This is a genomic window from Streptomyces sp. NPDC107546, from assembly GCF_055639175.1.
This window is the reverse complement of the sequence record NZ_JBVKBA010000009.1, coordinates 249,437-299,148: the sequence shown is the minus strand read 5'-3', so window position 1 is coordinate 299,148 and position 49,712 is coordinate 249,437. Positions and strand designations below refer to the sequence as shown.

The following is a 49,712-nucleotide window of genomic DNA, read 5'->3' as shown; positions in this document are numbered from 1 at the left end:
CCGGGTGACCCGACACGGGGCACGAAGGCGGCGGGGCCGGAAAGCGATCGCTTTCCGGCCCCGCCGCCTTCGTGCCCCGTGTCGGGTCACCCGGTCACTGGATCGTCCAGGCCTGGTTGGACTGGTTCAGGGGCATCCACTGACTGATGGCGGCTCCGTTGGCCGTCGATCCGCCACCGACCTCCAGGACCTGCCGGCTCTCGAAGTTTCGGATGACGTACCCACCGCTGGTCGGCTCGAAGTACCACAGCTGGTTGCTGCCGCCGTTGTAGGTGTACTGCTGCAGCGCGGTCCCCCTCTGGTGACTGGAGTTGTTGATGTCGAGGGCCTTGCCGCTGTTGCGGTTCACGATCCGGTAGAGCTGACCGCTGACCGGGACGATGTTCCACTGCTGGTTGGCACCGCCGTTGCTCGGCCACTGGATGACGCTCGCGCCGTCGGCGGTGGAGTTCTGGTACACGTCCATCAGCTGCCCGCTGTTGACGTTCTTGATCGTGTAGTACGTCGACGCGTTGACGTTCGGCGTGCCGGTCGCGTCCTCCAGTGCCCCGCCGGCCTGCTGCACACTGAAGTCCGCGATGAAGAAGTACGCGCCGTCGGTCTTGGCGACCCGCACATAGCGGAACTTCTGGCGGACGTCGATGTTGCCCGTGAGCGTCGAGGCCGGCGGCAGGGTGTCCGTCTGGCGTCCCAGGACGGTGTACGTGGCGAAGGACGGGTCGTTGGAGGCCCGGATCTCGAAGTGGCCTCGGGTCTCGGACTGGTCCAAGTCCTGACGGGTGGTCAGGGAGAACTGTCCGAGCTGGCAGGACTGCCCCAGGTCGACCTGCCACCACGCCGAGGTGTCGCTCCCGGTCGGCGACCAGCCGGTGGCACCGTCGTTGTCGTCGGCTTTGCCCGGCCCCCAGGCGGAGCCGTTCACCGAGGAGGCGGACGCCGGCTTGTTGTAGGCGAGGTTGAGCTTCGCCGCCAGCCCCCGGTAGGCGGACTCGAGGCCGGATGCCTTGATCACCGAGTCGCCGGACGTCGTGTTGTTGGTGAGGGTGACGTTGGAGCCGTTGCGGTTCTGGTTGATGAAACCGTCGGTGTGCGACAGCACGTTGTTCGACAGGGTCATGTTGTCCGACCCCTCGTCCAGGTACAGGCCGGACACCGCCGAGCCGCAGGCGGCCGGCATACGCACCACGTCGTGGATGTAGTTGCCGTTGAAGACCGTGCCTGGGTCGTTCGAGAGGTGGTAGATACCGGCGGAGTCGCACAGCCGGTTCATCACGTTGCCGATCCGGTTGTAGCTGACGCTGTTGTTGCCCTCGGCGTTGGCCGCCGACTGCCAGCCCCAGCCCAGCGAGATACCGGCCCACGGAGCGTCGGAGATGTCGTTGTGGTCGATGGTGGTGCTGTTGACGAAGCCCGCGTTGATGCCCGCGGTGCCCAGGTAGTCCTCGCCGATCCGGGTGATCAGGTTGTTCTTGACGGTGACGTTCTTGACCACCTCCCGGGCGTCCTCACCGGCCGGCGAGGACGGCGGGTTGTAGACGGTGTGGAACTCCACCGTCGGGTCGGAGAACTTGCCGACCATGATTCCGTTGCCGGCGATGTCGTGGACGAGGTTGCCGGTCACGGTGCTGTCGTGCACGCCGTGGTGCAGGTCGAGGGCGGTGGCGCCCATCTGCGTGAAGGTGTTGCCGATGAAGGAGAGGCGGTCGGCGTTCGACGCCTGGACCCCGGCCGGCGGACGGCCGACGTACTGGTTGTTGGAGGTGTCGGCCGAGAGGTTGTAGTTGCCGCCCTGGCCGTTGAGGTAGCCGTTGTTCGTCGCTTCCATCCAGGTGGTCTGGGTGAAGGTGAGCCCGGAGAAGCGCAGGTCGTGGGCGGGGCTGTCGAGGTTCGTGCCCTTGATGTCGAAGAGGGTCTGCAGCGTCGGGGCCTGCACGCCGGCCGTGGACATGTCCTCGCCGGGGCGGGGCTTGTAGTAGACGGTCTGCGCGGCGGTGTCGACGTAGAACTCGCCCGGTTCGTTGAGGAACTCGTGGGCGTTCTCGAAGTGCAGGGGAGAGCCGTTGGCGAGCACTGGGAAGGGGCGCGGGAACAGGATGCCCGCCTCGTGGTCCTGGATCGACACGTCGGCGGTGCCGTTGCCGGAGCTGATCGACTTCAGCCGCAGGTAGCTCTCGCCCCACTGCGTTTCCAGCATCATCTCGACCTGGTTGAGGTGGCCCCAGTTCGAGACCTGCGAACTGAGCACCTTCAGCAGCTTGTTGGTCTTGTCGCTGCCCTGCAACTGGAAGTCCGAGCCGATGTCAGGGAAGCGGGCCCGGGTGGCGCGGACCCCGTTGACGTACAACTGCCGGAAGTTGAGAGTGCCGACCGGCGCCTTGTACTCGCCGCCCGCGGCCGCGGTCCAGCCGGTGATCGCCTTGCCGCCGGTGATTACGGGCGTCTCGCCGTTGTACGCCTGGTAGACGACGGTGTGGCCGTTGGTGCCCGAGTCGCCGGTGCCGAAGGTGATCGGGGTGGTGAGGGGGTAGGTGCCTCCGCGCAGGTTCACGACGATGTCGTCGGACATGTTCGCGTTGACGGCCCGCACCGCGGCCTGGGCGGCCTGGATGGTCTTGAACGCTGCGGCGGTGCTGGTTCCCGAGTTGCTGTCACTGCCGTTGACAGGATCGACATAGAAGTTCGTCGTGGCCGCGTAGGCGGGTTGAGCGGGCAGTACGGCCGCGAAGACGACTGCCGCCGCCGCGAGCGCCCCGACCGTCCCCGCGCCGATGCGTAGGGGTCTCATCCGTGGTGTCCCTCCTCCAAACCCCCGCTTTCTTATGAGTTGTATTTATCGAGGCAGGATGGGGCGCCAGTCAAGACGATAGAGATGCCTATTTTTCGCTGCAGCAACGCCAGTGACACGCGAGGGATCAGGCGCGGCAGGCGCGGAGATCACCCGTAGCCAGGGAAGCGCCCTAAGTAGCATGGTGGTTGACCAGGGGGATCGACGCCTTCCGCGTCGCCCGTCTGCTCTGCCCGGCGAACCCGTTGCCTCAAAATGAATACGACTTATTCGCGCGTTGGTCGCGGATAATTCCGCGCCATCGGATGGTCACCGGGGTCGCGCGTGGCATGCCCTGGCCAGGGTACGGGTCGATGCGGTCGATGCTGTCGGCGTGCCGCCAGCATCTGTCCGGGAAGTTGTAGGACTGCCGTGCCGCCGAGGCCTCTCCGCGACTCTGGGACTCCGCCGACCTGCGCTCCAGGCGTAGGGAAAGCGTGGGCGGCTGTCGGACCCGTGGGCGCCCCGGCCCGGAGGCGCCCACGGGTCCGGTCTTTCGTCAGCTCCAGGGAGACGCGGTGAGCCAGCTGGTGTCCTGGGCCCACGACTTCGTGGCGTCCCAGGCGTTGGTGCCGCCGTTGCCGGCTATGTAGGCCGTGAAGTTGTAGTGGCGGATGTACTTCGCCGGGAAGTTGACGGACTGGAAGGAGGTGCCGACCCCGCTGTTGCCCGCGGTGGGGCAGAAGGTGGCGTCCTGCGCGAAGGAGCTGCCGCCGGTGTCGGTGTTCAGGTAGAGCTGGTAGTTGGAGTGGCGCAGGAACTGGCCGGGGTTGTTGGCGGACTCGAAGGACAGGCAGGAGGTGTTGGCCAGGCCGGCGCGGACGATCCAGGTGGCGTCGGCCTTGTCGGTGGCCGGGCTGGAGGAGTTGATGTCGGAGATGACGACCTTGGTGTCGGCGTCGTCGTGGCGCAGGTAGTGCGAGGTGCAGCAGGGGGCGGTGGTGGCCTGCAGGGAGATCCTGGAGCCGGGCGTCAGCGAGCCGGTGCTGGTCGAGCCGCTGTTGTAGCCGGCGGCGGTGATGTTGGCCTGTACGGCGTTCTCGGTGGCGTCCGAGGGGTAGCCCGAGGTCATGACGCCTTCGTAGAAGGTGCCGGCGCCGGTGTTGCTGTTGTCGCCGCCGATGCCGAGGATGATCGCGCCCTGCTTCTTCATGGGGTTGTAGCCGGAGTCGTTGGGGCGTACGCCGCTGTAGTAGGTGGACAGGCTGCCCGATTGGGCGTTGCCGCCGCGGATGGCCCACTGGTTCGGGCCGCCCTTGACAATGGCGGTCTGGAACCGGTTGTTGACGGTGGGGTCGCCCGCGTTGAATCCGCGGTTGACCCCGGAGAACAGGCCGTTCTCCAGGTCGGCCATGACCCAGGGGCCGTTGCCGCTGCCCCAGCCCCAGCCCTTGCTGTTGCCGAAGTAGATGGCCTCCATGGTGCCGTTGCCGTCGTCGTTGCCGGTCGTCTCGGCGTTGCCGTAGTCGAAACAGCAGCCGCCGTTGAAGTGGGTGCCGTCGAAGATCGCGTACATGCCCTCGGGCTGGTCTCCGGTGGCGATTCCGTTGGTGTTGTTGTTGCGGTAGCCGGTGCCGGGTGCCACGTAGACGCCGTACGCCTTGTGCCCGCCGACGGTGACCGGCGCCTCGAAGGCGTTGGCCAGGTTGTCGTTCCCACCCTCGGCCGGCCCGGGCCAGTGGCCCCTGAGCGCCTGGGTGAGGTTGTTGCCCTTGCCGGACTGGTCGTAGAGGACGGTGATGACGCAGCTGGTGTTGGCGCAGAAGGAGTCCTGCGCGGCGGCGTTGGCGTATCCGCCGGCGCTCAGTACGCCGATGTTCAGGGTGGTGTTGTCGGAGGCCCGTTTGATCTGATACAGCGAGCCGTTGTACGCCCCGTACAGGGCGCGGGTGGTGCTGTGTGCGGCGACGCAGGGGGTGCCGCCTGCGGCGTAGATGTCGCACGGCCCCTGGGTGGCGGCCTGCGAGGTGGTGGCCGTCGCGGTGAGCAGGCCGGCGGCGAGCGCGGCGGTGGCACCGGCCGCGAGCAGCGCGCGTCTGACGCTGCGTATCCACGGTGGCTTGATCATGAAGAACTCCTTCACAGGGTGGGTGAGGGGGGTGAGCGTCGACGCACCCGTGGTGTCCGGCTGTGCGGACGTCGCGGGTTGCGTTGACGCCTGCGTGCCGGTGCGGCTTCGGCCCTTTCCGGCACCGGATTCGGGGCGGACTGCTCGTCAGCTCCGCGGGGCGGCGGCGAGCCGGCTGGTGTCCTGGCGCCACAGCGAGGTGGCGCCACAGGCGCTGGTGCCGCCGTTGCTTGCGTCGTGGGCGGTCGAGGCGCAGTGGCGGATGCACTTGGCCGGGTGGTTGAAGGACTGGAGGGGCGTTGGGCGGCGGATGCCGGGGGGCGCCGGCACCCCTGTCGGTGTCGGGTCAGCTCGTCACACGGAAGGTGGCGTCACCGCGCCCCGTCGCGGTGGTGATCGGGTCGAGCTTCAGGTAACAGGCGTAGTGGCGGATGTAGCGGTCGGGGTGGTTGTAGGACTGGACGGCGGGCCCGGGTACGCGAGCCGGTGCGTCGGCGGTGTGACGGCTTCTGCGGCGAAGTTCACGACTGTCCCCCAGGAAACGCTTTATTTGTGCGCCGCTTCGGCCTCCTGTCCTCTGAGGGTTTCTGTTGTCTGGTCCGGCACCACAGTGGCGGCCTTCGGAATGCGTCGATATCAGCGGCGGGTCACGGGGAAGCTCTATAGCCGACTCGGAGCCGACCAGCCAAGTGGTGCGACATGTCGAACAACGTTCGTAGAATCGGGCAGACATTAAGTGCGGGAACCAAGGTGCGTCAACACATCCGACATCAGTGGCCCCTCAAACGAGTCTGTCCGGCCAACCTTTCGCTCGCGTGCATGAGTTGGCGCGGACGGCTTTTCATGGCGAGCGTCAGCCGACTCGATGGATGCTTTTGTGACGGAAGCGTTGACGGGGGCAGGCGCAGGACCTATCTTCTGGCCGAATTCACGAACGGTGTTCGAAATATCGGAACGGTGTGAAGAGACGGTATCTCCTCACCACCCGCACCAGAGGGAGTAACCCGTGAGGCCTGCGCTCACCCGTCGAACGGTCCTCGGCATGATCGCCGGCTCGGCCGCCGCCACCGTCACCGGTGTCTCGGCCGGTACCGCCCACGCCGCCGTGCCCGCGTCCCCTGGGGTGACGTACACGAACACCATCGCCAAGCAGCGGGCCGACCCGCACATCTTCAAGCACACCGACGGCTTCTACTACTTCACCGCCACCGTGCCGGCGTACGACCGCATCGTGCTGCGTCGTGCCACCACGATCCAGGGGTTGTCCTCGGCCGCCGAGACGACCATCTGGACCAAGCACGCCACCGGTGTGATGGGCGGCTACATCTGGGCCCCGGAGATCCACTTCATCGACGGCAAGTGGTACGTCTACTTCGCCGCCGGTGATGCCAACGACGTCTGGCACATCCGGCCCTACGTCCTGGAGTGCACCGCCGCGAACCCGATCACGGGGAGCTGGACGGAGAAGGGGCGTATCGCGCTGCCGCTGGACACCTTCTCCCTGGACGCGACGACCTTCGCCGTCAACGGCACCCGCTACCTCGCCTGGGCGCAGAACGACCCGGCCGTCGGCCGCGGCACCAACATCTACATAGCGCCGATGTCCAGCCCGTGGACCATCACCGGCACCCCGGTCATGATCAGCCGGCCGACCGCCTGGTGGGAGACCGCCGGAGGTGAGACGGTCAACGAGGGCCCGGCTGTGCTTCAGCGCAACGGCAAGGTCTTCCTGACCTTCTCGGCCAGTGCCACCGACGCCAACTACTGCATGGGCATGCTGACCGCGTCCGCCTCCGCCGACCTGCTGAGCGCGTCGTCGTGGGCCAAGAGCACCGGTCCGGTCTTCGCGAGCAACGCCGCCACCAGCCAGTACGGCCCGGGGCACAACCAGTTCACGGTCTCCGAGGACGGCAAGTCGGACATCCTCGTCTATCACGACCGCAGCTACAAGGACATCAGCGGTTCCCCGCTCAACGACCCCAACCGCCGCACCCGCGTCCAGAAGATCTACTGGAAGGCCGACGGCACACCCGATTTCGGCATCCCGGTCGCCGACGGTCTCACCCCGATCCGGCTCTCCTCGTACAACTTCCCCGACCGGTTCATCCGGCACTGGGATTTCCGCGCCAAGATCGAGTCGAACGTCTCGCCGCTGGCCGACTCGCAGTTCCGCGTCGTCGCCGGTCTCGCCGGCACCGGCACCGTGTCCCTGGAGTCGGCGAACTTCCCCGGCTACTACCTGCGCCAGAAGAACTTCGAGGTGTGGGTGGAGAAGAACGACGGGACGGCGCAGTTCGCGAGCGACGCCTCCTTCACCGCCCGGGCCGGCCTCGCGGACTCCGCCGGAGTCTCGTACGAGTCGTTCGGCTTCCCGGGCCGCTACATCCGCCACTACAACTACCTGCTGTACATCCAGACTCCCAGCACGGCGACCGACCGGGCCGACGCCACCTTCTACTCCCAGTGAGCCACACCTGCGGCCCGTCGCCCCTCGGGCAGCTCCGACGACCCCCGCCGGCCGGTAGCCGCCCGAACGCACCGGCACATCTGCCACACCGCTCGCGTGGCGACGGCCACCTCCCGCGTCATGAGGCGACAGCCCGCCAGGACCGGCCAGGAGACCTGCGCGTACGCGATCTGCAGGTGGACGAGGGCTTGGCGCGAGAGTCCCCAGGACCGGGACGGTGCCGGCTTCGCCACGCCCCTGGACGCCACCGTTGCCCCCGACGCGGCCAGTTGGGTTGGACGGCGACCGGTTTGCGGCTGGTGGTGGCGAGGCGTTGCCCGCGAAGGGGTTGGACTCGGTGCCGGCCTGGACGGTCCACGGACCGTTCAGGCAGGAGGCCGTGAACGAGCGGAAGTAGCGGCCGTTCGCGCCCTGCGCCTCGACGATCACGAGGTACTGGTTCTGGCCCACCGACCACCGCGTCGAACTCGCCGTCGGGGAAGGGAAGTTCCGGCAGCACCGCCACCCGCGCGTCGAGCCCGCGCTCCCGGCCCGCCGCCACCATCCGTCAGCGTGCCGCACCCATGGTCAAGGGCACCCTGCCGGGTACCCAGATCACAACCACGGAACGTGAAGCCGTCTGGTTTCGGTCTGCGAACGTCACGGCTCGCGAATTGTGCGCTAGGCATTGACGCCGGTCACCGGTTCCCTGATCATCCCTTCTGCTCGATCCTTCGACATTTGTTCGGTATTGCGAACATCAGGGTGGGGTTGCACCGCACCGATCGTCCGCACAGCCTCCGGCGGGGCCACCCACAACCGTTCACTCATGGAATACGAGGTCTCCATGCGCAGACGTAGTTCCCGCAGCAGACATCTGTCTGTGATGCTCGCGGCCTTGGTCGCTCTGGCGGCGACGCTCGTCGCCAACCCGGCTCAGGCGGCCACCACCAGCACCGTGCGCGGCGTTGGTTCCGGCCGGTGTCTCGATGTGCCGGGTGCCGGCCAGGCCGACGGCACGTTCCTGCAGATCTGGGACTGCATTGGCGGGAACAACCAGCAGTGGACGCTGACGGACAGCAACCAGCTGACCGTGTACGGCAACAAGTGCCTGGACGTCCCGGGCCACGCCACCACGGCCGGTACCCGGGTGGAGATCTGGGCCTGCAACGGCGGTGCGAACCAGCAGTGGCGGGTGAACTCCGACGGCACGATCGTCGGCGTGGAGTCCGGGCTGTGCCTGGACGTGTCGGGCGGCGCCACGGCCGACGGCACGGCGGTGCAGCTGTGGAACTGCACCGGCGGCAGCAACCAGAAGTGGACCGGCCTGTCCGGGGCGTCCAACTCGTGTGCTCTTCCGTCGACGTACCGGTGGACCTCGACGGGTCCGCTGGCGCAGCCGGCGAACGGGTGGGCCGCGCTGAAGGACTTCACCACCGTGACGTACAACGGCCAGCACCTGGTCTACGCGACCACCTCGAACGGATCGTCGTGGGGCGCGATGGGGTTCCGTCCCTTCACCAACTGGTCGGACATGGCGACGGCCACCCAGACCGGGATGAGCGGATCCGCGGTGGCGCCCACGCTGTTCTACTTCGCGCCCAAGAACATCTGGGTGCTGGCCTCGAACGGGTGGGACACCGGCTGGCCCTTCACCTACCGCACGTCCAGCGACCCCACCAACCCCAACAGCTGGTCCGCGCCGCAGCAGCTGTTCACCGGCAGCCTCCCCTCCGGCGGCCCGCTCGACCCGACCCTGATCGCCGACGACCAGAACATGTACCTGTTCTTCGCGGATGACAAGGGCAACATCTACAAGTCGACCATGCCGATCGGGAACTTCCCGGGCAGCTTCGGCTCGTCTTACACCACGGTCATGAGCGACACGGCGGCGAACCTGTTCGAGGCGCCGGAGGTCTACAAGGTCCAGGGCCAGAACCAGTACCTCATGATCGTCGAGGCGCAGGGCGGGAACGGCCGCTACTTCCGCTCGTTCACGGCCTCCAGCCTGAACGGTCCGTGGACCGTCCAGGCCGGCACCGAGTCCAACCCCTTCGCGGGCAAAGCCAACAGCGGTGCCACCTGGACCAACGACATCAGCCACGGTGACCTGGTCCGCAACAACCCCGACCAGACCAAGACCATCGACCCCTGCAACCTGCAGTTCCTCTACCAGGGCAGGGACCCCGGCTCGAACGGCACCGACTACCTGAAACTGCCGTACCGGCCGGGCGTGCTCACCCTGCAGCGCTGACCCGCCCGATCCACGGTGATCGCGATGTGGTGCGGTCCGCCCACGCCTGGACAAGCGGCTCACGGCGTGGGCGACTCCACCTGCTGACCGATACTCACCGCCTTGAGGGACCCCAGCCGCGCGTCGGCCGGGGTCCCTCTCTTTCGTCCACGACCGCGACCGGGGCGGCGCCGATCAGCAATGGAAACTTGTCCGGGCCGAGAACGTCGGCACGCTGGTGGGGTTGCTGGAGCGGCAGCACCACGGCGCCCGGCCACCCCGTGACCTGGTCGGACGCCCAGGCGGCCAAGGCGACGTACCAGGGCAAGCCGCGCCCGCGGCGTGGCGGACCCTCGAGTCGGCGCTCCGGACTCCTTCAGGGCGACGTCACGGTTGCAGGGCGATGTCCCGTGCCCGCTGCACCGTGCCCACGCCCCCGGCGCCGAGCTGTCCAGCAGCTCGAACCGGCCGTCGATCATCCGTCCTGCGCCGTTCAACGGTTCCGTCCCTTGCTCGTCAACCGATTGCCGGCCTGCGGCCCGGCCCGGCGGAGGCTACGGACCGGCCTGGTCGAGGACGTCCGTGGATCCACCTACGCGCGCAGGCCTGCCGTCCAGACATGCTGCGTGGGAGCGACGGATGTACGGTCGGTATACGGCGTAGGTGCGGACCTCTCAGCCGGCGAACGAGCCGGTGTCCCGTACACGCCCAGGAGTGTCCATGGCGCAGCAAGCGAACATCGCCGCACAGACCGCGTTCGCAGAGGCCGTGGTCACCGGGCACCTCGACGCCCTCGACGACATCGTCGCGCCCGATTCCGTCGATCATGACCCCGCTCCAGGACAGGCCCAGGGACCCGAAGGCTACAAAGCCATGTTCAACGAGCTGCGAGCCGCCTTCCCCGACTTGCACGTCGAGGTGGAACACCTGCTGGCCACCGACGACGAGCTGGCCTTCGCCTACATGATCAGCGGGACGCATCTGGGACCGTTGATGGGACGGCCGGCGACCGGCAAGAAGGTGAGGTACCGCGGCATGCAGATAAGCCGCTTCGACAGCGACGGCAAGCTCGTCGAGCGCTGGGGCAGCAGCGACGAACTCGGCATGCTGCGTCAGCTCGGCCTGGCCGATGCATGATCCATCCGCTGCCTCACGGCCTGGTGGCGCCAGTCGGGCCGGTCGTGATGGACGCGGCCGGTGACGTGAACCTGGCCGCCGGCGCGGCCAGTGGTCGGTCTACGACATCCCCGCGTCGGTGAACGAACTGCCTGCCGACGCGGGTGACGCCGGCGGTAAGAGGCTGCCTGTCGGGGCCAGGACGCTCGCCAACCACGCCGGTCGGCACGAGTTCCTCGGTGCGGCACCCCCGCCGGGGAGGCCGCTCACCGTCACATGTTCGTCGTTCATGCGCTGGACACGCCCCGTCTCGACATCACCACGGAGGCGACCCCCGCACGGCTCGGATTTCGGCTAGTGGCCCACGGCCTGGCACGAGCCAGGCTCACGCCGGTGTTCGGGATCCCGGCCTGATGCGGAGCCAGGCTGCGAGCGAGAAGGAAAGAATTCGAGTCCCCCGGCGAGCCAGGTGGGGACAAGGAGGTAGAGATCGATGGCGAAAGTGCTCTTCATCGTCAGTGGGGCTACCTACTGGGTACTCAAGGACGGCACCAGGTATGCGACCGGCTACTGGGCCGAGGAGTTCGCGATGCCGTACAAGGCGCTCACGGGCGCCGGCCATGAGGTCGTGGTCGCGACACCGGGCGGTGTGATCCCGAACGTCGACATGATGAGTCTGCGTCCCTCCATGGCCGGAGGCGAAAAGGGGGCTCTGGAACTGGAGGAGATCATCCGTTCCGCGGAGGCGATGCGTCGGCCGCTCAAGCTGTCGGATGTCCGCCTGGAGGACTACGACGCGGTGTACCTGCCCGGCGGTCATGGCCCGATGTCGGACCTGGCCTACGACGCCGACGTCGGCCGGCTGCTGACGGCCCAGCTCGCCTCCGGTAAGCCGTTGGCGATCGTGTGCCATGCCCCCGCCTCGCTCCTGGCCACCAGGATTCACGGCGAATCACCCTTCAAGGGCTACCGCGTGACTGGCTTCACCAACGAGGAGGAGGAAGCTGTGGGCCTGGCGTCCAGGGCAACGTGGCTGCTGGAAGACGAGCTGAAGGACAAGGTGGGCGTCGAGTACAGCCGCGGTCCCATATGGGAGCCGTACATGGTTGAGGACCGCAACCTCATCACCGGACAGAACCCTCACTCGGCGGCGGTTCTCGCGGATCGCCTACTGGAAATCCTCAAGTGAGGAGACCTGGAGTCCTCGTGGCATAGCCGGAAGGGTGCGGCCGAGAATGGCGTGCGGTGGATTCGGCGCTTCCACCGCGACTCTCTCACCACCGGCGTCCGGTAGGCGCACCGGACGCCGACGACGATCCGTTCGTTTGTCGGTACCGGAGGAGAGCCTCACCCTCCAACGTCCGTTTGTTTCGGCATGGTCGGTGTCGGTCAGGGGCTTGATCCCACCAGTTCCCTCCCTGACGGTCAGCGATCCTCTCTCGACCGTCACGGACACCGACGACTTCCCGGGGTCACTCGCAGCAACAACCGCGTTCCCTGACCATCGCGTGGAACGTCCAGCGCTGGTCCCGGACGTGCCAGACAGCATGCTCGGCCGCGATCCGGTGATCGGCGTGTGGGTGACGGTCAGTGTCCGCCGCGAGGACGCACCCGCGCTGCTCCTGCTCCACGGCCTCCCACCCTCGTGGCGGATGTACGAGCCGCTGCCGGCGCGCCATGCCGACCGCTGACGTCTGATGGCACCCGAGTACCCCGAATGCCCGTTCGTGGAGCCTGACACGGAGCCAGCAGATGCCGCCGAATGGTTGCGGCGGCGGAGTGCTCGCGGCGAACCGACGGACTTTGTCGAGGCACACTGCCGTGTGAGCCGCCGCTTCCATGGCCAGAGCGCACGTGGCCACCGCGACACCAGTGAGACTCGGGCCGCGCAGAAGGAGCCGCTGGCACGCTTCCGCAGTGGGAGAAGGCGTCGCAGACAGCGCAGGTACGCCACACCGGTGCCCCCGCTCAGGGGGCACGGTGCGCGCAACCCGGGTGGGAAGCGGCCGTTGAGCGGGCGTCACCATGCGCCAGAGACACGGTCGTTGATCTGGCCGAACAGGCTAATCCAGGCGGGATACCTGATAGTGGCCGATGGACCAGTCGTCCCCTGTGCGGACAACGAGGACGGAGAGTTTCACGTCCAGCGGGGGCCGGTCCGTGAACGAGAACTCGACGGCGAGGTAGCCGAGGACGAGGTCGTCGGCGTGCCGCCTGGTCTCAAGGATCCGGTATGCCGCCTTCATGCCGAGGGGCTGGGAGTCGTAGTAGTCGGCGACGCCCTGGCGTCCGACGCTGTAGGGGTGCAGCCCCTGGAAGAGGGCGTCCTCGGTGAAGAGGGCGGCGACGCGGTCGGGCTGGTGCGCGTCGACCGCGGTCTTCCACCGGTCGAGCACTCCGCTCAGGATCTCCGCGTCGTCGGTCGTGGCGGTCATGTCCACTCCTTGGTCCAAGACTCGGTGTACGGTCAGTGTCCGGCGCTCATGCCGCCGTCGACGTGCAGGATCTCGCCGGTGACGAACGGCGCCGTCTCCAGGAAGAGCACTCCGTCGACGATGTCGCTCACTTCACCCATCCGGCCGACCGGGTGCAGGGCGGCGAGGAACTCGTGGGTCTCCTCGGGGTGCATGGGGGTCTTGATGGTGCCGGGCGACACGGCGTTGACGCGGATGCCTCGGGTGGCGTACTCGATCGCCAAGGACTTGGTCGCGGACTGCAGGCCACCCTTGGTCAGCGAGGCGAGGACGGAGGGGACCCGGGCGTCCGGACTGTCCACCAGGCTGGTGGTGACGCTCACGATGTGCCCGCCGCCCTGGGCGAGCAGGTGCGGGAGGACCTGCTGGGTGAGGTGGAAGAAGCCGGCGACGTTGATGCCGGTCACGCTGGCGTAGTCCTCGGCCGTGTAGTCGGTGAAGGACTTCGCGACGAAGATGCCCGCATTGTTGACCACGGTGTCGATACGCCCGAACCGCTCGAGTGCCGCGGTGACGACCCGCTCGGCGGTCGCCGGCTCGGCGATGTCGCCCTGAACGGTCAGGACGTCTGCGTCGTCGGCGGGGGCAATGGTGCGCGAGGTGGCGACGATGCCGTAGCCGAGCTTGCGGTAGCCCTGGACGAGAGCGGCGCCGATGCCCTGCGAGGCGCCGGTGATGATCGCGACCTTCTGGTGCTGTGTGCTCATGCTGACCTTCTCCAAAGAGGATGACCGATCAATAGCCGACCGGTCGACTATTTGACCGTAGGCCGGGCGATTCGGCAGTGGAAGGACCGGCTTCCTACCGCCTGGGAGGCACAGCCTCCCAGCGCACGTCAGGCTGGGATCGCGTACGGATCGTCGGCGGGCAGCCACGCGTCCGGGGCATGGATCCCGAGGTCGCCGACGCCGTCGCACAGGGCGTCGACGGCGGCGAGGACTCCGGGACGGTCCTCGCTCTCGCGCCAGACCAGGGACCAGGTCCAGTAGACCTTCGGCGCAACGATCTCGCGGCGGACAAGGTCGGGCGGGAGCGGAGCGGTCTGCCCCTTGGGCGAGTTGACGACTGGGCGGGTGCAGCGGCGGACGTGGTCGAAGAAGGCGGGGCCGGTGATGGCACCATCGGAGATGCGCACCGGGCGGGCCCCGGTGACCTGCGTCAGTTCCTCGGCGTACACGTTCCAGGACGCCCAGGAGGTGATGTCATCGTCAATCAGTACATCGGTGTCCCGGGCCGCCACATCCGGTGGGTCGCTGGTGTCGCCGCCCTTCGCGACGGCGTAGAGGCGGTCGGCGCCGATCAGTCGTGCCCGCAACCCGAGCCGCTCGAGGTCCTCGGCGCGCACCCAGCAGACGGCGAGGTCGAGGCTGCCGTCGGCAACCCGCGCGGCCTGGGTGTGCGAGGGGGCGACCCAGGCGTCCAGGTGCACCTGGGCCGCTGCGGCTGTCCGCGAAGTCAGGTCCGGCGGCAGCCAGTTGACGTAACCGAGCCGCACCGACTCCGAGCCCGACAGTCGGCCGGCCTGGCGCTTGAGGTCGTCGGCCCGCTCCAGCAGGGCACGGGTGTGCGGGAGCAGCGCGGCGCCGGCCGGGGTGAGGGAGACCGAGCGGCGGTTACGGTCGAACAGCCGGACGCCCAGGTCCCGTTCGAGCGCCTTGACCTGCTGGGAGAGCGAGGGGCCCGCGATGAGCAACCGCTCAGCGGCCCGGCCGAAGTTCAGTTCCTCGGCGACGGCGACGAAATACCGCAGCTGGCGCAGTTCCACGCGCGCCATGCTACGCGCGCTGGGAGGCCGCGCCTCTCAGCAGCGAGGCGGCCGGTCATGCCATCAGTGCCGGCCTCGGGCGCACGAATGCCTCGCCGACGACCGCGAGGGTACATCGTGCGAGAGCTCCTGGCCGAGATCACCGTGAGCGTCCCCGACGGCATGCCGACGACCGGGCCGGGTCGACGGCGTCCGATGACCGCCCAGGTTCCCTGAGCCCATGCCGCCAGTGCGGCCGCCACGCCCGGTCGCGGCATGGGCGACGGCCCCTTTCGCCCAGGCCCCGATCCAGCCTGCTGATGCACGCTTGGACAGAGCTGTCCGCGAGTGCCGGGGCCAACCCGGCCACCGCCAACCACTCCGGCTGTCTCCTCGGCGCACTTGCGGGCGACCGGCCCGACACAAGCCGCGCCGCCCTCTCCCCCTGATGCGGCATCGCCGTCCCCGCCAGCCGCATGATCAGAACGCCGTACGGTCTCCGGCCCCCGGCGCGCCCAGCAGGGCCCGGCAGTTCTCCCAAAGGGGACTCAACCGCTGGGTGCTGTTGTAGAGCTTGGCGAACATCACCTGGCCTTCCAGCTGGGCCACGACGGCGCGCGCCGCCTCACGGGTGTCGGCCACGCCGACCTCGCCGCGCTCACGGGCCTCGGCGATGACAGACTCCACCATGTCGACCTGCGCGTCGAAGATCTCCTGCAGCCGCTCGCGGACCGCCTCGGTCTGGTTGCTCAGCTCCAGAGTGAGGTTCCCGAACAGACAGCCCGCCACGGTGCCGCAGCCCAGCTGGACGGCACGCTGGCCGGCCTCCGTCTCCTCGAACAGCCGCCGCAACCGCCACAGCGGCTCCGCGTCACCGGTCAGGGCTTGTGTCCAGTCGCGCTTCTGGGCCGCCCAGTGTTCGTCGACGACCGCGAGTGCGAGGGCCTCCTTGGACTCGAAGAAGTAGTAGAAGCTCCCCTTAGGAACCCCAGCGGCCTTGCAGATCTCGGCCACGCCGAGCGCCGAGTACCCGCGCTCCTCGATCAGCGAGCGGGCGGCGTCCAGGATCTTCCGCCTGGCGTCACTCGTACGTCCCATGACATCAGCGTACGAAATAACCGACCGGTCGGCTACAAATGCAGCGAGCGAACCTCGAGCGGGCGTAGGACGCCGATGCGGGGAGAGGCTCTCGGCCCGGTCGGCGCGCGAACAGAAGCACGACGGTCTCGGTTCGTCCCCACAATCACCCTCCTCCCGTCTGCCGACCTGGGTACTGGCTCGGTTCCGCACGAGGAACCGTTACGCGGATACGCCGTCTCGCGCGCGGAGGTCGATCGCATCCGTCGGCGCCCACGGTCCTGGGGCGAGTGCCGCACCGCAGACCTCTCAGCCGACGTGGCGCGGTCGACTCAGCGGCTTTCTGCCGGTTTGTCGTGCAGCAGCGCGGCCGCCTCGGCGGCCTCGGCCGTGACACGGGTGGCGGCGCGTGCGGCTCGCCCGGTCGTGCGCCAGGCGATCATGCGGAGTGCCGTGGGCGGGGCCGGCGGAACCCACTTGCCGTCACGGAGGCCGAGTACGTGGATCTGCTCGAAATCGTGACGTCACACGATCGGCCGGGCGGCTCCTGGGTGTCCAGTCCCGGACCGAGGTGCTGGCGCATCAGCGCCTGCGCGGTCGTCTCGGCGGCGGCGAACCTGGAGCGTCCTGCGTCGGTCAGGGTGGCCTCGACCGTCCTGCGGTCTCCGGCACGACGATGGCGATCAATCAGTCCGGCCGCCTGCAGACCCCTGAGGAGGTAGGACATCCGGTCCCCGGATTCCTGGAGGAACGCCGCCAGCTCGGCAACGGGCACGGATCCGCTCGCGGCCTCGGCGAGCGCGCCGAGAATGAGGTAGTCATGGAGCGACAGACCGTGCCGCACCCGCAACTCACCGTGCACGAGACCCAAGGTCCGCAGGACCCCTGGAAACTGCCACCGCGTAGTGTCCGACAAATCGGAGTGGATCATATTCCTTCCCCGGGGGTCGGTTCTCCGGCCGCAAGCCCGCGGCCGCAGCATCACAACCAGATTCCCTACGACGCCGATCCCGGGCCGGACGGACACGAAGCCCTCTGATCAGGACGGCGTCACCCGCCCGCACTCCGACTATGCGACGACGGCAGGCAGCAGGCCGTCACCCGTCCGATGTCCTGATGTGAGGCCGTCGTGGCGCGCCCGGCCATCCGTCTCCGGACTCCCGGCGTCCTAGCGTCGTCAGTGCGACGCGGTCGAACGGGTCGGTCTCCGCAACGGTTGCGAAGTCCTCGAACACCTGACGCGCAGGCGGACGACCGCCCTAGCCGCGTCCGCCATCCCAAGGCTTCGCAGAGGAAAGAAGGCGTTCGCGCCATGGCGTCGCAATCAGACACCGCTCGAGCAGCGTCTCACCGGCTGGACTTCGGGCTCAACGAATGGGTCGTGGACGAGCAGCGACGGCGTTACCTCCACGACCCCGGCTCGGTCGACCAGACGTGGAGGAACTTCTTCGCCACTCTGGTGTCCCCGGCCGGCGCGGCCTCGCTGACCGCCTCAGCCCAACACCACAAGGACACCGACGAGGCGGCGCTCAAGGCGGTACGGGTCGCGGCGCTCATCCACGCGTATCGCGTGCGCGGGCATCTGATGGCCGGAACGGACCCGCTCATGGCGCGGCCCGCCGCAGCACATCCGGAGCTCGACATCGCCGCGTTCGGACTTGACGACGCGGACCGGGCGGAGGACTTCGCCGTGGACGGGTTCGCCGGGCGCGCCACGATGTCACTCGACGAAGTGCTCGGCGCATTGCGGGAGTTCTACTGCCGCACCGCCGGGTTCGAGTACATGCACATCCAGGACGCCCGGGAACGCCACTGGATCCAGCAGCGCGTCGAGGGGCCGCAGCGCCGCCCGGACCGTGCCGGACAGCTGCGGATCCTCTACCGGTTGGGGGCCGCGGAGGCCTTCGAGACGTTCCTGCAGACCAAGTACGTGGGCCAGAAGCGCTACTCGCTCGAAGGCGGCGAGTCGGCCATCGTGCTGCTCGACGCCTTGTTGCTCCGCGCCATCGAAGACGGTGTCCAAGAAGCCGTCATCGGGATGGCGCACCGCGGCCGGCTCAACGTCCTGGCCAACATCATCGGCAAGTCCTACGGCCAGATATTCGACGAGTTCGAGGACGCGGTGGACATCCGGTCGGTCCAGGGCTCGGGGGACGTGAAGTACCACCTCGGCGCGGAGGGCACCTACCGTGCGCTGGACGGCGGCACCATCGCTGTCTCGGTCGTGGCGAACCCCTCGCACCTGGAGATCGTGGGGCCGGTGGCCCAGGGCGTGGTGCGCGCCAAGCAGGACCAGGCCGGGGACCAGGGCGAGCCCTTCCCCGTACTGCCGGTCGTCCTCCACGGCGACGCGGCCTTCGCCGGCCAGGGCGTGGTCGCCGAGACCCTGAACATGTCGCAACTGCCGGGTTACCGCACGGGCGGGACGGTCCACGTGGTCGTCAACAACCAGGTCGGCTTCACCACCCTGCCCGCCAACGGCCGTTCTAGCACGTACGCCACCCATGTGGCACGGATGGTGGAGGCCCCGATCTTCCACGTCAACGGCGACGACCCGGAAGCCGTCGACCGCGTCGCACGGATGGCCTTCGACTACCGCCAGACGTTCCACAAGGACGTCGTGGTCGATCTGGTCTGCTACCGGCGCCACGGGCACAGCGAGGTCGACGACCCGTCCATCACACAGCCGATGATGTACGACCGCATCGACGCCAAGGCATCCGTGCGCACGCTGTACGCCGAGGCCCTCATACGCCGAGGAGACATCGGCGAGCACCAGGCGGAGGGCGCGCGCCGCAACTACCAGGATCACCTCGAACGGGCCTTCGCCGAGACCCGGGCGCTGCCCGCTCCCGCACCGTCCGAAGACCTTCCATGCGCCGACGCCGGACAGGCGGCCACCCAGCGCACGGCGACCGCGATCGACGAGGCGACAGCCCGTCAGGTCATCGCATCGCAGACCGACCTGCCGCAGGGCTTCACCGTGCACCCGCGTGTCCTGCCGCAGCTCCACCGGCGTACGGCGACGCTCGACGCCGGCACCGTCGACTGGGCCACCGCGGAGACACTGGCGATCGGTTCGCTGCTGCTGGAGGGCGTCCCGGTACGGCTGGCCGGACAGGACTCCCGGCGCGGCACCTTCGGCCAGCGCCACGCCGTACTGACCGACCGGCGCACCGGCGCGGAGCACACGCCGCTGAACTCCCTCAGCCCGCAGGCCGCGAGCTTCGCACCGTACGACTCGATGCTGTCCGAACTGGCGGCGCTGGCCTTCGAGTACGGCTATGCGCAGACCCGCCCCGAAGCCCTGGTGCTGTGGGAGGCCCAGTTCGGTGACTTCGCCAACGGCGCGCAGACGGTCGTCGACGAGTACATCGCCTCGTCCGAGCAGAAGTGGGGTCAGCGCTCCGCAGTGACCATGCTGCTGCCCCACGGCCTGGAGGGCCAGGGTCCGGACCACTCCTCCGCCCGGATCGAACGCTTCCTGCAACTGTGCGCGCAGGACAACATGACCGTGGCCATGCCCTCCCTGCCGGGCAACTACTTCCATCTGCTCAGGCAGCAGGCGCTGGACGGCCGCAGGCCACTGGTGGTCTTCACCCCGAAGTCGATGCTGCGGTCGAAGGCGGCCGTCTCCACCCTGGACGAGTTCACCCAGGGCGGCTTCCGCCCGGTCCTGCCGGACGACACCACGGACCCGGCCCGGGTCACGCGCGTGCTGCTGTGCTCGGGCAAGGTCTTCTACGACCTCGACGCCCACCGGCACGCGGCGGGCACGACCGACACGGCGATCGTCCGCGTGGAGCGCCTCTACCCGTTCCCCGACGAGGAACTCGCGGCGGAACTCGCCCGCTTCCCCGCGGCCGCGGACGTGCGATGGGTGCAGGAGGAGCCGGAGAACCAGGGTGCGTGGTCATTCGTCGCGCCGCGTCTGCACCGGCTGACCCGGCGCGCCGTGGAGTGCGTGAGCCGGCCCGAGGCGCCCGCGCCCGCGGTCGGCTCGGCCCGCCGGCACGGCGTGGAGCAGAAGGCTCTCGTGACATCGGCCTTCCAGTGATCAGCGGCTCGCGCGGTGCGCATCGGCTGCCCACCGCGCGTATCCGTCGACACTACGGCACCATCGATGAGGAGCAGCGGCATGAGCCTGCTGGCGCGCATCAACCAGCCCGCGGACTTGAGGGGTCTGAGCCATCCAGAGCTGGTCCGGCTGGCCGGGAGATCCGCGACTTCCTGGTCCGCCATGTCGCGGCCACGGGAGGCCATCTGGGGCCCGACCTCGGCGTCGTGGAACTGACCCTGGCGCTGCACCGGGTCTTCGCCTCCCCGCGCGACCGGCTGCTGTGGGACGTCGGGCACCAGGCATTACGTCCACAAGATCGTGACGGGGCGGGCGGGTGAGTTCTCCGGCCTGCGGCAGCGTGGCGGGCTTTCCGGATATCCGAGCCGGGAGTTCCGCCCGGACACCGCGCGGCCGTCTCCGCCGCGGTGGCCAATCTCAACGCGGGCGCACTCGCGTTCGTGATGGGCACCGGCATCGTCTTCACGGCCCTGTACGTCGACGGCGCCTACACCGCCCGCCGTACTTCTGTGGGTGGCCCTGGCCGGTTATGTCGTACTGGTACCCGCCTCCGGCCGGCGGCTGCTGCGCCGGCGCGAGCGGTTCGTCGCGGATCTCCTCGGGCCGCGCGCCTTCGCGTTCCTCACCCTCGCGATCTCCTCGAACGTGCTGGTGACCCCGGGACGCGCACTGGCCGTCCTGGCAGTGGTGTGCCGGGCCGTCGGCCCGATGCAGTACCTGCTGACCGCCACACTGGTCCTGGCCCGGCTGCTGGCCCGGCCGGTGCAGCCGGAAGGCCTCATGACGTCCGTATGGATCTTCATGGGGGCGGCGGCGATCGCCGTGCTCGCCGGAGTCCGGCTGATCGCACTCCCGCCCGGCAGCACGATGTTGTCGCGCCCGATCGTCATCGGGACGTCCGTCGTCCTGTGGTCGTTCTCAAGCTGGCTGATCCCGCGGGGCTCGCGCGACGCGTCCGTGTCATGCGGAGCGTTACACGGGCCCTGTCAGCGGCGGGCGCGCTCACGCTGCCGGACAGCATGGCGCAGGGAGTGCCAGGCGACCACCGCCCAGGCGGCGACGAGCAGGGCGTACAGGACGACGGAGATCCAGACGAACAGCTGCGAGCCGGTACGAGCAGCGAGCGCGCTGGTGCCGGTGACGCACGCACCGAGGGGGAAGATGAAGGACCACCAGGTGGCTGCGAAGGGCAGCCCTCTGCGGATTTCCCGTACGGTCAGCGCCGTGGCCAGTACCAGCCACAGCAGGGCGAAGCCCCAGATCCCGAGCCCACCCAGGAGCGCTACGACACCACTCCCGCGCGCGTACGGGGCGGGCAGCGCGCTCTGCGCCGCCGTGGCCAGCGTCCCCAGCGCCGTCACCGCCTGATCCAGCGCCCCCACGCCGATCCACATCGTGGGCACCACCGCACCGCCGGGCGCGTCATGATGCACCAGGCGGCTGTAGACCATGGCCAGCACCAGCAGGACCGCGACCAACCCGAGCCCGAGCATCGAGTAGCAGCACAGCAGCAGGGCCAGCCGCACCTGCCCGGCCGGCGCCCGCGGGATGAGCAGCGCGCCCGTCGCGGCGGAGACCAGCGGCGGCACCACCGGTAGCAGCCAGCCGCCGAACGCCGCGTCCGGCGTGAAACGGTGCCGCGTGACCATCAGATACGGCACCGTGCAGGCGGTGGCAAGACCCAGCACCGTACCGGCCGACCACAGCACCCAGTCCGCATCCACCGCCGCACGCTCCCCCATCAGCCGCCGGCCGAGCAGCAGCGTCCCGGCCCCGACGGTGAGCAGAGCCATCGGCGGCGCCCCGAAGAACTGGGCCAGTACCGGATCACCGGCATGCGCCCGCAGCGTCCGCTGCCCGGTATAGCTCACGGCGAGCACGATCAGCAGCAGCGCAGTCCCCGCCCAGACCACCGTGGCGGCCTCGCGGAGCCCGGGGAAACCACGCGGCAGCGTAGCCGCAGCGACAGAGACGATCCCGCTGCCCATGACGGCCGCGAACCAGCCGGGACCGAGCTGGCCCCGCTCCCTGCCGTTCCCCTCGTCCGGCTCCTCACGTACATGCACGGATGATCTCGGGGCCGAGCCGACCGCGGACGCTCTCGGGGCCGGGCCGACGTGGGACGGGACCGCTCGGCTGGTACTGGGGCGGGGTGTCACGGCGCGGAGTGCCTTCTCTTGGGGTGTCGGATTCGTCACCGTCCACGATCAGCCACGGTGACGGGCCGGCCGACTGGCCGGGCCACACCCAGCAGCTCAGGGACGCGGCCGAGACCGTCGGCCCGTTGGCGCCCTCGACGCTATGGCGAAGCGCGGCTCCCGCCACAGAACAGCACGCGCCATGACGCCCTCACACCAGGACATCGAGCACCGTGCAGGCCCGTTGCCGGGTGCCGGCCGGATGCCCCGATGTCCTTGTCCGAGCGTGTTGTGGCCACACCTGTGGCCATGACGAGACGGCAGGCGACCGCTGAACACGGGCGAGGCGCCGAAACCCGATGCCTCGTTCCACACCACGGAAGGCAGCAGCATGCCACAGGGACGCGGACGACAATCGGCTCGGGAGCGGCAGAGCGTCGCCGGGCGGATGATGGTGTCCTGCGATGTGGGCCCCAGTCCGTCCGGGAGGCGCACGATGAAGGACAGGCCGTCAGGCAGGAAGCCGCTCCTGGTGACCGTGCTGGTCTTCCCCGGCGTACGGCTGCTCGACGTCACCGGGCCGATCGAGGTGTTCACGACAGCCAACGAATTCGGCGGCCGCTACCGCGTACGCACGGTCTCCCCTGACGGCGCCGACGTGGTCACCGCAGCCGGCACCGGACTGCGCGTCGACCTCGCTGCCGCGCAGGTGCAGGCGGCCAGCGATGTGGTCGTCATCCCCGGCGGCCCGGAGTGGCCCTCCCTCATCAAGGACGACGCGCTTCTGGACGCCATGAGAGGGCTCGACGCACGCGGCTGCCGCACGGCGTCCATCTGCACCGGCGCCTTCCTCCTCGCCGCGGCCGGGCTGCTCGACGGACGCAAGGCGACAACGCACTGGCGCTTCGCCGACCAGCTCGCCCTGCGCTACCCGAAGGTGACCGTGGAAGCGGACGCCCTGTTCGTACGCGACGGTCACATCATGACCTCCGCAGGCGTCACCTCGGGCATCGATCTCTCGCTCGCCCTGGTCGAGGAGCACCTCGGCGCCGACGTCGCCCGCGCCGTGGCCAAGGACATGGTCGTGTTCATGCAGCGGCCGGGCGGCCAGTCCCAGTTCAGTGTCCGCACCCACACCCCGCGCGCGAGACAGGAGATGCTGCGCCGGGTCCTGGACGCGGTCGCCGAGGACCCGTCCGCCCCGCACACCCTTGCCGCCATGGCGCGCCGGGCAGGTGTGAGCACCCGCCACATGACACGCCTGTTCCACGACGAGATGCACACGACCCCGGCCCGCTACGTCGAGCAGGTCCGCATGGAGGCCGCCCAGGCGATGCTGGAAGACACCGACGACCCCATGGCCACGGTGGCCCGGCGCACCGGCTTCGGGTCACCGGAGTCCCTGCGTCGGGCCTTCACGCGCAACCTCGGCATCACGCCGGGGGCCTACCGGGCACGCTTCCGCACCACGCACACCGCAGTCGACGGCAAGGGCGCCTGAGCCCTGGAGGTATCCGGCGAGCACAGACAATCGCCGAAAACCGACAGGCCGGCCGTGCCTGACGAGGCCAGTCAGGTCTCCTCGACAGTCCCTCCCAAGCACCGGCTCTGCGAGCGCGGCCCGCCACGCGGGCGCGCCGAAAGGACCGGCGAAGTACTGCGTCTCGTGCACGACCTGCTGGTCGGCGAATTCCATGTGCCTCACGGCAGTTTCTCGGGCCATGGGACGACGCAAGGAGAGCGCTGGGACGGTGGGGGCGTCGGATCCGGCGCCCCGGAATGACGCGGCCTCGCACGCGTTCCGGGGCCCGACCCGGGCCAATCGAGCGGAGTTCGGGGCTCCGGGGACCTTCTATGTGTACCGGACGCACGCGGTGCATCGGTGCCTGAACGCCGTCTGCGGAGCGGGGCGGCGTCCCGCTTCGGTGCTGCTCCGCGCCGGCACCGTCGTGGAGGGAGCAGACGTCGCGCAAGAACGCCGGGGGCCTGGGGTGCTGGCGCGCGATCTGGCGCGCGGCCCGGCCGACCTCGCGCGAGCGTTGGGCATCGCCGATCTGCACCATGACGGACAGTCAGCATGCGACGGGGCGGCGGAGTTGTTCCTCGCGGAACCCGCCGGGGGCGTCTCGTCCGCGCGGGTCGGTCGAGGGCCCCGGACGGGGGTGGGCGGTCCTGCTGCTTTGTACCCCCGGCGCTTCTGGATGCTGGGCGAGTCGAGCGTCTGCGCCTATCGGGCGCACCCGGGGTCCCGCCAACGGAGGCGAGCGAAGGGCTGACCCTCCCGCCGGCCCGGGCCACCACGAGTGCCGGCGCCGCTCCCCGGAGGCGGCGGCACCCGGAGGTGCTTCAGCCTCGCTCCAGTACCGGCGCCGGGGTCTGCGACGAACCCGCAGCGAAGACCGAATGTGCGCCTTCGCTGTCCTTATCCGCGGCCACGCACACCTGGCGCCTGCGAGTTGAACACCTCAGGAAATGTCCGTTGGGCCGGGCCCGCTTGCTGCCTCTCCTCCTGAGACGGCGTCCGCGGGGACGGCGGCGGCCCGACCGTATAGAAGGCGATCAGTGATGACTGCGATCAGTCCCACTCCCGAACCGGATCCGCGCAGGTGGCGCGCGCTCGGGATCATCTGCCTGGTGCAGGTGATGCTGCTCCTCGATGTGACCGTGGTCAATGTCGCGCTGCCCCCCATCCAGCACGATCTCGGCTTCACGACCACGGGCCTGGCATGGGTCGTCAACGGCTACACCGTCACCTACGGTGGGCTGCTGATGCTCGGCGGGCGCCTGGGCGATCTGCTCGGCCGCAGACGCCTCTTCCTGACCGGCTTGGCGATCTTCGCGCTGTCGTCGGCGAGCGCCGGAGCGGCCCAGCAGGCCGGTGTACTGATCGCCGGCCGCTTCGTACAGGGCGTCGGTGCGGCACTCGTCAGCCCGGCGGCCCTGTCCCTGGTGACGCTGCTGTTCACACAGCGGCAGGAAAGGGCACGGGCCATGGCCATCTGGAGCGGCCTGGCCGGAGTCGGTGTGGCCCTGGGAGTCGTGCTCTCGGGCGTCCTGACCACCATCGCCTCCTGGCGCTGGATATTCTTCATCAATCTGCCCATCGCCGCGGTGGCGTTTTTCGCCACCTTCAAGCTCGTCTCCGAAAGCCGGGCCACCAAGCGCGGTCGGCCTGACGTCCTCGGCGCCGTGACGGTCACCCTCGGTCTGCTCCTGGTCGTGTTCGGTCTCCTGGAGAAGGACGGCCACGCATGGTTCTCGTTCCCCGTCCTGGGCTGCGTCGGGATCGGTGTGCTCTGCTTGATCGCTTTCGTGCTGGTGGAGGCTCACGTGGCCCAGCCCCTGGTGCCTCTGGCATTCCTGCGCTCACGTAACCGGAGCATCGCCAACGTCGTTCGCATCTGCTACTACGTCGGCTTCGCCACCCTCTTCTTCTCGCTGAGCCTGTATGTCCAGCGCATACTGCACTTTTCCGCGCTGGCGACCGGATTCGCCTTCGTACCGTTCGGGTTGGTCATTCTCTTCAGCGCCACCGTGATGGCACCACGCCTCCTTCCCCGGTTCGGTCTGCGGGCCCTGAACGGAGGAGGGCTTGCGGTCACCACCGTCGGCTACCTCCTCCTTGCCGGGCTGAGCAGCCACGGCACCTATGCGGCCGACGTACTGCCCGGACTGATCCTCGTGCCGCTGGGGGGCGGCCTCGTCCTCGTCGGATCCACTGTCGCCGGAGTGGACGGCGCCACCGGTGAGGACGCGGGCATCGCCACCAGCATGAACAATGCGTCCATGCAGATCGGCAGCGCCATCGGCCTGGCCGCCCTGGTCTCACTGGGCACCGGCCACGCCGCCGTGCTGCGGCGTGCGGGCGCCGACCAGGTGACCGCCGCCGCGCACGGTTACGCCTTCAGCTTCACCATCGCCGCCGGCATGACGGCCTTCGGTGCGTTCCTCGGCTTCGCCGGAATCCACCCGACACCGGCCGAGACACCGACGGTGAGGACCAACGCCGAGGAGCGCGTGGTCTGACGTGCCGCCGGCGACGAAAGCGAGAGTCTGCGGCCGCGGCGGGCCTGGCCTAATGGTGCTGCCGCTGCGTGTTGGGGGACATAGTGGGCCCCGCTCGAAGAGGCCGAGTGTGCGTCAGCTGTTCGTGCGACGGCGGCATTGCCGGGTCTGAGCTTCCATCGGCTGCCTCCCCTGCTCCCTCCCGTGGACGCCTCAAGCCCGTCATCCGGCATGACCTTGTTCTTCTCGAAATTCCACTCCGACATCACCATCCCCCCGGCTTGGCCGCCCCGCAGGCGGGTCTCCACCAGAACACGCCGGGCGCGCACACGACCAGTAGTGCTCACATCACACGCACAGGCAGGACGACAGACATGACCACAAACGACCATCTCGACTACTTCAAGCCACGGCTCGTCGTCATCCCGTGCGGCAGCCGCAAACTGGGCTCGCCCGCGCGCTCCGCAGACATGTACGTAGGCTCCTACCACCGGGCATGCCGCAAGGCGGCCGACGCACTGCAACCTGACCTGCTGCTCATTCTCTCCGCACGCCACGGGCTCCTCGACCTCGACGACGTCATCGAGCCGTACGACACACCTCATGGCGCAGCCGACGCGGTAACGAGCCAGGTCCTTCTGGAACAGGCAACCGCGCGTGACATCGTGGGCCTTGACCCGGTGGTGGCCCTCGGCGGTGCACGACACATCAGCCTCGTGCAGTCCGTCTGGCCGCACGTCCACACGCCGTTGGCCGGAGCACGCGGCATGGGTGAGCAAATGGCCCGGCTTGCAGCATTGCGCGAGGAACGGGGTAACGAGGGGGGAGTTGACCACTGACGATACGGTCGTGATCGCCCAAGGACGGCTCCCACCACAAGATCCTCCGGGGTGATCCCACCATCTCCTCGAGAAAACCGGTCACCTCCGCCCTGCACGATGGCCGCGACTCCCACATCACCGGTTCACCCTGTGCGGGCTACTGCACCTGTCGCATCGCAACCTTTCTGCGAGGCGGTGTGCAAGGTGGAGCAGGTCTGCCAAGGTGCAGCACCCGTCCATGGAATCCTGGGAGGGGGACCTGGAGCGGCTGGGTCCAATGGGCGAGGATTGCGTCCAGCCGTAGTACGCCCCCACGAGGCCTGACAGCCGCGGGCACGAAGGTTGTCCCCAGTGCTGGTGGCCCTTTCCACACTCGCACGCCTGGGACGGGCGCTCCGAAGCGAACTCGAGGACAACGGTTCGATTTCTGTACGCGCCAGGGGCTGACACCAGGGTCCTGGTGCGCGATAACGTGCGCGTTCGGCCCGATCATCGCACTGTCCGGGGACTGTTATGCCTGATCCTTCCATGTCGCCGGACGACCGGCCGACGTCGCCCGTGATCTCCCGTGTGACGGCCGAGTCGCGAGCCGGGGCCTTGAGGCGGCGTCTGGTGCTGTCGTCCGTGCTGCCGCCGGGTGTGGTCGCCGTGGCCGGTGCGGTGGCCACCGCCCTGGCCCGCGATGGCCACCTGGACGGGGCGGACCAGGGCGTGGTGTTCGGCGGCGTGGTGCTCATCGGCATCATGGCGGCCGGGATCGCCGGCATACGGGCTTCGGCGGAGGCACGAGCAGTCACCAAACACTGGGCGGAGCTGTCCCGCGAGGCCGACCGGAACCGTGCCGAGCTGGCCGAGCTGACCCGTACCACGGCCGAGGGCAGGGCCGAACTGGAGTTGTTGTGCCGCCGGTTGCGGGACGGGGAGCGGCCCGCGCGGCGCCGGCCAGAACTGCCGCCGCAGACCGGCCCGGACGAACTCTCCCGCCTCGGGTTCGAGATCGCCGCGGCCCGGCAGGAGGCGGAGGCAGCCGTGTTGGAGACCGCCGCCGGTGCGGTCGGTGCGGAACACAACTCCCGGCTGGAGCAGTTCGAGGTGTTCGCCAACCTGGCACGCCGCCTGGAGTCCCTGGTGCACCGAGAGATCGGCCTGCTGGACGACCTGGAGAACGAGGTCGAGGACCCCGACCTTCTCAAAGGGCTGTTCCGGGTGGACCACCTGTCCACCCGGATCCGCCGCTACGCCGAGAACCTGGCCGTGCTCGGCGGCGCGAACACCCACCGCCAGTGGACCCGCCCCGTCGGCCTGACCGACGTGCTGCGTTCCGCCGTCGCCGAGATCGACCAGTACGCCCGGGTCAAGCTGGTCCCGCCCATCGATGGAACCGTCAGCGGCCACGCCGTGGTCGACGTCGTCCATCTGCTGGCCGAGCTGCTGGAGAACGCGACGGTCTTCTCACCGCCCCAGACCACCGTGCACGTGCGGGTGGAGCCCGTCGCCGCGGGGGTGGCGATCGAGGTCGAGGACCGGGGTCTGGGCATGTCCCCGGCCGAGCGCAATCAGCTGAACACCGTTTTGAGTGCACCCGACAAGGTCGCCCTCGGCGAGCTGCTGCAAGACGGCCGGATCGGCCTGTACGTGGTCTCCGTCCTGGCTCAGCGGCACGACATCGCCGTGCAATTGCTGAGCAACGTCTACGGCGGCACTCAGGCCGTCATGGTGCTGCCCAGCGCACTGCTCGGCTCGCAGCCGCCAGTTCCCGCGCCCGCGCACCACACCGTCCCGACCCCTGACGCGGGGCCGCACGACCCGGTGGAACCCGAGGCGGCGGACCTCCGGGCGACAGTGGAGGTCGTTGCGGATCCGCGCGTGTCCGATTCCGAACCCCAGCCCGCCCCGGCGCCCTCCGACGGCGCGGACGACCGTCCGCAGCTGCCTCAGCGCCGCCGCCAGAGCCACGCCGCCGAACGGCCGCACGCGGCCCCCAGCACCGGTGTCTCCGAGGACATCGCACACGACCCGGGCCTGATGGCCGCGTTCCAGACCGGAATGCGCAGGGCCGAGGAAGCGGAGACGCCCTGACAGCCGAGCCGACCTGAAGGCCCTGGGCCCCGTCCAGCAAGCTGTTTCCTTCCGTAGAAGAGGAGTTACACGATCGTGGCGAGCGAAGACCTTTCCTGGCTGTTGACGGGTCTGGTGAACCGGGTGCCGCACACCCGAAGCGCCCTGTTGCTGTCCTCGGACGGGCTGGTGAAGGCAGCGGAGGGGCTTGACGAGGACGCCGCGGACCAGTTGGCCGCCCTCGCCAGTGGGCTGTACTCGTTGGCGCGCAGCGCGGGCCGGCACTTCGACGACGGCGGGGACGTACGACAGATCGTGACGGAGCTCAGCACCTCGCTGCTGTTCGTCTCGTCCGCCGGGCACGGCGCGGTGCTGGCAGTGCTGGCCGGACGCGAGGCCGACGCGGCGGTGCTGGGCTACGAGATGGGGATGATGGTCAAGAGCGTGCGCCCTCACCTGGCCACACCGCCCCGGCGCCCGGTGGGATGAGCGATGACGCCGGTCCTCCCGGACGGACCGCTGGTCGACGAAGCGGCCGGGCGGCTGGTCCGTCCCTACACGGTGAGCGACGGCCGGACCAGGGCCACGTCCCACTTCACGCTGGTGACCATGGTGCGGGCCACTGGCGCCCAGACACAGGGCGCCTTCGGCCTGGAGCATGCGCAGGTGCTGGCGCTGTGCGAGCGGCCGGTGAGCGTCGCCGAGGTCGCGGCCCGGATGCAGGTGCCCGCCGCCGTGGTCAAGGTGTTGCTTTCCGATCTGGCCGAGGGAGGCGCGGTGGTCGCAGGCGATGCGCACCCGGCGTCCCCGGGCCACGACGCACGACCTGATCGAGACCTCCTGGAAGCGGTACGCGATGGCCTCCTCAAACGACTGTGACCCGCTGCCGGCCGAAGTCCTGCCGGTGGGCATCAAGGTGCTGATCGCCGGCGGGTTCGGCGTGGGAAAGACCACCTTCGTCAACGCGCTCAGCGAGATCGAGCCGCTGAGCACCGAGGAGATGCTGACCGCCGTCAGCGCGGCCACGGACCGGCTGGACGGAGTGGAGAACAAGGCCACCACCACGGTGGCCCTGGACTTCGGTCGTATCACGCTCAGTCCGTCCCATGTCCTGTACTTGTTCGGCACGCCCGGACAGGAGCGCTTCTTGTTCATGTGGGACGAACTCTCCGAGGGAGCGCTCGGGGCGGTGGTTCTCGCCGACACCCGCAGGCTGGAGCACTCCTTCGCGGCGGTGGACTTCTTCGAGCGGCGCGGCATGCCCTTCGTCGTTGCCGTCAACGAGTTCGACAGGGCCCACCGCTACCGCGGGGAGGAAGTGCGGACCGCGCTCGACCTCAGTCAGGAGGTGCCGGTGGTGCTGTGCGACGCCCGCGTCCAGAGCTCGGGCATCCGCGTGCTGCTCGAACTGATTCAGCATCTGCTCACGACAAGGAGTTCCCATGGCACCGACACCGACCAACCCCTCCTCCGGGCCTGAGTCCGGGATCGCCCTGCGCCACCTGCTCCTCCCCCCGGAGGACCCACAGGTGCGTGCCCGATCCGAGCGGCTGCGCGAGCTGGGCATCGATGCCCGTCCGGATGCGGAACTCGACGCCTTCGCACGGGAACTGGCACACCGTACCGGCGGCTGCTACGCCGGGGTCAACTTCTTCCTCGACGCCGACCGCCAGTACTTCGCAGGCTTGTACAGCGCCGCGCAGGACACCACGGTCCACGTGGGACCGCCGTTGCTGGAGGATCCGGTGCCCGGCCGCGTCATGCCCCGCGACATCGACATGGGCATCTGCCCGCACGTGGTCAAGCGCCGCCGGGCGCTGGTACTGGAGGACATCCGGGACTTCCCGCGGTTCGCCGGCAACCCGGTGGTCGACGCGATCGGCGTCCAGTCCTACCTGGGCGCACCGCTGATAGACAGCACCGGCGTGGTGCTCGGCACGATCTGCGTGGTCGACCAGGACCCACAACCGTGGGGGCGCAAGGGGCTGGAAACCATCAAGGCCATGGCTGCCGAACTCGTCGAGCGGCTGGAGGAGTCGGCGCACCGTCGCAGCTGACCGGCGCTGTCGGACTCGCACGCGGCCGCCCCGGAGTTTCCCCGGCGCGGCCGTCCAGCACCCGACCGCGGCTCCCGCACCCCGACTCTGCCCATGAGCCAGTCGCAGCAGCACGATCAATCATGCTCCCGCGGTTCTCGGCATTCACGGCAGAGCACCGCTCCCAGCGACAACACCAAGACCCGCTGCACGCTCACACTTCCTCGACGCCCACTTGCCGGCCCGCCGCCCCTAGTGCTCCCGCCACTTCTCGCGGTGTGTGACCTCGGGCGGGACTCGGGTGACGGTCCTGCGGTCACTGTCCGTTTCCCATTCCCGAGGCAGGAACAGCCGCCACTGCAGCGGGCACGAGGCGGTGTCGGTCGCGGCGTGGACGCTGACCGCGACCTGGCAGTTCGCCCGCTTTCCCAGGCCCCCGCACTACTGCGGGGCCACGGCGACCGAGACATAGAGGCCCCCCGGCTCGCCACGGCGACGGCCGAGAGGCCTGTCTTCACCGCCCGGCTGGACGTGGTGCGCACCTTCCGGCACAGGGCGTACTCCACCGTGTGGCTCGACCCGACGGCGGGCGGCACGGCGCCGTGGGCGGACCTGCACAGCGCACTGCAGCAGCGGCTCTCGCCCCGATCAGGGCCGCGACGCGCCGCGGTCGGCCTGCCGCCCTGCGGTCGGGCCGACCGCCGGGGGTGAGGCGTTGGTCGTGAAGTCGTCAGTCGCCTGAGGAGAAAGCCGAGTCGAAGGACTGGGCCGACGGCTCGATCGCCACGAGCTCGCGGATGAACCGCAGGGCATCCGGGGCTCCGACCAGGCGGTCCATGCCGGCGTCCTCCCACTCCACCGAGATGGGTCCGTCGTACCCGATCGAGTTGAGCATTCGGAAGCACGCCTCCCAGGGGACGTCCCCGTGCCCGGTGGAGACGAAGTCCCAGCCACGGCGCGGGTCCGCCCACGGCAGGTGGGAGCCGAGGCGGCCGTTGCGGCCGTTGAACCGCTTGACCGACTCCTTGCAGTCCACGTGATAGATGCGGTCCTTGAAGTCCCACAGGAAGCCGACCGGGTCCAGGTCCTGCCAGACGAAGTGTGACGGGTCGAAGTTGAGTCCGAAGGCCTCCCGGTGCCCGATCGCCTCCAGGGTGCGCACCGTCGTCCAGTAGTCGTAGGCGATCTCCGAGGGGTGGACTTCGTGGGCGAAGCGCACGCCGACCTCGTCGAAGACGTCGAGGATGGGGTTCCACCGCTCGGCGAAGTCCGCGTAGCCGCGCTCGATCATCTCCGGCGGAACCGGCGGGAACATCGCCACGGTGTGCCAGATGGAGGATCCCGTGAAGCCGACGACGGTCTTCACCCCGAACGCGGCAGCGGCGCGCGCGGTGTCCGTGACCTCCTGTGCGGCGCGCTGCCGGACGCCCTCCGGCTCGCCGTCGCCCCAGATACGGGCGGGCAGAATGCCCTTGTGGCGCTCGTCGATGGGGTGGTCGCCGACGGCCTGGCCGGTCAGATGGCAGGAGAGGGTCCAGCAGCGCAGGTTGTACTTCTCCAGCAGGGCGCGGCGGCGGGGGATGTAGTCGTCGTCGGCCAGCGCCCTGTCGACCTCGAAGTGGTCGCCCCAGCAGGCGATCTCCAAACCGTCGTACCCCCACTTGGCGGCCAGGCGGCACACCTCCTCGAACGGCATGTCGGCCCACTGACCGGTGAACAGGGTGATCGGGCGTGGCATCTGGTTCCTCCGGTGGTTCGTCGCTCTGTAGTGACTCGGTTGGGCGGTCAGGAGATCGGGGCGGTGCTCGGCGGGAGCCCGGCCAGGCGTAGCAGCAGGTCCTTGACCTCGGTGGCGTCGTAGTGGTCGCGCGCCTCGCCCGGTTGGGAGCACAGGAGGACCGGGCCGTCGTCGGGGGTGTCGGGCGGACGGCCGTGGCTGCCGCGCACCGGGGACGGGTCGAGGGGGACGACGCTCATGCGGTAGCGCATGCCGAGCTTCTTACGGGCGAGCGCCGCGGCGGCGCGCAGTTTTACCTTGGGGTCCTTCGGGTCCATGAACAGTTCGGCCGGGTCGTAGCCGGGCTTGCGGTGGATCTCGACCAGGCGGGCGAAGTCCGGGGCGCGGTCGTCGTCGAGCCAGTAGTAGTAGGTGAACCATGCGTCGGGCTCGGCGACGACGACGAGGTCCCCGGCACGCGGGTGGTCGATGCCGTACGCCTTCTTGCCCTCCTCGGTGAGCACTTCGGCCACGCCGTCGATGCCGGCCAGCAGCTCCCGGACGCGCTCGGTGTCGGCCGGGTCGGCGACGTAGACGTGGGCGACCTGGTGGTCGGCGACGGCGAAGGCGGCCGACGTCCACGGGTCGAGGTATTCCATGCCGCCCTGGGTGTGGACGTGCAGCAACCCGGCCCGGCGCAGGACGCGGTTGACGTCCACCGCCCTGGAGACGTTGGTGATGCCGTACTCGGAGAGGGCGACCACGGTGATCGAGCGCGCGGCGGCGTCGTCGAGCAGCGGGGTGAGGACCCGGTCGACGTCGGCGGCCGCCGCGGCCGCACGGGGATCGTCGGGGCCGTAGCGCTGCAGGTCGTAGTCGAGGTGGGGGACGTAGACGAGGGTGAGGTCGGGGGCGTGGGTGGCGACGATGTGCCGGGCGGCGTCGACGATCCATCGGGAGGAGGTGAGGGAGGCGGTCGGCCCCCAGTAGGTGAACAGCGGGAACGTGCCGAACTTCGCGGTCAGTTCGTGGTGCAGCTGCGGGGGGAAGGTGTAGCAGTCGGGCTCTTTGCGGCCGTCGGAGTAGTAGATCGGCCGCGGGGTGACGGTGAGGTCGACGTCGGCGCCCATGGCGTACCACCAGCAGACGTTGGCGACGCGGTAGCCGGGGTGGGAGCGCCGCGCCGCGTCCCACAGCTTCTCCCCGCCGACGAGCGCGTTGTGCTGCCGCCACAGCAGCACCTCGCCGAGTTCGCGGAAGTACCAGCCGTTGCCGACGATGCCGTGGCCGGTGGCGGGCTGCCCGGTGAGCAGGGTGGACTGCACGGTGCAGGTGACGGCGGGGAACGCGGTGTCGAGGCGCGCGGTGAAGCCCGACTCGCCCAGGGCCCGCAGGCGGGGCATGTGTGCGAGCAGCCGGGGGGTGAGGCCCACCACGTCGAGGACGAGCAGGGGGGTGGGGTTCACGGGGCGACCTCCTTCAGGCCTAGCGAGATCAGGTGGTCGCGGGTGAAAGCCAGTTCGGCGGCGATGCCGTCGGCGAGGGCCCCGGGGCCCTGCGGGCGAGCGGCCTCGGGGAGCACCCCCCAGGTGTAGGTCTCGGCCTCCACGTGTGCGGTGCGGGCGGTGTCCCCGCCGAGCAGGGTGGCGAGGGTCGCCTCCAGCTCGGGGCGCGTCGTGGTCAGCGGGGGCTCCGGGTCGGCGTGCAGCGGCACGTGGAAGTGGACGCGCCAGGGATCGCGGCCCGGCAGCCCCCCGGCCAGGGCGGCGTCCAGGTCGTCCACGGCCCGGGGCGGGGTGCCTCTCTCGCGGACCTGGTGCAGGAAGCGCGGTTCGGTGAAGGCGGCCAGTGCGGCTCGCGTGGCCGGATCGAAGGGCGCGTCGGCCTGCAGGGCGCAGGACGCCTGGGTCTTGACCACCTGGAGTCCGGCCCTGTCCAGGCGAGCGAGGACGGCGGTCGGCTCCTCGAAGCCGACGGCCAGATGGCAGGCGTCCAGGCAGATGCCGATGCGGTCGGTGTCCACGCGGGCGAGGTGCCGAGCGGCCTCGGCGGAGGTCTCGACGACGCAGCCCGGCTCGGGTTCCAGGCCGACCTTGATCGTCCGGCCCGTGTCGGCGGCGAGGGCGGCCAGGCCGCGTGCCAGTGCGTCGAGCGAACGGGTGGCGTCCTCCGCCTGCTGCGCCGTCCACGGGGTCCGCCAGCCCAGCGGCACCGTGGAGACGCTGCCGTACGCGGCGTCGTCGGGCAGCAGTGCCGCGAGTACCCGGGCGAGGTCGAGGGTGTAGTGCAGCCGGTCGGGCGTGGTCCAGTCCGGCCGGTAGACGGCGTGCTTGACGACGGGGTCGTGGAAGCCGCGGTAGGGGAAGCCGTTGAGGGTGACGACCTCCAGACCGCGAGCGGTCAGCTCCCGGCGGAGCCTTCCGACCGCGCCGTCGTCCGCGGCGAGGGCCGCCACGGCGTCGCGGGCCAGCCAAAGGCCAAGGCCGAGAACGGGCACGCCCAGCCGCTCGCGTACCGGCTCACTGTGCCGGGTCAGTTGGGCGAGTACTCCTTCGAGGTCTTCGGCGGGGTGCACATTGGTGCAGTACGCGAGGTGGACGACGGTGCCGTCGGGGTGGAGCAGACGCACGGCTACACCTCCGCCCGGGCGCCGCGCAGCACGGAGTTGCCCTCGTAGGTGGCGTCGGCACCGGGGGCGCCGGAGTCGTCCAGTTCCAGTTTGCCGCTCTGGCCGTAGAAGGCGACGGGGTTGCGCCACAGGACCTTGTCCACGTCGTCCGGGGTGAAGCCGGCGGCGAGCATGGCGTCCCCGGTCCTCCGGGTCTTCAGGGGGTCGCTCCTCCCCCAGTCGGCGGCCGAGTTGACGAGGATCCGCTCGGTGCCGAACTCGCGCAGCACGGCGACCATACGACGCTCGTCCATCTTGGTGTCGGGGTAGATGGAGAATCCCATCCAGCAGCCCGAGTCGATGACCTGACGTACCGTCACTTCGTTGAGGTGGTCGACGAGGACCCGCTCGGAGGCGATGCCCGATTCCTTCACCACGGCGAGGGTGCGGTCGACGCCTTCGGCCTTGTCGCGGTGCGGCGTGTGGACCAGCGCCGGCAGATCGTGGGTTACGGCAAGCTGCAGCTGGGCGGCGAACGCCTCGTCCTCCTCGGGCGTCATCGAGTCGTAGCCGATCTCGCCGACGGCGACCACACCGTCCTTGAGCAGATAGCGCGGGAGGTGCTGGAGCACCTCCGTACAGCGCGGGTCGTTGGCCTCCTTGGGGTTGAGGGCGACGGTGCAGTGGTGGCGGATGCCGAACTGGGCGGCGCGGAACGGCTCCCAGCCGATGAGGGAGTCGAAGTAGTCCAGGAAACTGCCGACCGAGGTGCGCGGCTGGCCGAGCCAGAACGCGGGCTCCACCAGGGCGCGTACGCCGGCCGCGTGCATCGCCTCGTAGTCGTCGGTGGTGCGCGAGGTCATGTGGATGTGCGGGTCGAAGATGCGCATCACGCCTCCCGGGGGCTTCGGCGGTCGGTGGTCGCGGTCGGGATGTGTGCCAGGTCCCCGTCACCGGGCACCGGTACGTCCGGGAAGAGCGCGAGGATCGGCCCGATGTCCGCGGGCACCTCGCGTCCCGCGGCAGTCCGCTCATGGGCGTACGCGGCCATCATGCGGGCCATTTCCGCGTCCGCCCGGTCGGGCAGGCCCGGCAGGGCGGTCAGCGGGATGCCGGTGAAGACGCACTTGAGGACGCCCTGGCGGTAGGTTTCCGCGTCCAGGTGGTCGGTCGCGTAGTCGCCGAGGGCCGCCGCGATCAGCCGTGTGTCGTTGGTGCGCAGGGCGTCGCGCACCAGGGGCAGCGCACCGTCGCCGACGGGCAGCAGCGGCAGGGCGCGCAGCACGGCGCGCCGTTCGGCCGCGTCACCGGTCCGGTAGAGCGCCTCGATCTGCTCCAGCAACGGTGTGCCGGTCAAGGGCAGCGCGGCCAGCAGGAGGCAGCGGGCCGCGTCGTCCACCGTCCAGCCGTACGGGTCGCCGGGGTCCAGCCGAACCCGTCCGCATCGGCGTCCGGCCAGCGGGAACAGGCCGCCGACGACCGCGGGGTCGGCGGCCACCGAGGCACACGCACCGGCGAGCCACTTCCAGCCCTTCTGGGTCATCCGGTCGGTCAGGGCGGTTCTGAGGTGGTCGGGTGTCATGCCATCTCCTCCTCGCGACGGACCGCGGGATCGCACGACCGCAGGAAGTCCAGGGAGCGGCGGGCCACTCCCGGGGCGTCGTGGCTGTGCCGGGGCAGCTCGACGGCGACCAGCCCGCGGTAGCCGACCTCGTCGAGGGCACTGAGCACGGGCGGGAAGTCGATCTCGCCACTGCCGAACTCCAGGTGCTCGTGGGTGCCCCGGCGCATGTCGTCGATCTGCACGTTCACCAGCCGGCTCCCGGCCCGGCGCACGCACTCGGGCACCGGGTACGGCTCCAGGCAGCGGCAGTGCCCGATGTCCAGGGTCAGGCCGAACGGCGCCGGGTCGCCGAGCGCCGCGGCCAGCCTCGTGTACTCGTCGAGGGTCTCCACGAGCATCCCCGGTTCCGGTTCGAAGCCCAGCCGGACGCCCGCCTTCTGCGCCGCCTCGACGACGTCCGCGCATCCGGCGACCAGCCGGTCCCACGCCGTCCGCGGGTCGAGCCGCGCGGGCCGGACGCCCGCCCAGAACGAGACGGCCTGCGCGCCGAGCTCGGCGCCGACGGCCACCGCCCGGCGCAGGAAGTCCACCCTGCGTTCGCGTCCTTCGGTCGCGAGCAGGGTGGGCTCGTGCTTGTGCCAGGGGTCGAGCAGGTAGCGGGCCCCGGTCTCGATCACCACGCCGAGCCCGAGACGGTCCAGCCGCCGGGCGAGGGCCGTCGTCCGCGCGGCAAGGCCGGGCGCGAAGGGATCGAGGTGGTGGTGGTCGAGGGTGAGGGCCACTCCGTCGTAGCCGAGTTCGGCGATGACGGTGAGCGCGTCCTCCAGTCGGTGGTTGGCGAAGCCGTTGGTGCCGAACCCGTAGCGCAGGACGGGCTCGGCGGACGTGTTGTCGCCGTGGCGGGATGCGGTCATGTCGGGGACACCCTCCTCGAGAGGGCTCGGGCGAGCGGAAGGGCCGCGGCGAGGGGCAGGGCGGAGCGCACCGCGCCCGTGCCCGCGGTGAGCGCGGCCTGCAGCGGGATCAGGCCGAGGATCCCCGCGCCGACGGCCCTGCGGATCTTTGCCGGCGAAGGATCGGCGACGGCGTGCGCCTGGGCGCGGCCGGCCGTCGCGCTGTAGACGGCGAGCCCGCCCGCGACGGCCAGGCGGTGCCGGTGGCCCGTGCCCTGCCGGGCCGGGCGGGCGCGGAACGCCGTCGCGGCGGCGACGGCGCCGGTGGCGGCGAGGGTCACCCCGGGCAGGCGCGGTTCCGCGCCCGTGACCTCGGCGCGGCTGAGCGCGGTGACGGCGAGGGTGTGCCCGGCGATGGTCGCGGCCGCCGGGAGGGCGGGCCGCAGCCGGCCCGCGCGGGCACCGAGCAGGACGTCGAGTCCCCGGGCGGCCGCCATCACCGCGGGGCCCACCGGGCGGGACTTGGCCCACAGGTCGTAGGCCCAGACGGTCGCCGCGAGCGGCACGGCGACCGTCAGCGCGCGACGGCCTTCGGCGAGGGCGGCCAGGCCGAGGGCGACCGCGGTCAGGGTCGCGGCGGTGCCCAGGGCGACGGGTGCGGCCACGCGGCCGGAGGGAATCGGCCGCTCGGGGCGTTCGACCGCGTCGAGATCGCGGTCGGCCCAGTCGTTGAGCGCCATCCCGGCCCAGTACAGGCAGACCGAGGAGGCGGCCAGGCCGGCCACGGCGCTGTCGGGGCGACGGCCCGCGGCGGCCGCTCCGGCCAGGACGTCCCCCGGCACGGTGAACGCGGCCGGGGCTCGTACCAGTTCGACCAGGTCCCGCAGGCGCAGGCCCGGCGACCGCGGTGCGGCCGGAGCGGACGCGGAGGAGACGGATCCGGGGCGCGGTGCCCCATCCGGGCCGGAGCGCGGCGCCGCGTCTGCGCCGGCTCGCCGGCCGGGGCCGGGCCGAAGCGCGGACCGGCGGATCACCGCCGGTCCCCGAGCCCAGCGGCGAAGGTCCGCAGCGTCTCGTACTGGGTCATCACGGCGTGTTCATTGGTGCCGACGGGGTCCTTGAAGAAGAAGGCCAGCTCGCCGAGGGGACCGGAGATCCCCCGCTCGTGAGCCCGGGCCGCCAGCCGGGCGAGATCGAGCACCAGGGGCGCGGCCAGTGCCGAGTCGCAACCGGCCCAGGTGAACTGCAGGTTCATCCGCACGCCCAGGAACCCCTCGAACGTCACGTGGTCCCAGGCCGTCTTCCAGTCCCCGAGGGAGGGCACGTAGTCGATGTGGACCTCGCCCTCGACCGGGTGTCCCAGCGTTTCCGCGAGCACCCGCTGCTTGGAGGTCGTCTTGCTGGCCATCGCGGCCGGATCGGCGAGCGTCTCGCCGTCGCCTCCGCCGAGCAGGTTGGTGCCGGACCAGGCGCGTACCCGCAGGCCCCGGGCGGCGAACATCGGCCCGAGGGTCGCTTTGAGCAGGGTCTCCCCGGTCTTGCCGTCGTTTCCGGCGTACGGCAGGCCGGCTTCCTGGGCCAGTTCCCGCAGTGCCGGGATTCGCATGCCGGTGGAGGGCGTGAAGTCGACATGGGCGCACCCGGCCGTGATCGCGGCCAGGGCGTACTGGGAGCTGGGCGGAAGCACGTTCTCGCCGGCGGCGAGCGCGGCACGCAGGGCCCCGGCCGAGGTGTGCGCCGGGTGCGGCGGGAGGACCGGTTCGGTCGAGGACACGTTGACGACGACTACCCGTGTGAGGCCGTGCCGCTCGCGGAAGGCGTCGATGTCGGCCCGTATCGCCTCGACGGCGTCCAGCTGGCTCAAGGCCGCGTCCGGGAGAGGGGCCGGGCGTACCTCGGCGTCCGCGGCGGCCATGTCGTCGTGGACGAGAGCGGGCAGCCCGTGGGGCAGCACGCCGGCCGCGACCAACTGTTCGGCCCGCTTCGGCAGAGGCGTGCAGGTCACGTCGTGCCCCCCGAAAACCAGGTCGGACACGGCGGGCAGGCCGGCGTCGGGGAACCCCGGCTGCTCGGTGACGCACCCGGTCGGCCCGGCCAGGCCCGCCCGTAGAGCGGCCGTGCCGGCGATGACCGTGGTGGCCACCGATCCACGCGCCCCCGCCAGCCATATGCCCGTGCGGATGCGTTGTTCTGACATGTCGTCACCTCCGTCGGCCGGGCGCGGTCGCGCCCGGCCGCCTCGTTCCTCGCTGTCGATGTTGCCGTTCCCGTCACCTGCTTCCGCTGCCCTCCGGCTGGTCGTCCGGGGCCAGGGCCTGACCATCGGGGGTCACCTGCAGGAAGACGTGCTGGTGCCCCAGCCCGGCGTCGATGTCGATCGCGTCGAGTTCGGTGGCCCCGATCGACCAGACGTCGACGCCCTGGTCCCGCTGCGAGGCCGCCGCGGCGGTGAGCCGCTTCGCCAGGGAGTCAGGCGCCCCGAGGGCCAGCCGGTAGGAGTCCACGGCGCTGTCGAGCGCGCGAACGGCTGCGGTGAAGTCGGAACGGGCCACGTTGTAGCCGGTGTCGCCGGACGGGGGGTGGGCGAGGGCCGCGACGGCTGTGGACGTCACCGCCTTCCACCGGCCGGCCTCCGCGGCCCCCGCGGGCCGGGAAGCGCGGCCCTCGTGCGGCATGGCCGCCTCCATCTGCCGGAGCACCGGAGCCAGCCGCGCGGCGATGCCCCTCGCCTGTGCGGTGAGCGCCTTGACCTGCTGGGTGTTGCGGGCGGCGTCCTGTGCACGGATACGGTCGGCGAGCTGCCTGGTCGGGTCGGTGGATGCCGTACGCCCCTCCGTCACCAGGACTGCCACCAGGCCTGCCAGGAGGACGAGTCCGAGGACGGCGCCGGCGCCGGCGAGGAGCCCGCGGCGGAAGGAACCGCGAGCGGTGGCGTTCGGGTGCACCGGTGCCGTGAGACGGCGCGCGGTCGTTGACGACGGCAAGGTGGGTCCTTTCGCTGTGCTCTGCCGACGGGCGGGCGGGCGGGAACCGCGTGTGCCCGGCGCGCCCGCTCGGACGGCAGGCGCGCCGGGGTCCGTCACCGCCGGTCAGTCGGTGCTGTCCGGGTCGCAGTTGAACTTCGCCGTACCGGCCGTCATCTCGATACCGCCGAGGATGTGCGACAGGAACTGCGGCTCGGTGTAGCTCTCCGAGGTGTGGCCCATGCCTGTGTAGAAGGAGCGGCCGCCGTCGTAGGGGTGGCACCAGGAGATGGGGTGGTCCGCGCCCATCGAGCCGCCGGAGTAGCCGACCGGGTTGTACGTGCTCTCGTCCAGGGTGGCCAGGACGCGCACGTCGGCGCGGGGGTTGGAGCGGTAGTTGTACCACTCGTCGGTGCGGGTCCAGCGGTTCGGCAGGTGCCTGGTGGCCGCGGTGCCCTGGCCCGCGACGTCCACCGTCGCCTGCTGGATCGCCGGGTGGTCCCTGAAGTACGCGCCGACCAGGCCGCCGTACCAGGACCAGGTGTAACCGGAGTCGGCGGCGGCGTGGATGCCGACGAAGCCGCCGCCGTGCTCGATGTAGCGCTGGAAGGCGTCTTTCTCGGACTGCTGGTCCAACGGGTCGCCCGTGGTGGAGAGGAAGACGACCGACTGGTACTTGGCCAGGTTGGCGTCGTTGAACTGGGTCGCGTCCTCGGTCGCCTCGACCGCGAAGCCGTTGTCCTGGCCGAGCTTTTCGATCGCCGCGATCCCGTCGGGGATGGAGGCGTGCCGGTAGCCGGTGGTCTTGGAGAACACCAGTACCCTGAACGCCGGTTCCGCGGCGTGTGCGGTGGTGGCGCTCGTGGCGGCGAGCGGCAGGGCCAGAGCGGCTGCCGAGAGCAGCGCGGCGATACCTCTTCGGGACATTATCAACCTTTCATGACCTGGTTTCGGGAGGACGGTGGGTGCCCGGTCAGCTGAAGGCGCCGGGAAGGTACTGGTCGACGTTCTCCTTGGTCACGGTGGCGGAGAACAGGGTCAGCGAGGACGGCAGGTCCTGCCCGACGAGGTCGCTCATGCCCTTGTGCTGGGCGATGAGCCGGGCGAGTTTGATGGCCGAGGCGGACATGTTCGACGGGTAGACGACCGTGGCCTTGAGTACGGAGTTGTCGGTCTTGATCTCCTGCATGGCATGCTTGGAGCCGGCACCGCCAACCATGAAGAACTCGCTTCGGCCCGCCTGCTTGATGGCCGCCTCGACGCCGATGCCCTGGTCGTCGTCGTGGTTCCACACCGCGTCGAGGTGCGAGCGTGCCTGCAGTACGTTGCTCATCACCTGCTGACCCGAGTCCGCGGTGAAGTTGGCAGCCTGCCGGATTCCCACGTGGAAGCCGTACTTGGCCAAGCCCTGCCTGAACCCGGCGCTGCGTTGCTTGGTGAGGTCGAGGTTGTCGATCCCGGCGATCTCGCCGATCACGGGCGAGGAGACACCCTTGGCCTTGAGGGTCTTGCCGATGTAGAGGCCGGCGTTGAGACCCATGCCGAAGTTGTCGCCGCCGACCCAAGTCCGATAGGCCAGGGGCGAGTCGAAGACACGGTCGAGGTTGATCACGGGGATGCCTGCGTCCATCGCCTGTTGGGCCACGGAGGTCAGCGCCTTGCCGTCGAAGGGCAGAATCACCAGCACGTCGACCTTCTTGCCGATCAGCGTCTGGACCTGGCTGATCTGCGCGTTGACGTCGTTGGTGCCCTCGACGGCATCGACGTGCACGTCCGAGTACTGCTTCGCCTGCGCCATGGCGTTCTTGGTGATGGCCGCCATCCAGCCGTGGTCGGCGGCGGGGGCCGAGAACCCGATCGTCACGTGCCTGCCCGGCTTGTCGTTGTCGGTACCGGCCTTGGACACCGCATTGACGTCGTCCGTGGAGGCGTTGCTCTGGTTGCTGGTGCAGCCGGCGATCAGGGCTCCGCCGCTGAGTACCGCCCCGCCGAGGAGGAGCCTTCTGCGGTCCAATCCGCCGAGTCCGCGCTTGTACATCTCGCTAGTCCTTCCAGTCACGGGGGTCCTGCATGGGGTCCTGCCTGCCGTGGTCGATGCGGACGTGCCGCGCGGCTTGGCCTGGGGGCGGCGCGGGCGGCGACAGCGGGGTCAAGGTCGCCGCCCGCGCCGCTGCTAGGGGGTGGCGGTTCTCCGGCCGCGTCGCTGGATCAGCACGGCCGCGACGATGATCAGACCCTTGGCGATCTGCTGGATGTCGGTCGTGAGGTTGTTCAGCACGAAGATGTTGGTGATCGTGGTGAAGACGAGGACGCCCAGGATCGAGCCGACGAGCGAGCCGCGGCCGCCGGTCAGCAGGGTTCCGCCGATGATCACTGCGGCGATCGAGTCCAGTTCGTACAGGTCGCCGAGGTTGCTGGCCCCGGAGGTGGTCCGCGCGGTCAGCATGATCGCGGCGATGCCGCAGCACAGGCCTGACAGGACGTACAGCACCACAGTGTGACGGCGCACGTCGAGGCCCGCCAGGCGCGCGGCCTCCTGGTTGCCGCCGATGGCGAACGTGCGACGGCCGAAGGTGGTGCGGTTGAGCAGAACCCAGCCCGCGAGCACGGCGACCACCAGGATGTAGACCAGCAGCGGAATGCCGAGGAACCGGGTGGAGGCGATCGAGTTGAACGACTCGACCGTCACCACCTGGGACTGCCGGTCGGAGATCCGCTCGGCCAGTCCGCGGGCACTCGCCATCATGGCGATCGTGGTGATGAACGCCACGATGTTGCCGTAGGCGATGATCAGGCCGTTGACGAGGCCGACGACCGCGCCCACGGCGAGCGCGCAGAAGACCATGCCGCCGAGTCCGAAGGACTGGGTGGCCACGGTGGTGCACCACACGGATGCGAGCGCCACGATCGCGCCGACGGACAGGTCGATGCCACCGCCGATGATGATGAAGGTCTGCCCGATCGTGATGACCCCGATGACCGCCGCACTGGTGAGTATGACCAGGGCGTTCTGGCTGGTCGCGAAGTTGCTAGAGGTCAGCGCACCGATGACGCAGAGCAGGACGAGGACGACGAACAGGCCGAGGTTGCGCACCCTGCCCACGTGCCCGAGCAAGGAGGATCTGCCGCCCTTCCCCTGGGATATGCCGGTCTGCCGGACGGATCCGGCCGGTGATTCCTGGCCGGTGACGGGCAGCGGACCGCTCCCGCCGGGGGGACTGGTCTGCTGGCTCACGCGGAGCTCCCTTCCATGACAAGGTCGAGCACTTTCGATTCGTCGAGGTCCAGGGCACCGGCCTCACGGACCACCCGCCCTTCGCGCATGACGAGGACGCGGTCGGCGAGACCGAGGACCTCGGGCACCTCGCTGGAGACGAGGAGCACACCGACTCCCGAATCCGCGAGCCGCCGGATGAGCGTGTACAGCTCCGCCCGCGCTCCGACGTCCACGCCGCGGGTGGGCTCGTCCAGCAGCAGCAGTCGGCAGTCGGTGAGCAACCAACGGGCGACGACGGCCTTCTGCTGGTTGCCGCCGGAGAGCGTGCGCACCGGCCGGGTCGCGTCGGGGGGCCGCAGGTCGAGCCTGCGGACCGCTTCCGTCGTGGCGGCCAGCTCGGTGCGGGCGTCGAGGAAGCCGGCGCGGGCGAACCGTCGCAGCGAGGACATGGACACGTTGTGGGCTATGGAGGACTGCATGAACAGCGCTTGGCTCTTGCGTTCCTCCGGGGCGAGCCCGAGGCCCGCCCGGACGGCGGCGGTGACGCTGCCGGGCCGTAGGGCGGATCCTGCCACGCTGATGCGCCCGGAGGCTGGACGCCGGGCTCCGTAGACCGTTTCCAGGATCTCCGAGCGGCCGGAGCCGACCAGGCCTGCCAGCCCGACGATCTCGCCGGCCCGGACGGTGAAGGAGATGTCGTGGAACTCCCCCGGGCGGCTGATGTGTTCGACCTCCAGGAGCAGCGGCCGCTCCTCGGGGTCGGGGCTTTGGGGCCTCGGCGGGAAGACGTACTCGACGGTGCGGCCGGTCATCAGCGAGACCAGCTCGGAGGTGGGGGTGGTGCGCGCGGGCAGCCCCCGGGCGACCGTGCGGCCGTCCTTGAGGACGGTGACGCGGTCCCCGATCCGGCGGATCTCCTCCATGCGATGGGAGATGTAGACGACCGCCACGCCGGCGGCGGTGAGGTCTCCGATGACGCGGAAGAGATTGTCCACCTCGTCATGGGCGAGGACGGCCGAAGGCTCGTCCATGATGATGAGCCGTGCGTCGTGCGAGAGGGCGCGGGCCATGGACACGAGCTGTTTGCCGGCCGCCGACAGCTCGCCCACCTCACGCGTGACGGGGATCTCGGGGTGCCCCAGCCTGCGCAGGAGTTGCCGGGCGGCGTCGTGCATCCGCGAGCGCTGGGCGAACCCCAGCCAGGACTGCTCGTGTCCCAGGTAGATGTTCTCCGCCACGGACAGGCCGTCAGCCAGGTCGAGTTCCTGGTAGATGGTGGCTATCCCGTGGCGCATGGCTGCCGTGGGGTTCGGGAGGGTCACCGGTTCGCCCTCCCAGGCGATGTGTCCCTCGTCGGGCTGGTGGGCGCCGGCGAGGACCTTGATGAGTGTCGATTTGCCGGCGCCGTTCTGGCCCAGCAGGCAGTGCACTTCTCCGGCGACTACGTCGAGGTCGACACCGTCGAGGGCCCGGACGCCGGGGAACTCCTTGACGACGCCTTGCATCTCGAGCAGCGGGGCACTCATGGGTCTCCCTCTGATGCGGTGTCCGCCGGCCCTCACAGGGCCTGTGGCGGCTCGTCAACTTGGTCGCGGTCATTGATCGGTTGAGCCCTCGTCGATGGCCTCGGTGAGAAGGCCCGTGAGGGGCTCGTATGTCGTGGACGGCAGCGATCCGGGATCCGGTTCAGGGCCCGTCGTGGATCCTTGACGGTTTCCTTTTGGATGGACTTCGGTGGTCCAAGTCGGGAGGTTTGAATTTGGCTACGGGCGTGCGTCCCGGTTTTCCGGAACAGGCCGCCCCCTGCCGCCTGGCGAGCTGACAGGAAGGTAGTTCTCACAGCGTGGTTTGAAAAGGGTCCGCGAACCGTTCGGGCCCGTCGTGGCCAGATGCGGCAACTGGTGTAACACTTTTGGGCAGTCGGCATCGACCACGGTTGGTATGCCGAGGACTTCTAACCTGTTCGCGGGCAGGCGGGGAGCCGGGCACCTCTCTCCGCCTGCCCGTTGCCCTTGAGAGCTCGGGGTATGAGAAGGTCACGCGATGGGTGCGCAGCCCTCGCATCGAGGCAGGACGGTATTACCGGAAGACACGGCCGAATGTGCCCCGGCTTTTGCCGGCACCTGTCCTACCGGCACCTGTCGTACAGCGATTGACCCCGAGGCGTCACATCGCGTCTTGTCGACCGGCGTGATGAAAGTTGTTCCAGTGAGCGATTCCCGTCAGGAGTTTCCCTGAAATAGTCCTTTTCATCGACGGTGCGGGAACATCGGTCGGTTCAGGGAGCGACCGCGACGGGGTCGCCGGTGCCGGACGGCAGCGGTGGGCTCGCCTGCGCAACCGGCGTCCAGACGCTGCCGTTCGCGGCGCTGTGCTCCACCGCTGCGAGCACCCGCTGCACTTGCAGTCCGTCGGCGAAGGACGGCTCGGGATCCCGGCCATCGATGATGGCGTGCATCAGGTCATGCACCTGGTGCACGAAGGTGTGGTCGTAGCCGAGTCCGTGCCCCGGCGGCCACCACCCCTCGAGATAGGGGTGGTCGGGTTCGGTGACCAGGATCCGCCGGAAGCCTGCCGTCGCAGCCGGCTCGGTGTGGTCGTGGAAGTCCAGTTCGTTGAGACGCTCCAGATCGAAGGCGATGCTGCCGCGGTCGCCGTTGATCTCGATGCGCAGGGCGTTCTTCCGGCCGGCGGCGACCCGCGTGGCCTCGAAAGACGCGACGGCGCCTCCGGGAAACCGGCCGGTGAACAGCGCGGTGTCGTCCACCGTCACGGGTCCGCGTGGCGTGGCCCCGTCGATGACGGCCGCGAGCCCTGAGGATGCCGTAGGAAGAGGCCGTTCGCGGACGAACGTCTCGGTCAGGGCGGAGACTCCCGACAGCGACTCACCGACGAGGAACTGGGCGATGTCGATGATGTGGGCGCCGATGTCGCCCAGCGCGCCGGAGCCGGCGTGCTCGCGCTGCAGCCGCCATACCAGCGGGAACTCCGGATCCACGATCCAGTCCTGGAGATACTGTGCGCGTACGTGCCGCAGGGCGCCGAGGCGGCCCTCGGCGATCAGCCGACGGGCGAGGGCGAGCGCGGGTGTGCGTCGATAGCTGAACCCCACCATGGAGCGCACACCGCGACGCGAGGCCGCGGCCGCGGCGGCGGCCATCGCCTCCGCCTCCTCGACGGTGTTGGCGAGCGGTTTCTCGCACAGCACGTGCTTACCGGCCTCCAGCGCCGCGATCGCGATCTCGGCGTGAGTGGAGCCGGGAGTGCAGATGTCCACCAGCTGAACGTCGGGGCGGGCGATCAGGGCCCGCCAGTCGGTCTCGGTCGCAGCCCAGGCTTGACGCCGGGCAGCCCGTTCCAAGGCCGCTTGCTCACGTCCCGCGAGGGCGGCCATGACCGGGCGCATGGGCAGATCGAAGGCGCAGGCGACGCTACGCCAGGCATGCGAGTGCGCGCGGCCCATGAAGGCGTATCCGATCATGCCCACCCCGATCGTGGGCGAGCTGTGCTGACTGTCCATGGGCGCTCCTGAGGAATGCTTGTGGGCGCGGGCACCGGACGCGGGAACGCGTCCGGTCGCGGGGAATGGATTCCGGCCGCGCGGGGGCGCGTCAGGCCGGTGAGAAGATGTGGTCGCTGATCAGCCGGGTGGCGCCGACGACGCCGGCGACCTGGCCGAGCTCGCCGAGAACGATCGGCAGGTTGCCGGTCGCCAACGGCAGGGACTGCCGGTAGACCTGGGTGCGGATGCTGGCCAGGAGGGTGTGCCCCAGCCCGGTGAGCCCTCCCCCGATGACCACCAGGCCGGGGTTGAAGAAGCTGACCAAGCCCGCGATGACCTGACCGATGCGGCTTCCGCCCGTGCGGATCAGCTCGAGGGCCGCGGCGTCCCCGGCGCCGGCGGCTGCCGACACGTCCTCAGGGGTCAGCCGTCCTGCCGTCTCGAGCCGCCCGGCCAACTCCACCGACCGGCCCGCCTGGGCGAGCGCGGTCGCGTCGCGCGTCAGGGCGTTGCCGCTGAAGTACGCCTCCAAGCAACCGATGTTGCCGCAGGCGCACGGCGGCCCTTCCGGGTCGACCTGGATGTGCCCGATGTCGCCGGCGCTGCCGGTGACACCCCGGTGGACCTCGCCGCGAACCACGATGCCGCAGCCGATGCCGGTCCCGACCTTGACCCACAGGAAGTCACGTACGGATCGGGCGACACCGGCCTGCTGCTCGCCCAGGGCCATCAGGTTCACGTCGTTGTCGACAAGGACGGGGCAGCCGAGCTCCTGGCTCAGCGCCTCACGGACGGGGAAACCGTCCCAGCCGGGCATGATCGGCGGTGCGACCGGAACTCCCTCGGGGAACCGGACGGGTCCCGGCACGCCGATCCCGGCGCCGTCGAAGTGCTCCGCCAGCCCGGCCTCGCGCAGCTTGGCGGCCAGGGCGAGAACCCGCTCGAAGACGGCCACCGGACCATCACGCACGTCCAGCGGTTCGGCCAGATGACCGAGGACCTCCAGCTCCGCGTTGGTGACCGCGACATCCACAGAGGTGGCGCCGATGTCCACGCCGAGGAACCGCAGGGAGGGGGCGATCCGGACGTTGTGCGAGCGGCGACCGCCGCGGGAAGCGGCGAGACCGTCCTGGACGACGAGGCCCGTCTCCAGCAGCCGGTCGATCTCCACCGCGAACTTGGAGCGCGACAGCTCGACCCGATCACCCAGGGCTACCCGGGACTGCGGACCGAGGTCGCGCAGCAGGCGGAGCAGCCGTGCCTGATGGACATTGGCCGGTCGAGCCGTCATACGCCTCACGCCGTCCCTCCCGTCGTCGCCGAAGTTCGTGCACACGCCCGGCACTTCGGGGCGCGACTTTCAAAAAACCGTAGCATCGTCCTGCCCAACACGAAAGAACTTGTGCAGCATTCGGATGCACTTTCATCTTGCAGTGGACAAAGCTGGTTCGAAGTCCCTCCTGCGTGACCCAACGAGGGCCGAACGGTCCGCGTCAGGCACCGCCGGCCGTTACGGCGGGCAGGCCTGATGAGGGTATGAGACCGGCCGGCGCCACCCCATCAGGCCTGTTGCGGCAGTTATCTCACCGCTCCGCGCGCATGGTGTGCGGGTCGCCGACGTCGGAACGGCCGGCAGCCTTCTTGATGTCGCCCGCCTCCCGCTGGTCGACGACGCCCTCGTGCCGGAGGTCCGCGACGAGCTTCTCGACGTACGAGACGAACGCGCCATGGCTGGCCCAGGCCCGATGGTCCTCGATCAGCTCGTTGATCGTGCAGCCATTCGTCGTGACGCGGTTCGGGATGCCCGTGTTGACCGTGCCGACGAACACGGTCGAACGGCCGTCCGTCTCGGGGCAGTCGGTGGGCGGCTTGCTGTCGACGATGGTCAGGGTCAGCGACTTGGCCGTGGAGGTGTTGCCGGCCTTGTCGGTGGCCCGGTACAGGAAGGTGTGGCTCCCCGCTCTGTTCACCGCCACCGGCGCGGAGTACGGCAGGTAGGGGCCGCCGTCCAGGGAGTACTCCGTCGCGGCCACGCCCGACTCCGCATCCGAAGCCGACACCGTCACCGTCGCGCTGCCGACGTAGTTGCCGGAGGAGTCCTTCGTACCCGAGACGGAGGCCGACACCTCC

General features: G+C 69.8%; 42 protein-coding genes and 6 pseudogenes. 19 read left to right on the top strand and 29 right to left on the bottom strand.

Translation table 11 applies throughout. The features are described 5' to 3' along the window. Nucleotides 1-94: 94 nt before the first annotated feature. From ACZ7L1_RS16530 to ACZ7L1_RS16515, 4 genes and pseudogenes are all read right to left on the bottom strand, one after another. A complete protein-coding gene (locus tag ACZ7L1_RS16530) occupies nt 95-2,785 on the bottom strand; it encodes an RICIN domain-containing protein (RefSeq protein WP_471437770.1) in 2,691 nt (896 codons plus the stop codon). 538 nt (nt 2,786-3,323) lie between these two features. Continuing rightward, on the bottom strand, nt 3,324-4,892 hold the full coding sequence (locus ACZ7L1_RS16525) for an alpha-L-arabinofuranosidase B (protein ID WP_471437769.1): 1,569 nt from the start codon (nt 4,890-4,892) through the stop codon (nt 3,324-3,326). 147 nt (nt 4,893-5,039) lie between these two features. Then, entirely contained in the window at nt 5,040-5,222 is a 183-nt protein-coding gene (locus ACZ7L1_RS16520; protein WP_471437767.1) for a hypothetical protein, read from the bottom strand. A 16-nt stretch (nt 5,223-5,238) separates the two neighbouring features. Continuing rightward, nucleotides 5,239-5,352, bottom strand: a pseudogene (locus ACZ7L1_RS16515) (AbfB domain-containing protein); the annotation flags it as partial. Nucleotides 5,353-5,934: 582 nt separating this feature from the next. Between ACZ7L1_RS16515 and ACZ7L1_RS16510 the strand changes: the two are divergent. After that, nucleotides 5,935-7,359, top strand: a complete 1,425-nt coding sequence (locus tag ACZ7L1_RS16510; protein ID WP_471437797.1) for a family 43 glycosylhydrolase — start codon at nt 5,935-5,937, stop codon at nt 7,357-7,359. Between the two features lie 306 nt (nt 7,360-7,665). On the opposite strand, the pseudogene ACZ7L1_RS16505 reads toward ACZ7L1_RS16510, so the two are convergent. Then, nucleotides 7,666-7,806 (bottom strand): annotated as a pseudogene (locus ACZ7L1_RS16505) (non-reducing end alpha-L-arabinofuranosidase family hydrolase); the annotation flags it as partial. A 379-nt stretch (nt 7,807-8,185) separates the two neighbouring features. On the opposite strand from ACZ7L1_RS16505, the gene ACZ7L1_RS16500 reads away from it, so the two are divergent. The 5 genes and pseudogenes from ACZ7L1_RS16500 (at nt 8,186) to ACZ7L1_RS16480 (ending at nt 12,378) form a co-directional block, all read left to right on the top strand. Next, nucleotides 8,186-9,592, top strand: a complete 1,407-nt coding sequence (locus tag ACZ7L1_RS16500; RefSeq protein WP_471437796.1) for a non-reducing end alpha-L-arabinofuranosidase family hydrolase — start codon at nt 8,186-8,188, stop codon at nt 9,590-9,592. 699 nt (nt 9,593-10,291) lie between these two features. After that, entirely contained in the window at nt 10,292-10,708 is a 417-nt protein-coding gene (locus ACZ7L1_RS16495; protein WP_471437766.1) for an ester cyclase, read from the top strand. Nucleotides 10,709-10,808: 100 nt separating this feature from the next. Next, nucleotides 10,809-11,101: pseudogene (locus ACZ7L1_RS16490) on the top strand (YbhB/YbcL family Raf kinase inhibitor-like protein); the annotation flags it as partial. Between the two features lie 79 nt (nt 11,102-11,180). Next, nucleotides 11,181-11,876: a type 1 glutamine amidotransferase domain-containing protein gene (locus ACZ7L1_RS16485; protein WP_471437765.1), complete on the top strand. Its 696-nt coding sequence runs from the start codon at nt 11,181-11,183 to the stop codon at nt 11,874-11,876. Between the two features lie 346 nt (nt 11,877-12,222). Next, nucleotides 12,223-12,378 (top strand): hypothetical protein, encoded by a 156-nt coding sequence (locus ACZ7L1_RS16480; protein WP_471437764.1) that lies wholly within the window; start codon nt 12,223-12,225, stop codon nt 12,376-12,378. A 372-nt stretch (nt 12,379-12,750) separates the two neighbouring features. On the opposite strand, the gene ACZ7L1_RS16475 is transcribed toward ACZ7L1_RS16480, so the two are convergent. The 3 genes from ACZ7L1_RS16475 to ACZ7L1_RS16465 form a co-directional block, all read right to left on the bottom strand. Then, nucleotides 12,751-13,122: a nuclear transport factor 2 family protein gene (locus ACZ7L1_RS16475; protein WP_471437763.1), complete on the bottom strand. Its 372-nt coding sequence runs from the start codon at nt 13,120-13,122 to the stop codon at nt 12,751-12,753. 32 nt (nt 13,123-13,154) lie between these two features. Beyond that, entirely contained in the window at nt 13,155-13,868 is a 714-nt protein-coding gene (locus ACZ7L1_RS16470; protein WP_471437762.1) for an SDR family NAD(P)-dependent oxidoreductase, read from the bottom strand. A 128-nt stretch (nt 13,869-13,996) separates the two neighbouring features. Beyond that, nucleotides 13,997-14,935: a LysR family transcriptional regulator gene (locus ACZ7L1_RS16465; RefSeq protein ID WP_471437761.1), complete on the bottom strand. Its 939-nt coding sequence runs from the start codon at nt 14,933-14,935 to the stop codon at nt 13,997-13,999. Nucleotides 14,936-15,225: 290 nt separating this feature from the next. On the opposite strand from ACZ7L1_RS16465, the gene ACZ7L1_RS16460 reads away from it, so the two are divergent. After that, the gene (locus tag ACZ7L1_RS16460; RefSeq protein WP_471437760.1) at nt 15,226-15,354 is read left to right on the top strand and encodes a hypothetical protein; all 129 of its coding nucleotides are present in this window, start codon (nt 15,226-15,228) and stop codon (nt 15,352-15,354) included. Between the two features lie 31 nt (nt 15,355-15,385). On the opposite strand, the gene ACZ7L1_RS16455 is transcribed toward ACZ7L1_RS16460, so the two are convergent. Beyond that, a complete protein-coding gene (locus tag ACZ7L1_RS16455) occupies nt 15,386-16,003 on the bottom strand; it encodes a TetR/AcrR family transcriptional regulator (protein WP_471437758.1) in 618 nt (205 codons plus the stop codon). A gap of 418 nt (nt 16,004-16,421) precedes the next feature. Next, nucleotides 16,422-16,844 carry a MarR family winged helix-turn-helix transcriptional regulator gene (locus tag ACZ7L1_RS16450; protein ID WP_471437794.1) on the bottom strand — a complete coding sequence of 141 codons (423 nt, stop codon included), beginning with the start codon at nt 16,842-16,844 and terminating at the stop codon, nt 16,422-16,424. 450 nt (nt 16,845-17,294) lie between these two features. On the opposite strand from ACZ7L1_RS16450, the gene ACZ7L1_RS16445 reads away from it, so the two are divergent. Both ACZ7L1_RS16445 and ACZ7L1_RS16440 read left to right on the top strand, forming a co-directional pair. Next, nucleotides 17,295-20,039, top strand: a complete 2,745-nt coding sequence (locus tag ACZ7L1_RS16445) for a multifunctional oxoglutarate decarboxylase/oxoglutarate dehydrogenase thiamine pyrophosphate-binding subunit/dihydrolipoyllysine-residue succinyltransferase subunit (RefSeq protein ID WP_471437756.1) — start codon at nt 17,295-17,297, stop codon at nt 20,037-20,039. A gap of 81 nt (nt 20,040-20,120) precedes the next feature. Next, nucleotides 20,121-20,432, top strand: a pseudogene (locus ACZ7L1_RS16440) (1-deoxy-D-xylulose-5-phosphate synthase N-terminal domain-containing protein); the annotation flags it as partial. Between the two features lie 614 nt (nt 20,433-21,046). On the opposite strand, the gene ACZ7L1_RS16435 reads toward ACZ7L1_RS16440, so the two are convergent. Further along, a complete protein-coding gene (locus ACZ7L1_RS16435) occupies nt 21,047-22,126 on the bottom strand; it encodes a TDT family transporter (protein WP_471437755.1) in 1,080 nt (359 codons plus the stop codon). A 568-nt stretch (nt 22,127-22,694) separates the two neighbouring features. Between ACZ7L1_RS16435 and ACZ7L1_RS16430 the strand changes: the two genes are divergently transcribed. The 4 genes from ACZ7L1_RS16430 (at nt 22,695) to ACZ7L1_RS16415 (ending at nt 27,042) form a co-directional block, all read left to right on the top strand. Continuing rightward, nucleotides 22,695-23,699, top strand: coding sequence for a GlxA family transcriptional regulator (locus ACZ7L1_RS16430; protein WP_471437753.1), 1,005 nt, complete (start codon nt 22,695-22,697; stop codon nt 23,697-23,699). 193 nt (nt 23,700-23,892) lie between these two features. Beyond that, entirely contained in the window at nt 23,893-24,474 is a 582-nt protein-coding gene (locus tag ACZ7L1_RS16425; RefSeq protein WP_471437752.1) for a DNA-3-methyladenine glycosylase, read from the top strand. A 289-nt stretch (nt 24,475-24,763) separates the two neighbouring features. Continuing rightward, the gene (locus ACZ7L1_RS16420) at nt 24,764-26,224 is read left to right on the top strand and encodes an MFS transporter (RefSeq protein ID WP_471437751.1); all 1,461 of its coding nucleotides are present in this window, start codon (nt 24,764-24,766) and stop codon (nt 26,222-26,224) included. A 353-nt stretch (nt 26,225-26,577) separates the two neighbouring features. After that, nucleotides 26,578-27,042 (top strand): DUF6884 domain-containing protein, encoded by a 465-nt coding sequence (locus ACZ7L1_RS16415; protein ID WP_471437750.1) that lies wholly within the window; start codon nt 26,578-26,580, stop codon nt 27,040-27,042. 117 nt (nt 27,043-27,159) lie between these two features. On the opposite strand, the pseudogene ACZ7L1_RS16410 reads toward ACZ7L1_RS16415, so the two are convergent. Continuing rightward, nucleotides 27,160-27,345 (bottom strand): annotated as a pseudogene (locus ACZ7L1_RS16410) (ADP-ribosylglycohydrolase family protein); the annotation flags it as partial. A 207-nt stretch (nt 27,346-27,552) separates the two neighbouring features. Here ACZ7L1_RS16410 and ACZ7L1_RS16405 point away from each other — a divergent pair. From ACZ7L1_RS16405 to ACZ7L1_RS16385, 5 genes are all read left to right on the top strand, one after another. Further along, the gene (locus ACZ7L1_RS16405) at nt 27,553-29,103 is read left to right on the top strand and encodes a sensor histidine kinase (RefSeq protein WP_471437749.1); all 1,551 of its coding nucleotides are present in this window, start codon (nt 27,553-27,555) and stop codon (nt 29,101-29,103) included. A gap of 75 nt (nt 29,104-29,178) precedes the next feature. Further along, the gene (locus tag ACZ7L1_RS16400; protein ID WP_471437748.1) at nt 29,179-29,571 is read left to right on the top strand and encodes a roadblock/LC7 domain-containing protein; all 393 of its coding nucleotides are present in this window, start codon (nt 29,179-29,181) and stop codon (nt 29,569-29,571) included. A 3-nt stretch (nt 29,572-29,574) separates the two neighbouring features. Continuing rightward, nucleotides 29,575-29,961 carry a DUF742 domain-containing protein gene (locus ACZ7L1_RS16395; RefSeq protein WP_389001240.1) on the top strand — a complete coding sequence of 129 codons (387 nt, stop codon included), beginning with the start codon at nt 29,575-29,577 and terminating at the stop codon, nt 29,959-29,961. Next, complete coding sequence (locus tag ACZ7L1_RS16390; protein WP_471437746.1) at nt 29,939-30,562, top strand: GTP-binding protein; 624 nt, start codon at nt 29,939-29,941, stop codon at nt 30,560-30,562. Before ACZ7L1_RS16395 ends, ACZ7L1_RS16390 begins: the two co-directional genes overlap by 23 nt. After that, nucleotides 30,525-31,139 carry a GAF domain-containing protein gene (locus ACZ7L1_RS16385; protein WP_200417887.1) on the top strand — a complete coding sequence of 205 codons (615 nt, stop codon included), beginning with the start codon at nt 30,525-30,527 and terminating at the stop codon, nt 31,137-31,139. Before ACZ7L1_RS16390 ends, ACZ7L1_RS16385 begins: the two co-directional genes overlap by 38 nt. Nucleotides 31,140-31,379: 240 nt before the next feature. Here the strand turns inward: ACZ7L1_RS16385 and ACZ7L1_RS16380 are convergent. Further along, nucleotides 31,380-31,586: pseudogene (locus ACZ7L1_RS16380) on the bottom strand (transposase); the annotation flags it as partial. On the opposite strand from ACZ7L1_RS16380, the gene ACZ7L1_RS16375 reads away from it, so the two are divergent. Continuing rightward, nucleotides 31,563-31,829, top strand: a complete 267-nt coding sequence (locus tag ACZ7L1_RS16375; RefSeq protein ID WP_471437793.1) for a 2'-5' RNA ligase family protein — start codon at nt 31,563-31,565, stop codon at nt 31,827-31,829. The pseudogene ACZ7L1_RS16380 and the gene ACZ7L1_RS16375 overlap by 24 nt on opposite strands. A 19-nt stretch (nt 31,830-31,848) precedes the next feature. Here the strand turns inward: ACZ7L1_RS16375 and ACZ7L1_RS16370 are convergent, their stop codons facing one another. The 16 genes from ACZ7L1_RS16370 to ACZ7L1_RS16295 form a co-directional block, all read right to left on the bottom strand. Next, nucleotides 31,849-32,856, bottom strand: coding sequence for a sugar phosphate isomerase/epimerase family protein (locus tag ACZ7L1_RS16370; RefSeq protein WP_471437745.1), 1,008 nt, complete (start codon nt 32,854-32,856; stop codon nt 31,849-31,851). A 47-nt stretch (nt 32,857-32,903) separates the two neighbouring features. Then, complete coding sequence (locus ACZ7L1_RS16365) at nt 32,904-34,301, bottom strand: alkaline phosphatase family protein (protein WP_471437744.1); 1,398 nt, start codon at nt 34,299-34,301, stop codon at nt 32,904-32,906. Then, a complete protein-coding gene (eboE, locus tag ACZ7L1_RS16360) occupies nt 34,298-35,464 on the bottom strand; it encodes a metabolite traffic protein EboE (protein WP_471437742.1) in 1,167 nt (388 codons plus the stop codon). Before eboE ends, ACZ7L1_RS16365 begins: the two co-directional genes overlap by 4 nt. 2 nt (nt 35,465-35,466) lie before the next feature. Then, nucleotides 35,467-36,333: a TatD family hydrolase gene (locus ACZ7L1_RS16355; RefSeq protein ID WP_471437741.1), complete on the bottom strand. Its 867-nt coding sequence runs from the start codon at nt 36,331-36,333 to the stop codon at nt 35,467-35,469. Next, on the bottom strand, nt 36,333-37,025 hold the full coding sequence (locus tag ACZ7L1_RS16350; RefSeq protein WP_471437739.1) for an EboA domain-containing protein: 693 nt from the start codon (nt 37,023-37,025) through the stop codon (nt 36,333-36,335). Before ACZ7L1_RS16350 ends, ACZ7L1_RS16355 begins: the two co-directional genes overlap by 1 nt. Next, nucleotides 37,022-37,921 (bottom strand): sugar phosphate isomerase/epimerase family protein, encoded by a 900-nt coding sequence (locus ACZ7L1_RS16345; protein WP_471437738.1) that lies wholly within the window; start codon nt 37,919-37,921, stop codon nt 37,022-37,024. The genes ACZ7L1_RS16350 and ACZ7L1_RS16345 overlap by 4 nt, the downstream gene beginning before the upstream one ends. Further along, nucleotides 37,918-38,793 carry an SCO3242 family prenyltransferase gene (locus ACZ7L1_RS16340; RefSeq protein WP_471437791.1) on the bottom strand — a complete coding sequence of 292 codons (876 nt, stop codon included), beginning with the start codon at nt 38,791-38,793 and terminating at the stop codon, nt 37,918-37,920. Before ACZ7L1_RS16340 ends, ACZ7L1_RS16345 begins: the two co-directional genes overlap by 4 nt. A gap of 137 nt (nt 38,794-38,930) precedes the next feature. After that, on the bottom strand, nt 38,931-40,097 hold the full coding sequence (locus ACZ7L1_RS16335) for an inositol-3-phosphate synthase (protein ID WP_471437736.1): 1,167 nt from the start codon (nt 40,095-40,097) through the stop codon (nt 38,931-38,933). 73 nt (nt 40,098-40,170) lie between these two features. Then, nucleotides 40,171-40,884, bottom strand: coding sequence for a hypothetical protein (locus ACZ7L1_RS16330; RefSeq protein WP_471437735.1), 714 nt, complete (start codon nt 40,882-40,884; stop codon nt 40,171-40,173). A 105-nt stretch (nt 40,885-40,989) separates the two neighbouring features. Continuing rightward, nucleotides 40,990-41,790 carry a ThuA domain-containing protein gene (locus ACZ7L1_RS16325; protein ID WP_471437734.1) on the bottom strand — a complete coding sequence of 267 codons (801 nt, stop codon included), beginning with the start codon at nt 41,788-41,790 and terminating at the stop codon, nt 40,990-40,992. Nucleotides 41,791-41,836: 46 nt separating this feature from the next. Next, nucleotides 41,837-42,901: a substrate-binding domain-containing protein gene (locus ACZ7L1_RS16320; protein WP_471437733.1), complete on the bottom strand. Its 1,065-nt coding sequence runs from the start codon at nt 42,899-42,901 to the stop codon at nt 41,837-41,839. A 135-nt stretch (nt 42,902-43,036) separates the two neighbouring features. Continuing rightward, nucleotides 43,037-44,098 carry an ABC transporter permease gene (locus ACZ7L1_RS16315; protein WP_471437732.1) on the bottom strand — a complete coding sequence of 354 codons (1,062 nt, stop codon included), beginning with the start codon at nt 44,096-44,098 and terminating at the stop codon, nt 43,037-43,039. After that, nucleotides 44,095-45,606, bottom strand: a complete 1,512-nt coding sequence (locus ACZ7L1_RS16310; RefSeq protein ID WP_471437731.1) for a sugar ABC transporter ATP-binding protein — start codon at nt 45,604-45,606, stop codon at nt 44,095-44,097. The genes ACZ7L1_RS16315 and ACZ7L1_RS16310 overlap by 4 nt, the downstream gene beginning before the upstream one ends. 752 nt (nt 45,607-46,358) lie before the next feature. Beyond that, nucleotides 46,359-47,600 carry a Gfo/Idh/MocA family protein gene (locus ACZ7L1_RS16305; protein ID WP_471437730.1) on the bottom strand — a complete coding sequence of 414 codons (1,242 nt, stop codon included), beginning with the start codon at nt 47,598-47,600 and terminating at the stop codon, nt 46,359-46,361. Between the two features lie 91 nt (nt 47,601-47,691). Then, on the bottom strand, nt 47,692-48,873 hold the full coding sequence (locus ACZ7L1_RS16300) for an ROK family protein (RefSeq protein WP_471437729.1): 1,182 nt from the start codon (nt 48,871-48,873) through the stop codon (nt 47,692-47,694). A 292-nt stretch (nt 48,874-49,165) separates the two neighbouring features. After that, nucleotides 49,166-49,712, bottom strand: a 547-nt coding sequence (locus tag ACZ7L1_RS16295) for an OmpL47-type beta-barrel domain-containing protein (protein WP_471437728.1), incomplete at its 5' end; no start/stop codon positions are given.

Excerpts from the sequence above, each read along its gene's own strand:
- ACZ7L1_RS16530 (WP_471437770.1), bottom strand. The coding sequence starts at position 2,785 with ATGAGACCCCTACGCATCGGCGCGGGGACGGTCGGGGCGCTCGCGGCG.
- ACZ7L1_RS16525 (WP_471437769.1), bottom strand. The coding sequence starts at position 4,892 with ATGATCAAGCCACCGTGGATACGCAGCGTCAGACGCGCGCTGCTCGCG.
- ACZ7L1_RS16510 (WP_471437797.1), top strand. The coding sequence starts at position 5,935 with ATGATCGCCGGCTCGGCCGCCGCCACCGTCACCGGTGTCTCGGCCGGT.
- ACZ7L1_RS16500 (WP_471437796.1), top strand. The coding sequence starts at position 8,186 with ATGCGCAGACGTAGTTCCCGCAGCAGACATCTGTCTGTGATGCTCGCG.
- ACZ7L1_RS16495 (WP_471437766.1), top strand. The coding sequence starts at position 10,292 with ATGGCGCAGCAAGCGAACATCGCCGCACAGACCGCGTTCGCAGAGGCC.
- ACZ7L1_RS16485 (WP_471437765.1), top strand. The coding sequence starts at position 11,181 with ATGGCGAAAGTGCTCTTCATCGTCAGTGGGGCTACCTACTGGGTACTC.
- ACZ7L1_RS16475 (WP_471437763.1), bottom strand. The coding sequence starts at position 13,122 with ATGACCGCCACGACCGACGACGCGGAGATCCTGAGCGGAGTGCTCGAC.
- ACZ7L1_RS16470 (WP_471437762.1), bottom strand. The coding sequence starts at position 13,868 with ATGAGCACACAGCACCAGAAGGTCGCGATCATCACCGGCGCCTCGCAG.
- ACZ7L1_RS16465 (WP_471437761.1), bottom strand. The coding sequence starts at position 14,935 with ATGGCGCGCGTGGAACTGCGCCAGCTGCGGTATTTCGTCGCCGTCGCC.
- ACZ7L1_RS16460 (WP_471437760.1), top strand. The coding sequence starts at position 15,226 with ATGCACGCTTGGACAGAGCTGTCCGCGAGTGCCGGGGCCAACCCGGCC.
- ACZ7L1_RS16455 (WP_471437758.1), bottom strand. The coding sequence starts at position 16,003 with ATGGGACGTACGAGTGACGCCAGGCGGAAGATCCTGGACGCCGCCCGC.
- ACZ7L1_RS16445 (WP_471437756.1), top strand. The coding sequence starts at position 17,295 with ATGGCGTCGCAATCAGACACCGCTCGAGCAGCGTCTCACCGGCTGGAC.
- ACZ7L1_RS16430 (WP_471437753.1), top strand. The coding sequence starts at position 22,695 with ATGAAGGACAGGCCGTCAGGCAGGAAGCCGCTCCTGGTGACCGTGCTG.
- ACZ7L1_RS16425 (WP_471437752.1), top strand. The coding sequence starts at position 23,893 with ATGTGCCTCACGGCAGTTTCTCGGGCCATGGGACGACGCAAGGAGAGC.
- ACZ7L1_RS16420 (WP_471437751.1), top strand. The coding sequence starts at position 24,764 with ATGACTGCGATCAGTCCCACTCCCGAACCGGATCCGCGCAGGTGGCGC.
- ACZ7L1_RS16415 (WP_471437750.1), top strand. The coding sequence starts at position 26,578 with ATGACCACAAACGACCATCTCGACTACTTCAAGCCACGGCTCGTCGTC.
- ACZ7L1_RS16405 (WP_471437749.1), top strand. The coding sequence starts at position 27,553 with ATGTCGCCGGACGACCGGCCGACGTCGCCCGTGATCTCCCGTGTGACG.
- ACZ7L1_RS16395 (WP_389001240.1), top strand. The coding sequence starts at position 29,575 with ATGACGCCGGTCCTCCCGGACGGACCGCTGGTCGACGAAGCGGCCGGG.
- ACZ7L1_RS16390 (WP_471437746.1), top strand. The coding sequence starts at position 29,939 with ATGGCCTCCTCAAACGACTGTGACCCGCTGCCGGCCGAAGTCCTGCCG.
- ACZ7L1_RS16385 (WP_200417887.1), top strand. The coding sequence starts at position 30,525 with ATGGCACCGACACCGACCAACCCCTCCTCCGGGCCTGAGTCCGGGATC.
- ACZ7L1_RS16370 (WP_471437745.1), bottom strand. The coding sequence starts at position 32,856 with ATGCCACGCCCGATCACCCTGTTCACCGGTCAGTGGGCCGACATGCCG.
- ACZ7L1_RS16355 (WP_471437741.1), bottom strand. The coding sequence starts at position 36,333 with ATGCGCATCTTCGACCCGCACATCCACATGACCTCGCGCACCACCGAC.
- ACZ7L1_RS16350 (WP_471437739.1), bottom strand. The coding sequence starts at position 37,025 with ATGACACCCGACCACCTCAGAACCGCCCTGACCGACCGGATGACCCAG.
- ACZ7L1_RS16345 (WP_471437738.1), bottom strand. The coding sequence starts at position 37,921 with ATGACCGCATCCCGCCACGGCGACAACACGTCCGCCGAGCCCGTCCTG.
- ACZ7L1_RS16335 (WP_471437736.1), bottom strand. The coding sequence starts at position 40,097 with ATGTCAGAACAACGCATCCGCACGGGCATATGGCTGGCGGGGGCGCGT.
- ACZ7L1_RS16325 (WP_471437734.1), bottom strand. The coding sequence starts at position 41,790 with ATGTCCCGAAGAGGTATCGCCGCGCTGCTCTCGGCAGCCGCTCTGGCC.
- ACZ7L1_RS16320 (WP_471437733.1), bottom strand. The coding sequence starts at position 42,901 with ATGTACAAGCGCGGACTCGGCGGATTGGACCGCAGAAGGCTCCTCCTC.
- ACZ7L1_RS16310 (WP_471437731.1), bottom strand. The coding sequence starts at position 45,606 with ATGAGTGCCCCGCTGCTCGAGATGCAAGGCGTCGTCAAGGAGTTCCCC.
- ACZ7L1_RS16305 (WP_471437730.1), bottom strand. The coding sequence starts at position 47,600 with ATGGACAGTCAGCACAGCTCGCCCACGATCGGGGTGGGCATGATCGGA.
- ACZ7L1_RS16300 (WP_471437729.1), bottom strand. The coding sequence starts at position 48,873 with ATGACGGCTCGACCGGCCAATGTCCATCAGGCACGGCTGCTCCGCCTG.